General features: G+C 34.2%; 49 protein-coding genes and 3 pseudogenes (2 of these 52 cut by a window edge). 7 read left to right on the top strand and 45 right to left on the bottom strand.

Going from position 1 to position 57,671, the window contains the following annotated elements; all coding sequences use genetic code 11:
• On the top strand, positions 1-875 hold the 3' portion of the coding sequence (gene galU, locus A3I1_RS0105105) for a UTP--glucose-1-phosphate uridylyltransferase GalU (RefSeq protein WP_026216773.1). It extends 25 nt beyond the left edge of the window; the window shows 875 of its 900 coding nt (coding positions 26-900); its start codon lies beyond the left edge, outside the window; the stop codon is at positions 873-875.
• A 52-nt stretch (positions 876-927) separates the two neighbouring features.
• Here galU and A3I1_RS0105100 read toward each other — a convergent pair whose 3' ends face one another.
• The 15 genes and pseudogenes from A3I1_RS0105100 to A3I1_RS0105030 form a co-directional block, all read right to left on the bottom strand.
• Positions 928-1,617 (bottom strand): rhomboid family intramembrane serine protease, encoded by a 690-nt coding sequence (locus A3I1_RS0105100; RefSeq protein ID WP_018370207.1) that lies wholly within the window; start codon positions 1,615-1,617, stop codon positions 928-930.
• Positions 1,601-2,140, bottom strand: a complete 540-nt coding sequence (locus tag A3I1_RS0105095; protein WP_018370206.1) for a 5-formyltetrahydrofolate cyclo-ligase — start codon at positions 2,138-2,140, stop codon at positions 1,601-1,603. Before A3I1_RS0105095 ends, A3I1_RS0105100 begins: the two co-directional genes overlap by 17 nt.
• 110 nt (positions 2,141-2,250) lie before the next feature.
• The gene (locus A3I1_RS0105090) at positions 2,251-2,673 is read right to left on the bottom strand and encodes an aspartate carbamoyltransferase regulatory subunit (protein ID WP_018370205.1); all 423 of its coding nucleotides are present in this window, start codon (positions 2,671-2,673) and stop codon (positions 2,251-2,253) included.
• Between the two features lie 28 nt (positions 2,674-2,701).
• Complete coding sequence (gene pyrB, locus A3I1_RS0105085; RefSeq protein WP_018370204.1) at positions 2,702-3,631, bottom strand: aspartate carbamoyltransferase; 930 nt, start codon at positions 3,629-3,631, stop codon at positions 2,702-2,704.
• Positions 3,632-3,634: 3 nt separating this feature from the next.
• Entirely contained in the window at positions 3,635-4,285 is a 651-nt protein-coding gene (gene pyrE, locus A3I1_RS0105080) for an orotate phosphoribosyltransferase (RefSeq protein ID WP_018370203.1), read from the bottom strand.
• Positions 4,286-4,299: 14 nt separating this feature from the next.
• Positions 4,300-5,025 carry an orotidine-5'-phosphate decarboxylase gene (pyrF, locus tag A3I1_RS0105075; protein WP_018370202.1) on the bottom strand — a complete coding sequence of 242 codons (726 nt, stop codon included), beginning with the start codon at positions 5,023-5,025 and terminating at the stop codon, positions 4,300-4,302.
• 43 nt (positions 5,026-5,068) lie between these two features.
• Entirely contained in the window at positions 5,069-5,977 is a 909-nt protein-coding gene (locus A3I1_RS0105070; RefSeq protein WP_018370201.1) for a dihydroorotate dehydrogenase, read from the bottom strand.
• Complete coding sequence (locus A3I1_RS0105065; RefSeq protein ID WP_018370200.1) at positions 5,977-6,801, bottom strand: dihydroorotate dehydrogenase electron transfer subunit; 825 nt, start codon at positions 6,799-6,801, stop codon at positions 5,977-5,979. Before A3I1_RS0105065 ends, A3I1_RS0105070 begins: the two co-directional genes overlap by 1 nt.
• 70 nt (positions 6,802-6,871) lie before the next feature.
• Positions 6,872-7,057, bottom strand: coding sequence for a hypothetical protein (locus A3I1_RS0105060; protein ID WP_018370199.1), 186 nt, complete (start codon positions 7,055-7,057; stop codon positions 6,872-6,874).
• Between the two features lie 104 nt (positions 7,058-7,161).
• Entirely contained in the window at positions 7,162-8,373 is a 1,212-nt protein-coding gene (locus tag A3I1_RS0105055; protein WP_018370198.1) for a DUF6287 domain-containing protein, read from the bottom strand.
• A gap of 246 nt (positions 8,374-8,619) precedes the next feature.
• Complete coding sequence (locus A3I1_RS07950) at positions 8,620-14,028, bottom strand: S8 family serine peptidase (RefSeq protein ID WP_018370197.1); 5,409 nt, start codon at positions 14,026-14,028, stop codon at positions 8,620-8,622.
• Positions 14,029-14,259: 231 nt separating this feature from the next.
• Positions 14,260-15,612 carry a glucose-6-phosphate isomerase gene (locus A3I1_RS0105045; RefSeq protein WP_018370196.1) on the bottom strand — a complete coding sequence of 451 codons (1,353 nt, stop codon included), beginning with the start codon at positions 15,610-15,612 and terminating at the stop codon, positions 14,260-14,262.
• Between the two features lie 61 nt (positions 15,613-15,673).
• Positions 15,674-15,949, bottom strand: a pseudogene (locus A3I1_RS0105040) (S41 family peptidase); the annotation flags it as partial.
• On the bottom strand, positions 15,885-16,103 hold the full coding sequence (locus A3I1_RS0105035; RefSeq protein WP_233275097.1) for a DUF2812 domain-containing protein: 219 nt from the start codon (positions 16,101-16,103) through the stop codon (positions 15,885-15,887). The gene A3I1_RS0105035 and the pseudogene A3I1_RS0105040, both read right to left, overlap by 65 nt.
• 22 nt (positions 16,104-16,125) lie before the next feature.
• Positions 16,126-16,455 (bottom strand): PadR family transcriptional regulator, encoded by a 330-nt coding sequence (locus A3I1_RS0105030; RefSeq protein ID WP_018370193.1) that lies wholly within the window; start codon positions 16,453-16,455, stop codon positions 16,126-16,128.
• Between the two features lie 184 nt (positions 16,456-16,639).
• Here A3I1_RS0105030 and A3I1_RS0105025 point away from each other — a divergent pair, with 184 nt between their 5' ends.
• The 3 genes from A3I1_RS0105025 to A3I1_RS0105015 all read left to right on the top strand — a co-directional run bounded on the left by A3I1_RS0105025 (position 16,640) and on the right by A3I1_RS0105015 (position 19,738).
• Positions 16,640-18,076, top strand: a complete 1,437-nt coding sequence (locus tag A3I1_RS0105025) for an amidase (protein ID WP_018370192.1) — start codon at positions 16,640-16,642, stop codon at positions 18,074-18,076.
• Between the two features lie 99 nt (positions 18,077-18,175).
• Positions 18,176-19,039: a transporter substrate-binding domain-containing protein gene (locus A3I1_RS0105020; RefSeq protein ID WP_018370191.1), complete on the top strand. Its 864-nt coding sequence runs from the start codon at positions 18,176-18,178 to the stop codon at positions 19,037-19,039.
• A gap of 42 nt (positions 19,040-19,081) precedes the next feature.
• Positions 19,082-19,738, top strand: a complete 657-nt coding sequence (locus A3I1_RS0105015) for an amino acid ABC transporter permease (protein ID WP_018370190.1) — start codon at positions 19,082-19,084, stop codon at positions 19,736-19,738.
• Positions 19,739-20,051: 313 nt separating this feature from the next.
• Here A3I1_RS0105015 and A3I1_RS08715 read toward each other — a convergent pair.
• The 11 genes and pseudogenes from A3I1_RS08715 to A3I1_RS0104965 form a co-directional block, all read right to left on the bottom strand.
• Positions 20,052-21,299, bottom strand: a pseudogene (locus A3I1_RS08715) (pneumococcal-type histidine triad protein); the annotation flags it as partial.
• Between the two features lie 470 nt (positions 21,300-21,769).
• A pseudogene (locus A3I1_RS08710) lies at positions 21,770-22,907 on the bottom strand (pneumococcal-type histidine triad protein); the annotation flags it as partial.
• A gap of 8 nt (positions 22,908-22,915) precedes the next feature.
• Positions 22,916-23,854, bottom strand: a complete 939-nt coding sequence (locus tag A3I1_RS0105005) for a metal ABC transporter solute-binding protein, Zn/Mn family (RefSeq protein WP_018370188.1) — start codon at positions 23,852-23,854, stop codon at positions 22,916-22,918.
• Between the two features lie 149 nt (positions 23,855-24,003).
• On the bottom strand, positions 24,004-24,801 hold the full coding sequence (locus A3I1_RS0105000; RefSeq protein ID WP_018370187.1) for a sugar-binding protein: 798 nt from the start codon (positions 24,799-24,801) through the stop codon (positions 24,004-24,006).
• A 39-nt stretch (positions 24,802-24,840) separates the two neighbouring features.
• Complete coding sequence (locus A3I1_RS0104995; RefSeq protein WP_018370186.1) at positions 24,841-25,554, bottom strand: transaldolase; 714 nt, start codon at positions 25,552-25,554, stop codon at positions 24,841-24,843.
• Positions 25,555-25,562: 8 nt separating this feature from the next.
• A complete protein-coding gene (locus A3I1_RS0104990) occupies positions 25,563-26,921 on the bottom strand; it encodes a PTS ascorbate transporter subunit IIC (RefSeq protein ID WP_018370185.1) in 1,359 nt (452 codons plus the stop codon).
• 12 nt (positions 26,922-26,933) lie between these two features.
• Entirely contained in the window at positions 26,934-27,215 is a 282-nt protein-coding gene (locus tag A3I1_RS0104985) for a PTS sugar transporter subunit IIB (RefSeq protein WP_018370184.1), read from the bottom strand.
• Entirely contained in the window at positions 27,212-29,278 is a 2,067-nt protein-coding gene (locus A3I1_RS0104980; RefSeq protein ID WP_018370183.1) for a BglG family transcription antiterminator, read from the bottom strand. Before A3I1_RS0104980 ends, A3I1_RS0104985 begins: the two co-directional genes overlap by 4 nt.
• Before the next feature lie 154 nt (positions 29,279-29,432).
• Positions 29,433-29,915, bottom strand: a complete 483-nt coding sequence (locus tag A3I1_RS0104975; protein ID WP_018370182.1) for a cupin domain-containing protein — start codon at positions 29,913-29,915, stop codon at positions 29,433-29,435.
• A 196-nt stretch (positions 29,916-30,111) separates the two neighbouring features.
• Positions 30,112-31,536, bottom strand: a complete 1,425-nt coding sequence (locus A3I1_RS0104970; protein WP_018370181.1) for an NADP-dependent glyceraldehyde-3-phosphate dehydrogenase — start codon at positions 31,534-31,536, stop codon at positions 30,112-30,114.
• 661 nt (positions 31,537-32,197) lie between these two features.
• Positions 32,198-37,666, bottom strand: coding sequence for a ZmpA/ZmpB/ZmpC family metallo-endopeptidase (locus A3I1_RS0104965; protein WP_018370180.1), 5,469 nt, complete (start codon positions 37,664-37,666; stop codon positions 32,198-32,200).
• A 233-nt stretch (positions 37,667-37,899) separates the two neighbouring features.
• Here A3I1_RS0104965 and A3I1_RS0104960 point away from each other — a divergent pair, with 233 nt between their 5' ends.
• A complete protein-coding gene (locus A3I1_RS0104960; RefSeq protein WP_018370179.1) occupies positions 37,900-39,216 on the top strand; it encodes an FAD-containing oxidoreductase in 1,317 nt (438 codons plus the stop codon).
• 166 nt (positions 39,217-39,382) lie between these two features.
• On the opposite strand, the gene A3I1_RS0104955 is transcribed toward A3I1_RS0104960, so the two are convergent.
• From A3I1_RS0104955 to A3I1_RS0104915, 8 genes are all read right to left on the bottom strand, one after another.
• The gene (locus A3I1_RS0104955; RefSeq protein WP_018370178.1) at positions 39,383-39,757 is read right to left on the bottom strand and encodes a hypothetical protein; all 375 of its coding nucleotides are present in this window, start codon (positions 39,755-39,757) and stop codon (positions 39,383-39,385) included.
• Positions 39,758-40,156: 399 nt separating this feature from the next.
• Positions 40,157-41,389 (bottom strand): dicarboxylate/amino acid:cation symporter, encoded by a 1,233-nt coding sequence (locus tag A3I1_RS0104945; RefSeq protein ID WP_018370177.1) that lies wholly within the window; start codon positions 41,387-41,389, stop codon positions 40,157-40,159.
• Positions 41,390-41,594: 205 nt separating this feature from the next.
• Positions 41,595-42,326: a CBS domain-containing protein gene (locus A3I1_RS0104940; protein WP_018370176.1), complete on the bottom strand. Its 732-nt coding sequence runs from the start codon at positions 42,324-42,326 to the stop codon at positions 41,595-41,597.
• A 47-nt stretch (positions 42,327-42,373) separates the two neighbouring features.
• Entirely contained in the window at positions 42,374-43,102 is a 729-nt protein-coding gene (locus A3I1_RS0104935) for an EcsC family protein (protein WP_018370175.1), read from the bottom strand.
• An 84-nt stretch (positions 43,103-43,186) separates the two neighbouring features.
• Positions 43,187-44,374, bottom strand: a complete 1,188-nt coding sequence (trpB, locus tag A3I1_RS0104930; RefSeq protein WP_018370174.1) for a tryptophan synthase subunit beta — start codon at positions 44,372-44,374, stop codon at positions 43,187-43,189.
• Between the two features lie 422 nt (positions 44,375-44,796).
• Entirely contained in the window at positions 44,797-45,366 is a 570-nt protein-coding gene (locus A3I1_RS0104925; protein ID WP_018370173.1) for a hypothetical protein, read from the bottom strand.
• A gap of 132 nt (positions 45,367-45,498) precedes the next feature.
• Positions 45,499-46,536, bottom strand: a complete 1,038-nt coding sequence (locus A3I1_RS0104920; RefSeq protein ID WP_233275096.1) for a restriction endonuclease subunit S — start codon at positions 46,534-46,536, stop codon at positions 45,499-45,501.
• Between the two features lie 89 nt (positions 46,537-46,625).
• The gene (locus A3I1_RS0104915; protein WP_018370171.1) at positions 46,626-48,668 is read right to left on the bottom strand and encodes an N-6 DNA methylase; all 2,043 of its coding nucleotides are present in this window, start codon (positions 48,666-48,668) and stop codon (positions 46,626-46,628) included.
• A gap of 405 nt (positions 48,669-49,073) precedes the next feature.
• Between A3I1_RS0104915 and A3I1_RS0104910 the strand changes: the two genes are divergently transcribed.
• Entirely contained in the window at positions 49,074-50,195 is a 1,122-nt protein-coding gene (locus A3I1_RS0104910; protein WP_026216766.1) for a carbohydrate kinase, read from the top strand.
• Positions 50,185-51,102: a pseudouridine-5'-phosphate glycosidase gene (locus A3I1_RS0104905; protein WP_018370169.1), complete on the top strand. Its 918-nt coding sequence runs from the start codon at positions 50,185-50,187 to the stop codon at positions 51,100-51,102. Before A3I1_RS0104910 ends, A3I1_RS0104905 begins: the two co-directional genes overlap by 11 nt.
• Positions 51,103-51,271: 169 nt before the next feature.
• Here the strand turns inward: A3I1_RS0104905 and A3I1_RS0104900 are convergent, their stop codons facing one another.
• From A3I1_RS0104900 to cysS, 11 genes are all read right to left on the bottom strand, one after another.
• On the bottom strand, positions 51,272-51,709 hold the full coding sequence (locus tag A3I1_RS0104900; RefSeq protein ID WP_018370168.1) for a GNAT family N-acetyltransferase: 438 nt from the start codon (positions 51,707-51,709) through the stop codon (positions 51,272-51,274).
• Positions 51,710-52,060: 351 nt separating this feature from the next.
• Positions 52,061-52,543, bottom strand: coding sequence for a DUF5684 domain-containing protein (locus A3I1_RS0104895; RefSeq protein ID WP_018370167.1), 483 nt, complete (start codon positions 52,541-52,543; stop codon positions 52,061-52,063).
• Between the two features lie 103 nt (positions 52,544-52,646).
• Positions 52,647-53,039, bottom strand: coding sequence for a 30S ribosomal protein S9 (rpsI, locus tag A3I1_RS0104890; RefSeq protein ID WP_018370166.1), 393 nt, complete (start codon positions 53,037-53,039; stop codon positions 52,647-52,649).
• A gap of 19 nt (positions 53,040-53,058) precedes the next feature.
• The gene (gene rplM / locus A3I1_RS0104885; RefSeq protein WP_018370165.1) at positions 53,059-53,505 is read right to left on the bottom strand and encodes a 50S ribosomal protein L13; all 447 of its coding nucleotides are present in this window, start codon (positions 53,503-53,505) and stop codon (positions 53,059-53,061) included.
• Positions 53,506-53,685: 180 nt separating this feature from the next.
• Positions 53,686-53,880, bottom strand: a complete 195-nt coding sequence (locus A3I1_RS0104880; RefSeq protein ID WP_018370164.1) for a helix-turn-helix transcriptional regulator — start codon at positions 53,878-53,880, stop codon at positions 53,686-53,688.
• The gene (locus tag A3I1_RS08230; protein ID WP_149031799.1) at positions 53,877-54,335 is read right to left on the bottom strand and encodes a hypothetical protein; all 459 of its coding nucleotides are present in this window, start codon (positions 54,333-54,335) and stop codon (positions 53,877-53,879) included. Before A3I1_RS08230 ends, A3I1_RS0104880 begins: the two co-directional genes overlap by 4 nt.
• Before the next feature lie 60 nt (positions 54,336-54,395).
• Positions 54,396-54,848 (bottom strand): hypothetical protein, encoded by a 453-nt coding sequence (locus tag A3I1_RS0104870; RefSeq protein ID WP_018370162.1) that lies wholly within the window; start codon positions 54,846-54,848, stop codon positions 54,396-54,398.
• 154 nt (positions 54,849-55,002) lie between these two features.
• Positions 55,003-55,896 carry a DUF7916 family protein gene (locus A3I1_RS0104865; protein ID WP_018370161.1) on the bottom strand — a complete coding sequence of 298 codons (894 nt, stop codon included), beginning with the start codon at positions 55,894-55,896 and terminating at the stop codon, positions 55,003-55,005.
• Positions 55,897-55,963: 67 nt separating this feature from the next.
• Positions 55,964-56,692, bottom strand: coding sequence for a 23S rRNA (guanosine(2251)-2'-O)-methyltransferase RlmB (gene rlmB / locus A3I1_RS0104860; protein ID WP_018370160.1), 729 nt, complete (start codon positions 56,690-56,692; stop codon positions 55,964-55,966).
• Between the two features lie 41 nt (positions 56,693-56,733).
• Positions 56,734-57,123 carry a Mini-ribonuclease 3 gene (locus A3I1_RS0104855; protein WP_018370159.1) on the bottom strand — a complete coding sequence of 130 codons (390 nt, stop codon included), beginning with the start codon at positions 57,121-57,123 and terminating at the stop codon, positions 56,734-56,736.
• Positions 57,116-57,671, bottom strand: the final stretch of a protein-coding gene (cysS, locus tag A3I1_RS0104850; RefSeq protein WP_018370158.1) for a cysteine--tRNA ligase. It continues 794 nt past the right edge of the window; only the last 556 of its 1,350 coding nucleotides appear in the window; its start codon lies beyond the right edge, outside the window; its stop codon occupies positions 57,116-57,118. Before cysS ends, A3I1_RS0104855 begins: the two co-directional genes overlap by 8 nt.

Here is a 57,671-nt window from a genome sequence, read left to right as displayed (position 1 = left end):
TTATTCCAGCTGCGGGTCTAGGTACTCGTTTTTTACCTGCAACCAAAGCTTTAGCAAAAGAAATGCTGCCCATTGTTGATAAACCAACTATTCAATTTATTGTTGAAGAAGCATTAGCTTCGGGAATTGAAGATATTCTAGTTGTAACTGGAAAATCAAAACGCTCAATCGAAGATCACTTTGATTCTAATTTTGAATTAGAATATAACCTTGAAAAAAAGGGTAAGAAAGATCTTTTAAAGCTAGTAGATGAAACAACTGGTATTCGTCTCCATTTTATCCGTCAAAGTCATCCAAAGGGATTAGGTGATGCTGTTCTTCAAGCAAAAGCTTTTGTCGGCAATGAACCCTTTGTTGTCATGCTCGGTGATGATTTGATGGAAGATGATATTCCTCTCACTAAACAACTCATCAATGATTATGACTCTACTCATGCTGCTACACTTGCTGTCATGCAAGTACCACACGAAGACGTCTCAAACTATGGTGTCATTGCTCCTCAAGGAAAGGGAGTTAATGGTTTATATAGTGTTGACACTTTTGTTGAAAAGCCTAAACCAGAAGATGCTCCGAGTGATTTAGCAATTATTGGTCGTTACCTTTTAACACCAGAGATTTTTGATATTCTTGAAACACAAGAACCAGGAGCTGGAAATGAAGTCCAATTGACTGATGCAATTGATAAACTCAACAAAACACAACGTGTCTTTGCTCGTCAATTCACTGGCAAGCGCTATGATGTTGGTGATAAATTTGGTTTCATGAAAACTTCTATTGATTATGCTTTAAGACATCCTCAAGTCAAAGATAATTTAAAACGTTATTTAATCGAACTAGGTAAAAAGTTAGAACAAGACAATCAAACAAAAAAATAAAGTATTATTAGTTAAAAAAAGACAGGTACGTTATTATACCTGTCTTTTCATATTAAAACAAAGAAAAAAAATCACCAAAAGCATAAAATAGTAATAAAGCAATAATAAGAAAGTAGCCAACAAAAGCAAGCACTCTCTGATTTTTAGGAAATAATTCACCTTCAACTCTTGTGGTTAAAAAAATAGCAACAATTGAACCTCCTAGAGCACCTCCTAGGTGCCCTACAATACTGATACCTGGCATAAAAAGATTAAATAACAAGTTGATACCAATTAATAATTTATAATTTTGACCTAGTTGCTTGAGATAAGGATTAAAACCAAAATGACCAACCAAAGCCACAGCTGCAAAAAGTCCAAATAATGACGTTGAGGCTCCCGCAACAATAACATTTGGTGTCAAGACCATAGCCAATACATTTCCCATTATTCCAGAGAAAAGATATAAGATTAAAAATTTAATTGAACCAAACAAAGGTTCTGTTATTCTTCCTAAAAAAAATAAGGTAATGCTATTTAAAGCAAAATGTTCCCACCCAATATGCACAAAGATTGGTGTTATGAGACGCCACAATTGATTTGGAAACATCATAACATAATTGCCATACATGCCCCCAAAACTAAAAATGGCTTGAAAACTCTCAGCTTGCTCTATGTAAAGGAGTTGCATTGTCAAAAAAATAATAATTGTCATTACCAGTAAAAAACTAGTAACAGGATAATTTTTAAACATTTCTTTCATCTAATAATACCTTTCTAACAGCAATATCATGGTTTTCTGGGTTAAATTCTTTCAACTGACACTGATAAATCGTAGAAATAGTTGCTTTCTCATAGTCCTTTAGATAGCGATCATAAAAACCGCCACCATAACCAATACGATAACCTTTATGATTGAAAATCAGACCTGGCACATGAATCAAATCAATCTCATTTTTTAAGACACTCTGATAATTATTTGGCTCTCGTACACCAAAAGATGACAAAGAGAGGTCATCTTCATCGTAAGAGACAAAAACCATTTCTCCTTTTGACACAATTTTAGGAACAAGCACTTTTTTACCATCCTCATGTGCTTGATGGATTAATAAAGATGTGTCGTATTCATAATCAAAAGAGAGATAGGTTGCAATTGTTTTTGCTTCTTTATATTCTTTTAGAGCAATCAATTGCTCTAACAACAATTGATCAGATTGTTGTTTTAGCGATGGTTTTTGTTGTTTTAATAGAGTAATCATCTCTTGTCGCCAGAATTTTTTAGTCATGCTACTATCATATCATGAAATTTTAGTTTTTTCTTCAAAAAAATTGGAGAATTTGACACTCAAAAATCACTAGTTAACACTAGTGATTTTTGAGTTGATTTATTTTTTACTTACACTGTTACTTGCTCTGCATCACAGTAGACACAACGATAAACTTTTTGGTCTTTATTAGCCAACTTAAATTGTTGAACAATTTCTTGTTCAATCGATGTGATACAACGAGGATTTTTACACTTAATAACATCTGTCAGAGATTCTGGTAACGAAAGATGTACTTTTTTTTCTAATTTTCCTTCTTTAATACGATTAACAGTAATATTATTATCAATATAACCTAGAACATCAAAATCTAAAGGAATATCTTCATCAATTTTGATAATATCTTTGCGGCCATATTTAGTACTCATCACACGTTGAATAACAGCAACACCGCAAGATAACTTATCTAATTTTAACAAATCATAAATCTCCATACTTTTTCCAGATTTGATATGATCCAATACAATACCTGTTTTAATTCCATCAATATTCATCATCTCTCTCCTTAATATTTATTATCGCTTATGCCTTTTTTTCGATGCCTAATAAGAATAAAATCAATGCCATTCTAATATGTTTACCACAAAGAGCTTGGAAGAAGTATGCTGCTCTTGGATCTTTATCTACTTCAACGGAAATTTCATTAACTCTTGGTAATGGATGGAGAATTGTTAAATCTTCTTTTGCCACTTTTAATTTTTCTAAATCAAGAATATAGCTATCTTTTAATCTGATATAGTCTGCTTCATTGAAGAAACGTTCTTTTTGTACGCGTGTCATGTAAAGAATATCAAGAGATTCCATAGCATCTTCTAATTTTTCAACTTCAGTCCACTGGGCCCCTGCCTGAGTAATCTTTTCTTTCATGTAATCAGGCACTTGTAGTTCTTGTGGAGAGATAAGAACAAATTTAACATTAGGGTAACGAAGCATAGCTTCTATAAGTGAGTGAACGGTACGACCAAATTTCAAATCACCACAAACACCAACAGTCATATCTGAAAGTCTACCTTTTTTACGTTTGATGGTTAAAAGATCGGTAAGTGTTTGAGTTGGATGGAAATGTCCACCATCACCAGCATTTATAATAGGAACCGTTGTTCTTTGAGAAGCAACAATTGGAGCTCCTTCTTTTGGATGACGCATGGCAATAATTTCTGCATAGCATCCAACTGTTTGAATGGTATCACTCACACTTTCTCCCTTAGCTGCTGAACTTGAATCAGCAGATGAAAAACCAAGAATACTACCACCTAGCTCTAACATAGCAGCCTCAAAACTTAATCTTGTTCTTGTGCTTGGCTCAAAAAAAAGAGTAGCTAATTTTTTGTGTGCACAAATATTTTGATAGTCTTTAGGATTAGCAACGATATCATCAGCAGTGGCAATTAGTTGATCAATTTCTGCTACGGTCAAATCAGTAATATTAATAAGGTTTCTAATATCTGTCATTGTTTAATTGTTTCCTTTCATCCATGATTCATCTGTTGGGTTGTTTCTAAAAGCAATGATTTTCTCTTTTTGTTCTATTGTTATGTCTGCTTGATTAACTGCAACATCCAGTAACACATCAAGATTAGAAAGACTATGATTGATGACTTGATTTTCTTTCAAACGCTCATCAGCTTTTGCCATGCCATAAGTAAAAATACTGGCAATTCCTAAAACATCCGCACCAAATTCTCTTAAAACATTAACGGTATCAATAGCTGATCCGGCTGTTGAAATTAAATCTTCAATGACCACTACTTTTTGTCCTGGCATTAACTTCCCTTCAATTTGGTTAGTTCGACCGTGTCCTTTGGCTGATCCTCTTACATAACCCATAGGTAGATTCATAAGATGACCAACAATAGCAGCATGAGCAATACCAGCTGTACTTGTACCCATTAATATTTCACAGCTAGGAAATTGAGATTTAACAATCTTTACCAATCCTTCTTCAATCATTGTCCTAACTTCTGGTGAGGTTAAAGTTAAGCGATTATCACAATAAATAGGACTTTTAATTCCTGAAGCCCAAGTAAAAGGCTCATCAGGTCTTAGAAAAACAGCATTAATTTCTAAGAGACCTTTAGCAATTGTTGTACTCAAATCTTTTATCATCATCTTCCTCCTTTTTATCCTTTTAAAAATTCTTGCTGACATCTCTCATATGCTAAAACTGGATCTTTTGCCATCGTAATCGGTCTACCTACCACAATAAAATCTGATCCTAATAGTTTTGCTTTTTCTGGAGTGGTAATCCTCACTTGGTCGTCTTTTTCGTTATCTAAAAACCTAATCCCAGGTGTTACTGTTAAAAAGTCTTTACCACAATTCTCGTGAATCATCTGTGCTTCATGGGGTGAGCAAACAACGCCATCAAGTCCAGCTGTTTTGGCGTTTTGAGCATAGATTTTAACAGTCTCTTCAAGCGTTGATGAAATTAAGAGATCTTTTTGCATCCTTACTTCATCTGTTGAGGTCAACTGAGTGACAGCTATAATAATTGGACGCTTTTTTGACTGATTAGCAGCTTGACATGTCAAGCCTTTTAGTGCAGCCACCATCATATCAATGGTGCCTGCAGCATGAACATTAACCATGTCTACTTCTAAATTGGCTAAAACACTCATCGCCTTTTCAACGGTATGTGGGATATCATGTAGTTTTAAATCGAGAAAAATGTGATGGCCACGCGATTTAATTTCTTTGATAATAGCTGGACCTTCACTATAAAACAGCTCCATTCCAACCTTCACAAATAACTTCCCTTCAGGAAATTTATCTAAAAAGGCAAGTGTCTCTTGTTTATTTGAAAAATCAAGAGCAACAATGACAGCCTTAGGTGTTTGTTTTAACATCAATGGTTAACCTCCCTTTAATATTTCAATTAATAACAACATATTATAAAGCAACACCAATAATATCTGATAACTTTGTAATGCCTAGTTCCGCCATCTTTTTTGGTAACTCTTCAATAATTTCTTTACAAATATAAGGATTAATCAAATTCGCCGAACCTATTTGAACTGCACTTGCACCAGCCATCATCATTTCAATAACATCATTGGTTGATGAGACACCTCCAATACCAATAATTGGAAGAGACGTCTCTTGAGCCACCTGATAGACCATCCTAAGTGCGACAGGGAAAACTGCTGGACCTGAAAAACCTCCCATTTTATTGGCAATCACACAAGACCTACTTTTAGTATCTATTCGCATTCCCAGTAAAGTATTAATCAAACTTAATCCATCAGCTCCTGCAGCTTCACAAGCCTTAGCAATTTCTATAATGTCAGTAACATTTGGGCTAAGTTTAATGTAGATGGGTTTTTTGGTAACAGCCTTAACAGCTTGTGTGACATCATAAACACTATCAGGAGAAACACCGTAAGCCATCCCGCCATTATGGACATTAGGACAACTAACATTAATTTCAAGAAGACTGACTTGATCTTGTTTATCAAGCCGCTCAGCGCAATAGGTATATTCTTCAATAGAAAAGCCACTAATATTAGCAATGAGCGGTTTATGGTAATATTTAGCAAGTTCCGGTAATTCTTTATTGATAACAGCCTCAACTCCAGGATTTTGGAGACCGACAGAATTAATCAATCCCATTGGACACTCAGCAATACGTGGTAACGGATTCCCAAAGCGTTCTTCTTTTGTTGTTCCCTTAAAAGAGAAGGCTCCTAAGATATTGATATCATATAAATCAGCAAACTCTTTACCGTAACCAAACGTTCCACTAGCTGGAATAATCGGATTACTTAATGTTATCCCGCTTAAGGTAACTTCTGTATTCATCAAGTCATCTCCCATATCAGTTCAGATTTTTCAAAAACAGGGCCCTCTTTACAAATTCTCTTATAACCTGATTTTGTTTTTTTCGAGCAACCCATACAAGCACCAAAACCACAAGCCATACGAGCTTCCAAACTAAATTGACCATCCAAAGCAGTTTGTGTATGTATCGTCTGACTCTTTATTGAAATGTCTTTACTATTACCTTTGGGATTCTCTAATAACAAGTTATGGATGGCTTTTAGCATTCCTTCAGGACCACAACAACAGATATAATCAAATGTTAATTTTTTTAAAACATCAGTGACAAATCCTTTGTTTCCTTGACTACCATCAACCGTCGTAACAAGTGGTTCAATCCCTATCTCTTGAAAAAGATTTAGACCAAAAATATCTTCCTTACTATTAAAACCTAGAAGCACTTGAGGTGTTTTACCTACTGCAATCATTTGTCTAGCTAGACCAACCAATGGAGGAATCCCAACACCGCCACCACACAAAACTGTTTTAGAAGTTGTTTTACTCACATCAAAACCAACTCCAAGTGGCAAGAGTAACTCTAATTCTTCTCCAATAGCTAACTGGGAGAGCTTATTTGTTCCTTCTCCTACCACCTTATAAATCAGCAATAAGCGACTTTCTTTGGCGTTATTATCAATAGTCCAGTCACAGATGGAAATAGGGCGTCGTAAGTAAAAACCTGGTATCTGAAGGTTAACAAATTGACCGGGAGCATTAATTTGACTAACATCACCTGACAGTTCTAATTGAAAGACATCTTTTGCAATCCTATTATGTTTTATAATAGTAAACCGTTCTCTTAGCATGACAATCCTTTCATTTCAGCATGGGATGATAATCACTTTTTGACCATAAAAAAACCAGTAATGACAATGACTAAAGCGCCAAAGCAAAACTGGTAAAAATAATATTATCAAAAGTGAAAATAGAAAAGCAAAAAGCTTTAAATAACTGGTATTGCATTTGTACCAGTAACACGAATGATTTGAAAATAGAAAAGAGACGACCATGACCAAAAGCTGAACTATCAAAGATAATTGTTTGCTTTAAGTGATTAAACATTCGTCTCTCCTTTTCATTTATTCTATTTTTTATCTTTCCTATCTTAGCATACGAACAATAACTTTGTCAATCAATTTTTAAAAAAATTGAAGAAAAAGTGGAAATTATTGGCGATAATAATAGCTATCTGCAGGGTAATTCCCTCCTTGTTGCGTGATTATCAGGCGAGGACGACTAGTATCACTTTGATCCCCATCAGGGTTTTTAAAACCAATTTTATATAACCCAAGTGCTACACCTGTGAAGTTATCACCTATACCTGCATAAGGTACTAAACTAATTTTATCAGAATTTTGAACAGACTTTATTTGTGCACCGCTATTTGTCGAACCATCCTCGTTTATCACAAGAGTATTGCCTTTACCATTTTTCCAAGTTCCCACTAGAGAAGAGAAATCTCCATTATTAATAGCCTCTATATCTAAATCTTTTTCTTGCGATTGATAGGCTTTCCACCAATCTTTTTCAAGATACTCTAACAAATCAAGACTGCCATCAATACCTTCTATAAAGGCTCGTCTTTCTTGACTGACAATCCCATCTGGCCCTTTTATCTTTGGTGGCACAAGTAACAAGGTCATTTCGGCATTGTTTGCTCCTATATTAGTACCATACAAATAAACAACATAATAACCATCTCTTTTGGTAGGTAAGTTGGAGGGGCTAATAGCAAAATTACCATGAGATAAAATCCCATTCCAATACCCATCCTTTTTAATGGTAGGAAATACTGTGGTTCTGTCACTAAAATAATCCTCAGGAGTATAACCACCATAGGTGAAGCCTGAATCTGCTACAATTCTATTAAATGCATCAGTAGAAAAATGTCCCTCAAATGGTGTTAAATCACCTTGTAAGACAACATCATACTTTTCTAACTCACTAGGTTCTTTTTTTGTGAATGTCATTTGGTGGCTTGGGTTGCCATCGGTCATCGTTATTTTGATATCCGTTTTGCTTTTATATTCCACAATAGTGGTAAAACCCAAATAACCATCCGATTTTGTCATTGGTGTTTCTGACTTACTCATGCCATCTGTTTGTTCCCACTTTGTTTCAAAAGTGGCTGTAACATCACCATCTAATGTGGAATAAGCTATCTCCCACTTATTATCATTTAATGATTTAAGAGTTGCAGTCTCTCCTGAATTACTATAAAAAGTACCAGATAAATCAATAGTTCCTATATTTTCTTCTGATATTATCTTTTTTGTTTTAATATCTTTATCCGTAGTCTCTTTATTTTTATGAGTGTTTGAACAGCCTGATATAATCATTAATATAACAACTAAAAAACTAATAAAACGATAGTTCATTTTCTCCCACCTACTTTTTTAAAATGATTTTCTTCTTTGTTTAATATTTTCATCATGTAACGTTGCTTAAAGATTTGTGATGATATGTTAGATTATACCATATTACTATACATCACGTTGTAGCATAAGAATAGTTGATAACTTTTCATAATAAAAACACTCTGGCAGAAAGACTTAAATCTATCTATCAGAGTGTGTTTTTTTAAGATGTTTAGATATTAGTTAAACACTATCATCTACTCAAACTTATTGTTGTTTTCTTCTACGATAAGTAGTTGCCATTCCCATTCCACCAACTATCAATCCTAAGCCAAGTAGAGCTGATGTGCTATCAGTATCACCTGTTTTTGGTAGGATTTTAACATCATTAGTAGTTGTAGAAGATGATGCTTGAGTTGAAGAAGGTACATCTTTTTTAGTATTTACTGCTAGTGGTGTTACTTGCGTTTTTGTTGTTGAACCAGTGGTTTTCTTATACACCAATCCATAATCACTAAAGTGTTTGGCCACAAAGACTACTGCTTGATGTAACTGATCATTCTCATCTCTAAAACTAGTTGATGTAAATTCTAGTGACTCTTCAGTAGAAGTATTTGGTAGATAAACGACACGTTCAACTTCTTTACCAGCATCAACTGGTAAGACGACAAGCGTATCTTTTGTTGGTTGTACACTATTTCCATCTTTGTCCAATAAAACAATGTCAAATAAATCATAATCTTGCGATGCTAAAACACTTGGTGTCTCTGCGTCAGCGGTTTCCTTATGAGTAATTTTCAAACCAACAATTGATGAGCGTTCGCCTTTTTCAAGAATAATACGAACACCATTAGTTGAATCAATAAGGGTTTTCGAAGAAGTCAATACCTCTGTATCAGTTGATATGTCTTTTGATTTTTTATCTGATTGATCAGGTATTGGAACAGTAGTTGATCCTTTATCAATCATTTCACCCTCAAACATTGGTTTATCATCTGCAATAGGCGCAGCTTCTGGTAGCTTAGTTTCTGGTACAAAGTTTGAAACTGGCAACTCATAGCTTGGTGCTTCTTTTGGTACTTTAGTCTCTGGAACAAAGTCTGAAACTGGCAACTCATAGCTTGGTGCTTCTTTTGGTACTTTAGTCTCTGGAACAAAGTCTGAAACTGGTAGCTCATAGCTTGGTGCTTCCTCTGGTACTTTAGTCTCTGGAACAAAGTCTGAAGCTGGTAGATCATAACTCGGTGCCTCATCTGGCACCTTGATTTCTCTTATCTCTTGACCATCCAAACTATCAATAGATTCTTGAAGTTGATTAAAGAGAGCATCTACCTCTTCTTGACTTGCTTTATCATTTGCTAAGAGAGCTTGAGCTTCTTGCAATATCTGGTCATAGGCTTCTTTTTTATCATCGCTAGCATTTTGATATTTAGCTGATGTTTCTTTAAATTCTGGTGCTTTTGAAACTAAATCATTTAAGATTGACTTGTTTGTCTCTTGTCCAGTTAACTGTTCTCTAGCATTGGCTAGATTTTCTAAAGCGGCATCAATTTCAACTTGAGTAACTCTTGTTTTTTGTAGCACTTGTTTTGCACTTGCCAATTGATTGGTATAGTTTTCTTTTTCTAATGTGCTAGCATTGATGAAACGAATACTTTCTTTAACATCTGCTTCTTTTGCTAATTCTTCTGACAATAAAGTTACAACTGTTTCTTGTCCATTTAATGATTGATGTGCTGTTTGTAATTCTAAAACGGCTTTGTCAATCTCAGATTGAAGTCCCTTATTTTTCAACAAGTTTTGAGCTTTTTCAAGACTTACCAAGTAAGCTCTTCTTAATTCTTCACTGGCATTGTAAAAAGTAGCTTCTAGTGGCACATCTGTTTGATTGTTGATTGTTTCAATTAAAGGATTTTTATTGATAAGAGTCAGTTTTGTAGTATTAACCTCATCTTCAACAACAGAAACTATTAAAGTTTCCAAATCTTCTAAAACTTCATAACCTGTTGGTAAAGTTAGAGCTAAATGATAGTCACCTGTTGGTACATATTTACCATAATCAGTGCGTGAATAAGTTGAGTTTGGTAATATAATTTTGGTTTTTTCACCACTTGTTAGCTGAACTTCAGATCCTTTTGGCAATTCTTTGTCAAAATCAATAAGAAGAGAAGCTTTTGCTAAAACTTTTACTTTAAAGATTGCATCTTTAACACTATCTTCTTCTGAAACGGTTACAGTAACACTTCTATCACTAATTAACTGAGCTCGCTCTTCATCATATAAGAATAAATCAATAGTATAAGTACCAAATGGCAATTTAATTAGATTTAAATCCTCACCATGAAATTGTTTTTTAACTTCTTGACCATTAGCATCTTTAACAGAATAAGTGAAATCCAATGGAACGGTTGTATTTAATTCATCACTAAATGTTTTAACTGAAACTAATCCATTTTGATTTCCAATGCTGATTAAATCAGCTAAAGAAGACATCACACTATTTCCAGCATAGTCTTCAACAACATAATAAGCATGAGAGAAGTCTGTCAAGTCTTCAGGTAGTACAAAACTTCCATCTTCTTGTTTTTCAACAAACACTTTATTATCTAAGATAATAAAACCATCTTCACCCTCTTTTCTATAGCTTTCACTATAATAACCTTCCTCATCAGCAAGCAGATAGAAAAGACGTTCTCTAAAGATACCTGATTCTCCATGTTCTATAGCTGGACGGGCTTTGAAAATTCTATTGTCTTGGTCATAGGTAGCAGTTGTTAAGGTTGGTGCTTGTCTATCCAAGATAATATCAAAAGTCATTTCCTGCTTATCGCTACCAGGAACATCAGAATAATATGTTAAAACATATTGATATTTACCATCATCTAAAGGTAAGCCATCTGTAGTTGTGCCTCCCCATTCTGTTTCAAATAATAAAGTAGAAAGAGGATTCCTAGGATTACCACTATAATAATTCTTTTCACCATTTTGTGCTGAACTTACCCAAAGAGGTGTTGTTTTTTCTTTATCATCAAAATGATAAATTTTAGCTCGTAAATTATTAAAATTACGTAAGAAAACGCCTTTAAAAGCAAATGAATCTTGGTTTTGATCATCATTTGGCGAAACTGCTAAATGAGGCTTACCATTATCATCTAATTCAAGAATATAAGAGCCATCTTCTGATTGATAAGTGCCTAATACTTTTAAATCAATTGGCGTTTTTTCACCTGTTGAAACAAGAGTGTCCGATGTCGTTGTTATTAGTGCCGTGTAATGTTCTGAGCTTGGAACCTCTCTAGACTCATTAGGAATGAAATAAAAACCAGATTCTTCTTTAGCGACAATATCATAAATGGGTTTTTCAATAACTTCAAGATTTTGGAATTCACCTTTAAATCCTACATAAGGAATACTAACAACTTCTCCACCGTCAGTAGGATCAGTAAATCTCACAAATCCCTCTAAGAAGTAACCATTTGGCATGACCGTTCGTAATTGTTCATCAAATGATGAGACATCCATATCAATAGTGATGGTTTTTGTTTGACGAGCTTCAATACGAATTTTCTCACCTTGAACACGTTTCAACTCAAGTGGTTCCAATGTTACCAACCCATTTTCTACCTTATCAGTATTAAGATGAGTGATGTAATTTAATTCTTTAGCCTCATCACCAATATTATGGAGAGTGAGGTTAAATTTTATTTTATCTTGAACATTGCCAAGTGCTATACTACCTTCATTTCCTTTAGAACCTGTTAGATAGAGATTTGCCTGAGTAGCTGCTGCAACATCAATAATCCCTGCACCTTGTTGACGAGGTGAAGTATAGGCTTTTGTATCCTTATTGAAGTGAGCTCTTGCGGTACTCATGAGAAGTAATTTGATATTTTTTGCAATTTCTTCTTTAGACATATCTGGAAAAGCCTTAGACAAATGTTGCTTCATTAATGCAACAGCTCCTGCTACATGAGGAGAAGCCATACTTGTTCCACTAAGCATAGCATATTCATTGTCATTGATAGAAGAATAAATTGATCCTCCAGGTGCTGCTAAATCAGGTTTTAATTCACCATCAGCTGATAGTCCCCAACTTGAAAAGTCAGATAATTTCTCTGCTTTTGGGTTAGTTGCTTTAGTTTTTAGATTATTAAAAAGGATTTTATAATTATTTTTAGCTAGCTCATCACCAAATTCTTTTTGAATAAACACCGAAGGAATCGCATAAGCAGGCTCTTCTAGACTCATAACTAAATTAGCTTCACCTAATCGATTATTAAAAACAATGGCACCAGTAGCACCTTTTAAAGCTGCGGTAGCTACTTTTTCAGTAAAAGTAATTTCGCCACGCTCAATTAAAGCTATTTTCCCGTCAAGATTTTTTCCTTCATAATCTTGTTCTCTACCAATACCTACATACACATAATCATATTCTTTACCCGACTCAAAAGTATCATTACTTAAATTTGGATCTTCATAAATGACAAGTCCGTGATTTAGGGAGCTGTCATTTTCTAGTTCTTTTATTTTAAAAACAGGACTAATAATGGTCGAATTATTGTAGGAAGCAACAGAAATGGCATCTTCTGCTGTTGAAGGGCTAGCAACCAAACCATAGTCAGGATAAAGAGCTGAAGGATTTGAGATTCCATTACCAAATGTTCCATCATTTCCAGCTGCTATCACCACTGTAACACCGGCTTTTCTAGCTTCTTCAATGGCTTTAACAAGTCTATCATCAGAGTTTACTAAAGATCCATTAGCACCACCCAAACTGAGATTGATACTATCAGCTCCTAATTTGACCGAGTCTTCAATGGCTTTAACATATAAAGTTGGACCCGTGCCACCTCTCTCATCAGAAAAGACTCGCATAAACATTACTTGGGCTTCTGGAGCAACTCCTACAATCAATTCACCAGCATTTTCTACACTTGGATTTCCTGTAGCAATCCCTGTTACATGCATACCATGAGAGCTTTTATCTGCTTCTTTTAACTCACTATTATTATCAACATAATTATGTCCAAAGATAACTTTATTATTGTACCATTTCCCATAATTAATACCTGCTTTATTTTTTGCAGCTTCAATCTCTGTTTCAGATTTATATTTTGCTTGTTCTATGTCTGTTATACGTAGAACATCATGTTCGACATCAATTCCTGAATCAATGATTGAAACAACTGTACCTTGCCCTTTGTAGCCGTTATTCCATACTTTAGGTACCGAAATAATGGCATTACTGTCATTGTTTTGAGGTTTTACCTCACTGTTTTGAGCTGCTAGAGTCTTTGAGACATCATTTTTATCGTTAACATCTAGATAACTCATTTCAGTTTTTTCTACCAAATTTTTATCTTGTGAATTTTCTGTTGATAGACTATCAGACATCTCAAGAGTAGCTTCGTTAGATAGTTCATCAATATTAAGTTGACTATCTTCAGAAAATACTGTCTCCAAAGATGATTTTTCATCTGTGTCACTATCAGAAAATGAGGGGGTCTCTTGTTGATGTGCAACCTCTTCCAAAGTAGTTACTTGTTCAAAAGAATTTTTTTCTTGTGAGTCAGCAGAAACTGTCCCTGCTCCACTAACAAAAAATATACTTCCCAATAAAATTGAAACAGCTCCAACCTTGTATTTACGTATCGAAAAACGTTGTTTTAAACTCATAAAACTCTCCTTTAATCTCAAAGTATATATAAAGATATTAAACCATAAATTGTCAGAAATTTCTACAATTTTCAGAATTTTATTTTTATTATTAATGCCTAAATTAATTTTTTATATCTATTTTTAAAATAAAAATATCTTTTTCATGAAACTTATGTTGAATTATTGAGTTTTACTAAATTTAAATAGATAAAAAGCTGTTAGAATTTCTAACAGCTCCTATTTATTACATTACTGTAAACGATTATTTAGTGTTTCACCTAATTCTTCAAAACCTGGTTTTCCTAAAAGAGCAAACATGTTTTTCTTATAGGCTTCTACTCCTGGTTGGTCAAATGGATTGACACCATTCAGATACCCTGATAACCCAATCGCTAACTCAAAGAAGTAAATGAGATATCCAAGGGTAAATTCGTCTTGCTGTGGTAGAGTAATATACATGTTTGGCACACCACCATCTGTATGGGCTAAAAGCACACCATCCGTTGCTTTTTTGTTGACAAAATCAACATCTTTTCCTTGCAAGTAACCCAGACCATCTAAATCTTCTGTTAGCTCAGGAATAGTGATATTGCGACGCGGTTTTTCGACACGAATAACAGTCTCAAATAAGTTGCGATAACCTTCTTGAATATACTGACCAAGTGAGTGAAGATCGGCTGAAAAGTTTGCTGAAGAAGGAAAAATTCCCTTATTATCTTTTCCTTCTGATTCACCAGCTAATTGCTTCCACCACTCTGCAAAATATTGAAGAGATGGCTCATAGTTGGCTAAAATTTCTGTGATATAGCCTTTTCTATATAGAACATTTCTAATAGCAGCATATTGATAGGCTTCATTTTCTTCTAATTTATCCGAAGCATAATCAAGACGAGCTTTTGCAGCACCATCCATCAAAGCTTTAATGTCTGCACCGCTTGCAGCAATTGGTAGTAAACCAACAGGTGTTAAAACTGAAAAACGCCCACCAACATTGTCTGGTACCACAAATGTTTCCCAGTGGTTTGCATCTGCTTCAACCTTGACTGCTCCTTTGACACGATCTGTTGTTGCATAAATACGTTTGTTAGCTTCTTCTTTGCCATATTTTTTAACCAATAATTCTTTAAAGACACGAAAAGCAATGGCAGGTTCTGTGGTTGTTCCTGATTTAGAAATAACATTAACTGAAAAATCTTTATTGGCCACATAATCAACTAAATCTGCTAGATAGTTGGCTGAGATAGAGTTCCCCGCATAAAGGATTTGTGGTGCTTTTCTTTCTTCTTTTGATTGGAGATTGACAAATGAGGAACTGAGAAAATCAATCACAGCACGCGCCCCAAGATATGAACCACCAATACCAATAACAACTAAAACATCACTATCTGATTGAATTTTTTTAGCAGCCTTTTGGATACGATCAAATTCTTCTTTGTCATAATTTTCTGGAAGATCAATCCAACCTAGAAAATCTGAACCTGGTCCTTTTCCTTCTCGTAATAATTGGTCTGCAACAGAGACATAGGGTTGCATCCTGTCTATTTCATGTTGCTCAATAAATTGATCTAATGTTTTTGAATAATCAAATCTTATTTGCTTCATTATCTTTTCTACTCCTTCTTTAAGTATTCCTTAACTATACTACCTTTTTATCCCTATTTTTTCAATTGTTTTGAAAAATTTCTTCAGTGTTCTTTGAAATAAGAGATAAACACTTTTCTAAATCAATATCTTTAAAAAGATGATGAGGCCTAAAGGGAATTAAAATATCTGGTTCAATACCTTTATCTGTCATTCCTTGACCAGAATCGATGGCTACACTTCTTGAGGTAGGAAATACTAGTTGATAGTCGGCTAAAACAACACTACAAACATTAGAGTAATCTAAAATACCCATGGTCGGTCGACCTAAAACAGTGACTTTTGGAAAATTTTTCATCACTATTTTGTTCTAAAATATCTAATTGATAGACATAAATTTCTGGTTTTGTCTCTTCAAACACATAAGTATTAAGCCCCTTAATGTCAACAAAACGCCAACCGTTTTGATGTTGTTGTTCTATAAATCTTTCTTCCTCTAAGAAATCAACCATCGAAAAAAAGCGATACATTTTTTTAATTGTCATAGTCATTCTCTCCTTTAATATTATGATACATTCGTTCAATTCGTTTCATCTCTATCTGCAAAATTTCTAGCCCTAAAGGGGTCATTTGATAGAGTTTTCGCTTGCCTTGGGCTCTTGAAAAAGCGATAAGTCCATCACTCTCCATTTTCGATAAGCTACCATACATGGTGCCTGCACTAATAATCACCTCATCATTAGTCATTTTTCTCACCGTCTGTGTAATATTGTAGCCATGATTTTCTTTTTGTAGACAATAAAGGATATAAAAACCCGTTTCTGTCATTGGTAGATAAATTCGCTTCAGACGTTCATCCATCATCCTACCTCCTTAAAAGTATTTAATATCGTACTTCTATCTATATTGTATAGAGGTGCGATGTATTAGTCGAAAATTTAAGAAAGATAGAAAGGTTAATTAATCTTTTTGCATGTTCCTTAGCTTTCTTTTATAATAAGACTAATATGACTACTCACAAAATTAACTAGAAAGAAGGAAAGTCATGATGGATGCAACACAAATGGCACAAAACGTTCGCTCTAAAAAAATTAGCCCTTTAGAATTAGTGAAAGAAGTGATTCAAAAAACTGAGAGCATTAACCCTAAATTAAATGCCATCACTAGTCAACGCTTTGAAAAAGGCTTACATGAAGCTAAAACACGAGATTTTTCTGGTAAATTATTCGCCGGTGTTCCCATTTTTTTAAAAGATTTAGGACAAGAACAAAAGGGAGAACCATCTACAGCTGGTTCTAAACTGTTCAAAGATTACCGTGCAAAAATTTCTGATTATTATGTGCAAAAACTTGAAGAACTCGGTTTTATTATTCTTGGGCGGACTAGTACGCCTGAATTTGGTTTTAAAAATATCTCAGATAGTGCCCTTCATGGTAATGTTAATTTACCTGATGACCTATCAAGAAATGCTGGTGGCTCTTCTGGTGGAGCAGCAGCTTTAGTGGCTACCGATGTTATTCCACTAGCACCTGCCAGTGATGGCGGTGGTTCTATTAGAATTCCAGCATCTTTTAATGGTCTCATTGGCTTAAAACCCTCAAGAGGCCGTGTTCCTGTAGGTCCTAATTCCTATCGTGGTTGGCAAGGAGCTTCTGTTCAATTTGCACTAACTAAAACTGTTAGAGATACTAGAAACTTGCTACAAGGTTTACAAGTTTACCAGATTGAAAGCCCATTTCCTTTAGCGACTTTATCTAAAGCAGATTTCCAAAAAAAACTCAAAAAGCCTTTGAAAATTGCTGTTCAACTTGAATCTCCTATTGGAGGAATAGTCTCAGAGGATGCTAAACAAGCCGTTAAAAAAGCTGTCTCTTTTCTAGAACAAAAAGGCCACCATATTACGCTTATAGACAAATCTATTATTGATGGTATTGAAGCCATGTGGACTTATTATATAATCACTTCAGTTGAAACAGCTGCCATGTTTGATAAAATAGAACATTTTTTAAAACGTCCTGTGACAATAGATGATATGGAAGTCATGTCTTGGGTTCTCTATCAAATGGGTCAAAATATTCCTGCAAAAAACTATACAAAAGCCATTTCTCAGTGGGATCAATACAGTCAACTTATGGCTAAATTCCACCAAGAGTATGATGTGCTATTATCTCCAACAACAGCTGATGTGGCACCTAAACACGAACAATTATTATTAACAAACCAACAACTCGATTGTCTAAAAAATAGTGAACATTTTTCATTAAAGGAACAAAAAGAACTGGTTTGGGACATGTTTTCAAAAAGTTTAGACCTCACTCCCTTCACTCAACAAGCCAACATGACAGGACAACCTAGTATTAGTCTTCCTATCTATCGTAATCAAGGTGGATTAGCCTTAGGAATTCAATTAACAGTTGCTAAAGGAAGAGAAGATTTATTATTTTCTATTGCAGAAATGTTTGAAAAAAATCAACAATTTTTATAATAAAAAATAGCGGTTTGAATAATTGATTATTATACTTATAAAGTGTAGAATATTTAGTAAATGCATTTATGCATAATAAATTTTTAGAAGGATGGTCAAATGGCTAAAAAAATATATTCACTTCTCGTTGTTCTTGTAGCAGCAATTTTGTTGGTAGCATGTGGTTCTAGTAACACTAAAGATTCTAGCTCCCAAGCAGATGCTAAGTGGGAAAAAATTAAAAAAACTGGTACTTTAAAAGTTGCCACATCAGGAACTCTTTTCCCTCAATCTTATCATAATGATGATAATGAATTGACGGGTTATGATGTTGAAATTATTAGAGAAATTGCTAAACGTTTAGACCTTAAAGTTGATTTTGTCGAAATGAACGTTGATGGTATGCTTGCTGCAATTGACAGTGGCCAAATTGATGTCGCTGGTTATTCCATTGAAAAAGATAGTAAAAATGCAGAGAAATTTCTCTACACAACAACTCACAAATATTCTTTCTCATCAATGGTTGTTCGTCAGTCTGACGATTCAGGAATCAAAACTTTAGAAGATTTAAAAGGTAAAAAAGCTGCTGGTGCCTCTACTACTTCTTATATGAAGGTCGCTAAAAAATTTGGAGCTGAATTGGTTATCTACGATAATGTTACAAATGATGTTTACCTCCAAGATGTTGCCAATGGACGTACAGACGTTATTTTAAATGATTTTTATCTACAAACCATGGCTACAAAAGCATTACCTGATATCCCTGTAAAAGTATTAGAAGGTCTTTACTACAATCCTTCTGAAGCTAACTTTGCTTTAAAATTAGATAATACTACTCTTCAAGCTAAAATGAATGAAGCCTTAGAAGACATGCGTCAAGATGGTACACTGACTAAATTATCTGAGCAATTCTTTGCTGGAGAAGACGTTTCAAAAGAAAAAGATTATGATTTTGAAAAAATTGACGTTTCTGATGTTGAATAATCATAACCATCACATCATTTGAAATACAATAAGGAGAAATAGATGTCTTTTATTAATTTTAAATTGATGATTGATAATTTAGGATTTGTTTTAACAGGGCTCCCTTATACTCTTGGAATTGCTGGGCTAAGTTTTGTCACTGGATTAATTCTAGGACTCTTTTTAGCCTTGATGAGACGTTCTAAATTTAAGATATTACAAGCTTTTGTTCAAGTCTATGTCTCAATAATGCGTGGTGTTCCAATGATAGTAGTTTTATTTATGCTCTATTTTGCTCTACCGTATTTTGGCATCCAGCTACCTGCTCTTCTTTGCGCTTATATAGGCTTTAGCACTGTTAGTTCAGCCTATATCTCAGAAATCTTTCGTTCTTCCATTGCAGCCATTGATTTTGGTCAATGGGAAGCAGCTCGTGCTTTAGGGTTGCCTCAACGAATCATTGTTCAAAAAGTGATCTTACCTCAAGCTATTCGAATTGCTATTCCACCCCTAGGCAATGTTGTGGTAGATATGATTAAAAGTTCCTCACTTGCTGCCATGATTACTGTGCCTGATATTTTTCAAAATGCTAGAATTGTTGGTGGTCGTGAATGGGATTATATGAGCATGTATATTCTAGTTGCTCTCATTTATTGGTCACTTTGTGTATTATTTGAACGTTTCCAAAATTACCTAGAAAAACGTTTAGTTTTAAGATAAAGATAATAAAAATATTAGCTTAAATCACTCTCCTTAAACTAGATGGTAAGGAGAGTTTTTATATGCTATAAAAGAGTATAGATAATGATCAAATCAAAGCGTAACAACTTTAATATAATAAATCTTTTATTTATTGTAGCTAGATAAAAAATTATATTTTTAAAATAATACTGAAATTACCTAAAAATCTTTAATAGTCATCATCTATGACAAAATAAATCCAAAAAAGTGTGCCTTATAAATTTAAGGCACACTTTTTACTTAAAATCACATTTAGAATTTATATAATGATCCTAATGTTCATTCTTAAATATTATAAAGATAATTCTTCGGCTGTAAATAAGTTAACGGTAACGGTTGTTCCATCATCTTTTAATACTGTAACAAAACCTGTTGAATGGAATGATACCTTATCATAAGCGACTTTATATTTAGCAGCAACAACTGATAGTTTATCAAGGTATTCATCCCCTGAAATACCATGACGTTCTCCCTCAGTTCTCATTTGAACATCAAACTCATCTTCCTCTTCAATTTCCTCTTCTTCATCTTCCTCTTCTTCATCATCTGTTCCCCAAATAGGTTCTCTTCCAAAACCATAATTATTATGAGTTGGATCTGTTGACTTCTCTTTTTCCTGAGCGTCTGTTCCCCATCCTTCTTGTACAGGAGCCTCTTCAGGATGTTCCATATAATATTTTACAGTGGCAAATAATTGTGCAAGAGTATAGCCAGTTGGAGGATACCAATTCTTATCATACCAACTTAATGGAACGTTATGATAATGATCTAAGTGTGGAATAATAAGGTAACCATTACTGTAACGAACAGTATGAACCATATTGGCTTTAATATTTTCAACCGGAACAATTTTTTCAGCTTTTACACGTTCAAAAATAGCTTGTGCTTTTAATTTTTCTTCGATCGCTACATTATTTAAATCATCTGCATTTAACAAGACATCTTTTTCTTGAGAAGACTGTGGTTTTTCTTTAGATGCATTTGTTTCATTAGATTCTTGAATTTTGTTGCGATTTTTCCAAAATTCTTCTGCTGATTTTAGTTCTTCTTTTGATAATTCATTTTTAGGAATCCAATGCTCATGCCCCATATGTGGAGTAATATAAGCTTCACCTTCATCTTTTATAATATCTTTAGCATCAAAGATATAACCATCAGAAGTAGCATATTTGCCAGCTTTTTTTGCATCGGCAACTTCTTTAGCAGAATAAACAATTTGTGAATTTGGTTTTCCTTCACGTTCAGAGAGCGGTGTTACTGGATGATTTTCTTCATCATCATGATGATCATGATGATCTGATTTGTCATGGTCATGATCTGTTTTTTTGTCAGTATTCTTTTTATGAATGTCAGCGTCTTCACCCCAACCATCTTTTTTAGGACGTTTATCTGGGTTTTCCATATAGTATTTTGCTGTTGCTAAAAATTGATTTAGATTATATGTTTTATCGCTTGCAATAAAGATTTCAGGGTCCTTATCTAACCACTTTAATTGAATATAATGATAATGATCAGTATGAGGAATAATAAATACACCATCCTTATACTCTGTTGCTAGAGTTAAACCATAAAGCATGTCTTCTGGAGTAATGATAGCTTTACCCTGTATAGCTTCATAAATTTCCTGAGCTGTCCAACCTCTATAATCATAATTTTCATCTAAAACAGCATCTTCTGGTACCAAATGACGACCTACTTCTCTCATAGCTTTGTCATTATGGTCACTATCAACTACTTCATTATCTGTTGTCTTATCATCATTGTTATCAATTGTTTCATCAGATGTATCATCTTCTACAGTATCATCTTCTGTTGAATCTTCTTCTGAAAAAATAGGAAATTTCCCTAAGAGTTTATCAAAAATTTCTTTACTGCTTAGTTCTCCCTTATTGACATCTTTTTCAGAATTATCATGATCAATTTCATCATGTTGGTGATTATCAATCGATTGGTTATCATCTTTTGATTGATTATTATCTTTTGATTGGTTATCATCTCTTAGTTGTTTAGAAATTTTTTCTTCTAAAGTACTCATTTGAGTATAAGGAATATAATGATAATGATCACCATGTGGTACAACAACTCCATTTTCTTGCCATTTATAAATGGTTTTTGGATCAAACACTAAACCATCTGATTCAACATGGCGCTGATTTTTAGGCAAAGCATAAAGTTGCTTAAGAAGATTGTCAATGCTTTCTTCTTGATTTTGTGATTGTTGTGATTGTTGTGATGAGTTTTGTGTTGACTGATGTGGTGTTTGCGAATGATTAGTGTGTTGCTTTGTTTTTTGGTTTCCAGTCCCTTGACTTATTCCTTGATTTGTCTTATGAGAGGATTGTGTTGAAGCTGTTGAATGGCTAGCAGAGTTTTGTTGTGCACTCCCCTTTTGGGTAATTTGCGATACTTTTCCTGTTTTTCTATCCCAATAAGCTTGAGCTTGCGCTAATTCACTAGAAGATAAATCATTCTTTGGAATGTAATGGAAATGATCACCATGAGGAACAATAAAACCATCGCCTGTATCTTCAATCACATCAGTTGGACTAAACACATAACCATCATCAGTTCTGTAGCGTCCATCATTTTTATGAATAGTTTGTGATTGTTTTTTACTTGATTTAGATGATTTATGAGCTTTTTGAGAAGCTTCTAAAGTTCCTTTTTCTTTTTGTTCTTCAATTTGTTCTTTAGTACGTACATTTTTACGCTTACTGCCGTCTTTAATATAAAGGTAGTAATTACCGTTAACCTTAATGATATAGCCATCTGCTACTTCATTAACAACGTCTGCTTGATTAAAAGTATAGTTTGGATCATTCATAATAAGATCCTCACTAATAAGTGAATCAAAAGGTACCTTACCATTGTAGTAATGGTAGTGATCACCATGAGAGGTCACATAACCATCATCAGTGATTTTAACAACGATTTGTTCCGCTGAAATACCCTCTTCTTCATTAATTTGTTCTTGTGTTTTATTTTCTGATTTCATTGACGTTTTAGATTGTTTTTTCCCACCGTCAACGTATGCAACTGTGTTATCATTTTTTGTAGCTTCTTGCATCTGATTAGACTGATAAACACCTACACCTACAGCTAATAAAACAGCTGCTGCTGCTGAACTGATAATATATTTCTTTTTCATTTTGCCTCCTATTTATTTAACTCTTGATAGAGTATCTCTAAATTTTCTTTTATATTTTCTAAATAAGTTTTGTTGTTTTCAGGATCTGCTTCAAGCGGACTGAGAGTTTTTAGTTTTGCTCCTGTTGATTTAGCAACTGTTTTAGCAATTTTTTGAGAAACATTTGCCTCAACAAAAATAGTTTTTACATCATGCTCTTTGATAAAATCCCTAATTTCAACCAATTGGCGTGGTTGTGGCTCTTGATCAGGTGAAATACCTGCTATTCCTAATTGTGTTAATCCAAAGCGTTTAGCAAGATAAGAAAAGGCTGTATGTTGTGTAACAAAGGTTTTATTTTTTACTGATTCAAATTTTTTCTGATATTCCTTTGTTATCTCTTGTGCTTGTTTTTTAAAGGCTTCAGCATTTTTTTCATAAATTTCTTTATTATCTGGATCAGCAGAAATGAGCATTTCTTTAATGTGTTCCACTTCTTCTATAGCTAATTCTGGATCTGTCCAAGTATGAGGATCATATAAGGTTGCTGGATCAATGCCATCACCAGCTTCCATATCTTCAAGACCTTTCACCTTGTCTAGAGACATTTTTTCAGATGCTTCAAGTACTTTTTCAGGAGAATCCTTTAGATTTTCTTTGATATCACCTGCCCAAGCCTCTAGCGTGTGAGAATGAAAAATAAAGATATCAGCATCATATATAGCTGCAACATCATTTGGTGACGGTTCAAAGGAATGAATGCCATTTCCTGATTGAATCATTCTAACATTATTTAAATCACCAGACACTTCTTTTGTCATGGCATAAATAGGATAAAAACTGGTAACAATATTTAACCCATCTTGATTATCAGTAGTTTTTTCTGATTGTTGTTGACAAGCAGTCAAAACAATAGTAGAAACAAAGGTAATAATAATCAGAGAAAAATATGAAAAGATTTTTTTCATTATTTTATCAAACTCCCTCATAATATACTTATCCAGTTAAATAACCGGTTAAGTAATATAATAGCACTATGATTTTTTCCTGTCAACAATTTATTGAAAACTATAAAAAATAATTTAAAAAGCCAACGTCTGATGACGCTGGCCTTCTTTTATTTCAAAAATCTAAATTCTCCAAAAGAAGAATTAACATGAAAATCTGGATTTTGTGTTTTAGGATCTACCCAGGAAATCCATTCCATAATAGGATCATCACCATCATTTTCAGGAGTTGAAAATTCTGCACGATAAACGCCAACTTTCATGACATTATTGTTCAATAAATTTAACTCTTCAAATATCTTGATTGGAACTTTTCCTTCAACACTATAACCATTATCAGTTTTTTTTGCTGCTGTTTCTAATCCTTCCAAATCCCAATCACTGTTAAAATCTCTATAATATTCAATAGAATAATCGTGAACACGACCATCTGCATCGACTTCGATAGCATAATAAAGTGGCATCCCATCTGAAGTTGGTTTATCGATACTACCTCCAGCAAAGAATAATTCAACACGATCCTCATTATCAACTGTACTTTCATCATCTTTCCAATCACTATCAAGTAATACATCTCTATCTAAAACATTAAAATGAAAATAAAAGTCCGTACCGTCACTAAAAGCTTTAAATTCTGTTAGTGGTGCTTCTTTAGGGTCCCATGGAAAATGAAAACCTCCTGATAAGATTGGAACAGTCTTCCAAACATCCTCTGACATCCCATCTAGTTGTGGTTTTTCATTACGCATCACAACATCATAGTGAGGTGTCGTTGCTTCATTATAAGCAATAACACCTTGATTTTTCATCTCATCATTTGCTGGTGTTGTGGTGTTGCAACCAACAAGAACTAATAATAACAATAAATTGAACACTAAATAAAAGCAATGTTGTGATAGTCTCTTCATACTATACCTCCAAACTATTAAACATAATACCTATCTGCTCTACAAAATAGAAAATCCTAGGCTCTTACTATCAGACAAAAACATTTGAACTGTTTCTAACGAGTATTGTTCTAAATTTTTATTCTTCAAACTGAGTTTTTTGATGATACTTGGTGTACAAGTAATAATATCCACTCCTAATTCATCAGCCTGGTAGATATTGAACACTTCTCTGGGGCTTGCCCATAACAATTCAACTAAGGCTTTTTGTTGACAAACTGTTTTTGCACAAGCCATTAATGGTATTGGATCAACACCCGTATCAGCTACTCGTCCAGCAAAAACTGAAATAATGGAAGGAGTCTTATCACTAAGAGCTTCAACAGCTTTTTCAACTTGACTAATAGTGAACACTGCCGTAACATTCACTTTAATCCCTTCAGCTGACAAATCTTTAATAATAGAAATGGTACTTATACCTTTTGAGTTGCTAATTGGAATTTTGACATACACATTATCTCCAAGACTAGATAAAATTCTGGCTTCACGTTTCATTGTGTCTAAATCATCTGAAAAAACCTCAAAAGAAACTGGGTATTTCGTAATAACTTCTAAAACATTTTTAGCAAACGTCAGATAATCTGTGATTCCTGCTTTTTTCATTAAACTGGGATTCGTTGTAAAACCAGAGACCAATCCAGAATTTAAATCAGCAATCATATCTTCTAAAACAGCACCATCTGAATAAATTTTAATGGAAAAATCAGTTTTCATTTTTCACCTCACTCATGATTATTAATTGCTTCTTGAGATTTACTTATTAAAGATGGAATAATTAATATAGCTAGTAAGGCACCTACTATTATATAAACACCAATAGATTGTGCAAATTCCCCCAAGCGACCAAGTAAAATACCAAGAACAGCAAAATCAAAATCACCAAAAGTAGTATTACTAAACCCTAAATTACCTAAAACTGGTAACAACATAGCTGGTAAAAATGCTAAAAAGAGGCCATTGACAAATGAACCTAAAATAGCACCTTTGCGACCTCCAGTAGCATTACCAAAAATACCTGCTGTGGCACCACAAAAGAAATGAGGAACCATCCCTGGAATAATTAAAACACCTCCTATCGCTCCTAAAATGAACATTCCAATTAATCCACCTAAAAAACTAAAAGCAAATCCGATAATAACAGCTGTTGGAGCATATGGGAAAAAGACTGCACAATCAACTGCAGGAACAGCATTTGGAATAAGTTTAGTACTAACACCTTCAAAAGCTGGAATTAAATCAGCTAAAATCATACGAACACCAGCATAAACAATAGCTACACCAACTGCAAACTGTAAACCAGATAAGATGGCAAAAATGAAAGGATTTTTACCCCCTGAAATGCTTGAAACAAATTCACTTCCAGCAGCTATGGCTGAAATAAGATAGAAAACAATCATAATAAGGGCTGTGGAAATTGTTGTATTTCTTAGAAAATTCCATTTTTCAGAAACTTGAATATCCTCTGTGCTTTGACTACCTTTTCCAACAATATCACCTATCCATGCTGCTAAATAATAACCCAAACTGCCAAAGTGACCCATAGCAATTTCATCACCATCTGTTACCTTTAAAGTATAACGCTGACCAATTGCTGGAGAAATAGCTGACCAAGCTCCTAAAATAAATCCACCTATAAGGATTAATAAAATTCCTTCAAAATCCAAAGCACCTAAAACAGCTGATAATAGACAAGCCATGAAAAAGCTATGATGCCCTGTTAGGAAAATGTATTTAAATCGTGTTAAACGAGCAATAATCAGATTAAAGAGTAAGCCTACTACTAAAATAGACATCGTTTCAATACCCAATATTTGTTGGGCAACTGATGTCACAGCTTCATTATTTGGAACAACTCCAGTAATATGAAAACCTTTTTCAATCATTTGTGCTAAAGGATCTAGATTTGCAACAATCACTCCAGCTCCAACAGACAACATGAGATATCCTAAAATTGGGCCAAGTGTCCCGGTCATTACCTTATGAGCTGGAGATTTTAAAGCCAGGAGTCCTGCACAAGCAATCAATCCCATCAAAAAAGCTGGCTCGCTTAAAATATCTTTTAAAAAATCTAGTATTATCATTTCTTATCCTCCCTATTTAGAAAGCATCTCTTCTAGTACAGGCAATAAGTCTTCTTCTATTCTTTTTTTATTGGTGTAACTTCTTACAATACAAACATTGGCATTTTTAGGAAAAATATCCTTAAATTCTTTGACGGTTACAAATAAATCCGCTTCTCTTCCAACAGCTGCATTGGAATCACAAGACTCTGCATCTATGTCATAACCATGTTCTTTAGCAATTGCATCAACTTTCATTTTGAGTAACAAGCTACTACCAATACCATTTCCGCAAACTGTGATTATCTTCATCATTTCACCTCTTCATTTAATGTATGTCTTTTAAGTAACCGATAGACATCTTCTCTTGTTTTTGCCTTTATTAATTTTTGAATCATCTCTTCATCATCTAAAATCATTACTAATTCTTGTAAGGCTTTTAGATGGGAGGAGGAGTCAACAGCGGCTAAAACAAAAATCAATTGCACCTCTCTTTCTATATCATAATCATTTTCATCTAAGTTAAAAGAGACTGGTTTTTGTAATTGTAATAAGCTCATCCCCAATCGTTTAACTCCTTTTTCTGGAGCTGCGTGGGGTACAGCCACATGAGGTGCTAAAACAATATATGCACCTAATTTTTTGACAGAATCTATCATCGCAGTAATATAAGTAGGTTCAATGAAACCTTGTTTTAATAGTAAATCTGCTGCTACAGTGATAGCTTCTTGCCAATCATTAACTTTTTCTTTTGTCTGAATCAAGTCGATTGTCAACAAATCTGTCAATGATGTTCCCTCCCAACTAATTTTGTTTTGATAATCTAGTGATAAAAAATAGGTTGCTAAGTCTTCTCTTAATGCTTTTTCATCTTCAATAAGACAGGATTTTTTGATAATTTTAAGTAAGTTGTCACTTTGAGAATAAAAAGAAGAGTGTAAGGAAAATTCGTTGTAAACTGTTTTTTTCAATATTGTTTTTTCAACAGGATTCATAAAAGGCTGAACAACAAACAGAGGTTTATCTGTTTCAAAGAAAACTGTTGAAAAAATGACATCATATTCTTGTAATTGTAATTCGTTAAGATGAGCTAATTGATGAATATCTTTAAAAACAAATTCTCGAAACATCATCTGTAATTCTGAGCATAAAATCAAAGAAGAACTAATACCATTTGGGCAAATAGCTAAGGCTACAATCCTTGGTTGTTCATTGTTTGATGGTTGAATATTCAAGTAACCACCAAAATGCATGGTGAAATAAGCGACTTCATCATCACTAATCGTTTTTCCCAAAGCTTTACTAAGTGGAAAGAGACTCTTTTTGATTAAATAAAACAAACTCTCATACTCTGATAAAATGTGTTCTTTTAAAGGATTAACAATATGGTTATCAAACAACAATCGATAGTAGGCTGGAGCTAGATGAGAGTATAAATTATTTTTAAATTGCTCATCATTAGTAAATACAATGCCAGTTTTCGCTGACACTATATCAATGATAGCTTCCATAATAGCCAGTATTTCTGGCTGAGGTGATATAGTCAAATCTCCCTGAATACAACCCATGAGACGTGTCGCAATATAATAACAATCCTTTTTTAATTGAGAAAATGTTTCAACAAATTGTTTAGCCAACTCAAAAACAACAGTCTCTTTAATCAATTGTTTTTCTTTTTCAGAATACAGCACTGTCTTTTCTAAACAAGACCATTTAAGAGATAAAATAATATAAGAGGTAACCTCAACACGCTCACTAATAAAAAATAGTTTACTTTTACTACTGTAATTTATGAAAAATTGAGTGATTTGATCAAACTCAAACGGTTTTTGGCAATGATAGAATAAATAACGGATAATCCATTTACCACTATTAAATTGTAGTAGTTTATTGATTGCCCATTCCAAAACTAAGTGCAGTGCTTTAGGTGTTCCTGCTAGGAAATATCCTTTTTTTCGATTATAAGTGATTGTCACTTGTTTTGAAGCAAGCCTATTTTTCAAGTCTTTTAAATCATTTAAAACTGAATTTTTACTAATTCTTAACATTTCTTGAAGATGAAAATTGGAAATATAGTCTTCCTTTAATAATAAATAAAGGACAATCATATAAGGTCTTTCTTCTTGGAAAAGATAATTTTTGAGATGAGGTGATAACTTTACAAATAAATCTGTCACAGATATCTGTGGGCAATTAATGTTATCGTTATCAAATGTGATAACAGGAGTTTCTAATACCTCTAAAATAGTATTGATTTTTGTTATATCAGATAAGATGGTTTTCCTAGAAACACCCAAAATTCCTTCTAAATCTGATAATGGATAACCATGATACTTTGCAAAAAGAGGTAGTTTTTTAACAATTTCGTTAGTTAACATAATGTATCTCCTAACTTAATTATAATATAAAAGCGCTTTCAATATTTAAGAAATTGAGCCCAATTTACTAACTCAAAGAAGAAATCTCATTGTGCTATAGTTTATTATTATATTGATATGATAAAAATGGAAGAGACACCAGTCCCTTCCATTTTTATTCTTTAGTTAATTGTTTAATAATAGCTGCATGTTCTGGGTATTGTAAAATCAGTTCTTTACGACTAAATAATTCAAAATCTTCATATTCAAATCCTGGTGAAACCATGCAAGAAACTAGAGAAAATCCTTCTTCAACTGTTGATCCAAAAATAGTACCCTTAGAAACACGATACTGCAAAATTTGTCCTTTAGCTATGTCATGTCCTAACGTAGCTGTTTTGTAGTCCCCATCTGGCGTAATCATATGAACTGTTAATGGCTGACCATCATGGTAGTACCAGATTTCATCTGCGGTTAAACGATGAAAATGTGACGGATTTTCTTTTTCCAAGAGAAAATAGATGCTTGTAAAAAGAGTGCGTTCCTTCCCATCAATTTGAATCTTATCTTTTGATCTTTCCACTTCACAAAAATAACCACCCTCGGGATGGGCTTCCATATCTAACAGCTTTACCCATTTTTGCGCTGATTTTGTCATAATATTCTCCTACTATTGTCTTTTCTTTATTTTAACATATCAAAAAATTATTGGTCAATCAATAACAAGTAGTTAGTCATTGTCAATTTTATAGTCTTCTATAAAATGAATGGAAGGCATAAATAAACCATCTTTACACCTACTAATAGTAATGACTAAAAAAGAGAGGTCTCCCTCTCTTTTAGATATTAGTATATTATTCGGTGTCAAAAACAACAGATTTCAAACGTGACATCGCTTCAATAGAATAACGGACACCTTGTGTTCCAGAGCCTGAATTTTTCACACCCATAAATGGGAAATTATCTGTACCTCGTTGAGTTTTATTATTGATGTGAACAGTTCCTACTTCTAATTGTTCAGCAATAGCAAAGGCTTTAGGATAGTTCTTAGTGAAGATTGATGCTTGCAAACCATACTCAGAAGCGTTAGATAACTTAATAGCTTCTTCTACAGATTTTACACGGATAAATGGCATTACTGGTCCAAAAGGTTCTTCCCAAGCAAGTCTCATATCAGTTGTGACATTATCAAAAACAATAGGTGAAATAAGGTTGTTTTCACGTTTAATTTCATTAAGTGCTTTAGCACCTTTTTTAGTTGCATCATTGATAAGATCTTCAACAAAGTCTGCAGCTTTAGTGTCAATAAGTGACGTAATGTCAGCATCTTCTTCAGGTTGACCAACTTTCAAAGCATTAACTTTGTCCCGAACGATAGCAGCCAATTTATCAGCAATACTATCCATTACGAAAACACGCTTAACTGCTGTACAACGTTGACCTGAATAACTATAACCACCAGCAACAATTTGTTTGGCAGCAAGTTCTAAATCAGCATCCTCTAAAACGATAGCCGAGTCTTTCCCACCCATTTCTAAAAGAACTGGTCTTAATCCAGCTAATTTAGCAATGTTTTTACCAACTGGTGTTGAGCCTGTAAAGCTAATAAAGTCAACAGCTTCATGTTCAACGATGTAATCACCAATTTCAGAGCCTCGACCTGTTATCGTGTTAAAGACACCAGCAGGTAATCCAGCTTCAACAAAAGCTTTTGCTAAAAGTAAACCAGATATTGAACCTTGTGTTGGTGGTTTAAAGGCAACAACGTTTCCTGAAATCAAAGCAGGAGCAATTTTTGATGCTGCCAGGTTAATTGGATAGTTAAAAGGTGAAATAGCCAAAACCAACCCTTGAGGTTCACGTCTAACGATAGCGATTTTTTTCTTGCTAGCGGCTTCAAAACTACCACCTTCTAAAACTTCACCTGTTAAACGAAGGCCCTCTTCAGCAGCAAAATCAATAATTTCTGCCGTGCGAACAACCTCACTAATAGATGATTTAAGTCCTTTAGCAATTTCTTTTGATAAAACATCACCAATTTCTTCTTTATCTCTCATTAAAATATCAGCTACTTTATGAAGATAAGCAGCACGTTCAACATATGAAAGAGAACGCCATTTTGGAAAAGCTTCTTTTGCAGAAGCCATAACATAGTCAACTTCTTTTTTGGTCATGGCAGGAACAGTACCAAGTTCTTTACCAGTTGCCGGTTCATAAATTTTAATTTCGTTTTCTGATGATTTCCACTCACCATTAACATAGTTTTTATATTGAATCATTTTTTCTCCTATTTTGAGTCATCATTCTTTAAAATGTACTCTATTTTATTTCTTATTTTAACATACCTTCTCAAAAAATAAAAAGGTCACTAAAATTTTCACCTATTATTATTGAGTGAAATTTGTTTTTGGAAATAGATTTAGCACCATGACTAGCCATTGTCATTATAATCAAATAAACAAATTTATATATCTAGATACCAAAAATACCAACCTTTAACACCTTTTAACTTTTATCCAAACCAAGACGATTAAAACATATTCTTTTTTATCTTATCTCTTGTTGCAAATAAAGAAGTTAACCACCTTAGTAGAAGAGTTCTTTCTTCCACGACATACAATATACCAAAAAAGATAGTAATTTGCACAAAATAAAAACTAAATATCTTTTAAAAGAAGTATTGAGTATAACATCTAGAAAAAACACTTGAAAAATTTTTATTTGTGCTTCTATTGTATACTCTTTTTCTAAAAAAAGGGTCAATAATGCTTGAACTTGTCAAAAAGAGGCTAGAACAAATATCACTAGCCTCTTTTAATAAATTTATATGCCCTCATAATAATTGAATCAACGATTAGGCTCTTAAAAATATACTTTCCAAACATCTACATAATTAGTAGGAAAAAGAAGAATAAAATAAACAATTTCTTCATTTTCTTTTTAATCATTAAAAATAGACATTCTGAAATTGTCTGTTGATGCATTGTAAGCTTTCATTATTGCTGCTTTTAATTTTTCTCTAGCAAAACTATGTTGTCCTAATTTTAGTTTAGCCAAATCCTCATCAATTGCTTTTGTCATTAATTCTTCTAATATTTCAAAAGAAGTAATGGTGTAAGACTGATTGTCAACCATGATTGTAATCGGCTTAATATTGTCTTTTTTAGCCATGCGTTTTGCAAACATCTTAATTCTAAAATCTTCATAGTTTTCATATTGACCATTAAAAATTTTCTTAAAGATAAAGCTATCTGACAATGGTTGTTGCTGTACTTGTGCTTCTTGTTTTAATTGATTGCTGACATAAGGAATGAAGCCTTCATCCCAACCAAAAGTTGCCAATAATTCAAAAGCAGTTCTTCTAAACATCAAGCCACCACTAGTTCCAGAATCATTTTCATAAGCTGCATAAATAGGATAGTAAAGTGGTATAAAATAATAGTTATTATGATTATCACGAAGATAATCTTGTTTTAACAAAGTACTACTCTGACTAACAAGTTTTTGACGAATCAAATCAGAAACTGAAGTCAAGGTCATTTGTTCCCATTCTTTTGTAGTAATCTCTCTAATCACATCTTTACCATGAGTGACACCATCATTAGTATTTGGATCTTTTACTAATTCTATCTTATTAAAGAAGAATTTTTGATCGGCCTTATCTTTTTTAAGGATAATATCTGCCTCAGTACCATCTAAAAGATAAGTCACATCAAAAACGCCACTAAGATAGTCTTTAAAATCATTTTTCGTTTGGAACCGAGAAATATGATTATTGTGGGCTCCTTGATTCAAATCATACATGAAGTTAAAACCATAGTAATAACTATTTGAACTGGTTACTGATTCAAATAAGCCAAGAGCATAGGCTTCTGCTTCTTGTCCATCACGATAACCATAACCATTTAACAACCCATCTTCATCATAAGCATGAGTCATCTCATGACTATAAGTTGTTCCACCCTCATGTCCTAGGATATCAACACTATCAAAATAAATACGATTTAAAGATTTATTGGCATAGGCAGAATCCTTGTTAGCTGATTGTGGATAATATCTTCCGATTGGTCCAAAGAAATCATCAATTGACGTATCAATATCACCGTGAGGTTCCGCCCAACGACGTTTTTCATTGAACAGAGGCGCTATTTTCCCATTAACTGAGTCTTTAATATAGTAACCAGCAAATAGTTCTGTCAATTTATCCGCATAAACCCTTTGACTTGATGGCGAAACCATCTTCATAAATAAATCAACAAAATCTTGCCATCTTCTTGCTTGATCACCAATCAACTGATGCACACGTTCTAGTTCTTTTTGATAACGCGTTTTATCAGTTTCTTTAATGTTCATATCAATTTCACGACCATAACCACCCAAAATCAATGAGGACAAAGTAGTCACCGCATAAACATTGTCTTCTTTTAAAGTTAATAGAGGAAGGATATAACTTCTATAAGATTCTTTTGTTTGAAGGCGTTCATAAATAGCCACACTTTTCTCAGGTAAAACACGCGAGGCTTCTTCATGAATATAAGCTTTTGTTGCTGATTTAAACCAATCATTTGCTGACATTTCCGGGGCAAAAATCATTCTATTATGATCTAAAAATGCTAAAAGAGAGGGCTTATCAATTACTTTCATAGTGTTAGCATAAAAAGCTTCATTTTTATATAACAAAAGATTATTGTAGCCTTGTGAACCTATATCGATAAGCCAATCAAGTGTCTCTATAGCTTTCCCATAAAAGGATGGTCTATACATCACTAATTCTTTGATATAATAATCTCCAAATTGAATACCATAAAGACGATTCAAGTAAGATAAGCCTAAAAGTAATTTTTCCTTATTATCTTCAATCTTTCTTAGTAAATATTGCTGAGTAGCGAGGTTATCTGTTTTCATAAGAGAACTTGAAAGAAGATTTTCTACCACTCTTGTTAACTGATTCTTAATTTGTGCAAAAGAATCATCCAAATACAAGGCCCTAATATCTTGTTTTTGTGTTACTTTCAATGCTGTTTTCACAGAAAGATCTGCTAAACTAACAGAAGATAAAGTTGTCATTATCTGATCACGTAGCTGAGACTTTGTTGACATAAAATAATCTGGTGTATAAAGAAGCTTGTTTAATAATCGAAACTCTATCACTTTGGTATCAGAAAATTCACCTAGACCAGTCAAGGAAAGAATTTCCTTGCTATCATCCTCATAAAGCACAAACAACTGATTAATATTTTCTTGCGCCTTAAGATTGGTCACAAATTGACGATTAGCCATCGGTGTCACTGAAACAATCCGTTTATGGTATAAAGCACTAGTAGTTTCTATTAAATTACCATACTTGATAATCGTATGACGATCATATAACGGCAACAATTTTTTCGTATTATAATAAGCAATTTCTCTATCTGATTGATAATGGCTTAACTCACTATCCTTATAATCAGATAATTGTTGTGCTTGTTTTTTCGTTAGGACACCAAGCGCTTTTAGTCTGTCATTAAATTGTTCTTGAGTGATGCTACCATTTTGACCATCACCCACTCGTTTATTATTTAAACCGGTAATGCCACTGCCCAGCATGTCAATAAACATACTACTAATATTATTATCAATTTGAGTTGAACCAAAATTGAAAGCAAGAAGAGCTGCTTTTTTAGACTGATTACCCGTTTTAATCTCACCAGCAACAACGTTATTAGTCAAATGAGAAGTTGCAAAGTATGAATTTGCCCTGGCTACAAGGCCAGCAACATTGTTATTGGCACGGTCTCTTGCTGTAATCGACAAATTAACATAGGAAGAATCGACGGTAGAACCAGCAAGCGTTGCGACTAAGCCACCTATCTGATGGGTGTTAGAGTTGTTTGGGTCATAAGTTAGTTTTCCATCAACAAAAACACGGTTAATACTAGCATTGTTGGCCCATAAAGCTAAACTGGCTGTGTCTGCTTGCGAAGTGATATTAACTTCTTTTAATGAAATATTTTCAACTCTAGCTCCCTCCAAGCGATTAAATAATGGTTTATTCAAATGATAAATCGTGTAATGTTTACCAGCAACACTTGAAAGATTTCCAGAAAAATTGGAAAGGATGTAAGCAGGCCCTTCTGTAGGTGTAGCATAAAGATCACTTCCCAATTTGAAGTGACCAGAAGGGTTTTGTGTCATATCATTTATCAATTGATTAAAGTCCGTGTAGATACCATTTCCTGTAGTAATTTTATCTACCTTAATCCGAAAACCATCTGTCACACTAATATTATCTGAAGCAAACGATACCAAACGAGGATGATCGATTAGTCCTTCTATATATCCATCAACCTCTGTAAATTTAGCAACAGGTAACAAAGCACTGTCATAATCAGTCGTTAATTTCACGAGATAAGAGCTAGCATCTGCTGGTGCCTCTTCTAATCCTGTGACACGTTTTAAGCGGTGATTATCATCTAATTGAAATAACTCTGCCTTTTTGATAGAACGAAATTCTATTTTCTTAGGAATAAATTCAACTTCTTGTTTGGGCTCTAATATTTCTTCAACATCACCTGTGCCAGTATTATAGACAACAGTTGTTTCTATTTGATAAGTCGTATAAGGTTTTAAACCATCTAGTTGAAGTGTTCGATTTTCCAATTGAGACTCGACTTGTTTAATCACCTGACTGCCTTCTTTAACACTTACTTTTAGTTTTTTAAAGCTTGTATCAGGATCTTCTTTGTCATAAGTGATAACAAGCGATTGTTCATCATCATTAGTCACTATTTGACTCACCGTAACCATTGGCTTTTCTTTTTTGAGATTTTCTAATTGTTTTCTTGCAATTTCTTGCCTTTGTGATGTAACCTCTCCTGTTTTTTCATTAACCTGATAAGTGGTTTGATAAGTCACTTGATAACGCACACCATTGTCAGTAATAATCTCTGTTTCTTCAAATGGTTTGGTACCAATTTTGATAAGAGCATTAATAGGTGCTGTTGTTTGACTTTCTTGGCTTAATTCAATACCTCTATTTCCATCTTCTACCAAATAAGTTATAGTCGTTACAATAGAACCTGTAACACCTTGACTTTGAGGTTGAACTTGACCATATTCCAAACTGTCATCAGCTATATAATGTGTCTCAAAAACCAACGTTTCCTGACTAGTCTCAGTTACTGTTCGTGCTTCTTCTAAAACTACTTTTGGAGCATCTGAGGGCACTTCAAAATTGATAGCTGTGTCTTCAACTATTGGAGCTGTTGAAGGGTGGGCCTCTATTATCTGTGCTTCTTCCAAACTGACTGTTGGAACATCTGAAGGCACTTCAAAACTGATAGCTGTGTCTTCAACTATTGGAGCTGTTGAAGGATGTGACTCTATTATCTGTGCTTCTTCCAAACTGACTGTCGGAGCTTCTAAAGGCACTTCAAAACTGATAGCTGTGTCTTCAACAATTGGTGCTGTTGAAGGGTGGGTCTCTATTATCTGTGCTTCTTCCAAACTGACTGTCGGAGCTTCTGAAGGCACCTCAAAATTGATAGCTCTATCTTCAACTATTGGTGCTGTTGAAGGATGGGTCTCTATTATCTGGGAGGCTTCCAAACTGGTTGTTGGAGCATCTGAAGGCACTTCAAAATTGATAGTTCTATCTTCAACTATTGGTGCTGTTGAAGGATGGGTCTCTATTATCTGTGCTTCTTCTAAAACTACTGTTGGAGCATCTGAGGGCACTTCAAAATTGATAGCTCTATCTTCAACTATTGGAGCACTTGATGGATGTGAAATCTCCGCTTTTTTCTCTTCTTTCAAAGAAATGTTGCTTATCTCTTGATTTATCACTGACTTAGAAACATCATTTTTTACTTCAATAAAGCCAATATAATAATGATTGGGAATATTAAGCACAATATCAGCTGTCTCAAAGACTTGGCCAGCTTGTAATTCTTGATGGTAATGACTAAGCGCACCCACTTCTATGGATGATACTGTCATACCAGTAGGTACGAAAAAGACACTTGTAACCATTAGTAAATACGGCAATCTCCCTTTACCTAATTTTTTATTTCTCTTTACTGTTACCCCTACAACCAGTAGCGATAACCCACCCAAAAAACTATAGGTAAACAAAGACTTGTCATTGGTTTTTGGCAGAGTTGTTCTTTTATCAGGTGAATACACCAAGTAAATGGTCGTTTCTTCAGCAATATTATCCCTTGGAGTCCCTTTTTGGATTAAAGAAAGCTCATCTGAGGATAGTTCGGACTCTAAAACATAACCATATGTTACTTTGGCTTGGTGTTGATCTGCCAAAATTGGTGTCGCCCCTAAAAAAGTGGCCCCAATAATCACTGAACCAATACCGACACTTAATTTTCTAATCGCATAATTTAAAACCTTCTGATAAGAGAGATTTGTCGTCATCATTATGAATTTTTCCAATCTAAAGTTCATTATTTTTTCACTTGTAAAATGAAAAGTCAATATTTTTTATTTTACAAAAAAATAGTTTAAAATAAAAGTCAAATAACCTGATAATATTTAACATTTAGATTTAATACTTACAATAATAATCTACTGTTTGTATAACATAGCAGATAGTTGTTATTTCCTTTTGATGGTGATATGATGAAGAAAGCAATAAGAAAGGAATAAAATTAATGAAACATTATAATTTTCTCATTATCGGCTTTGGCCAAGCAGGTAGGCCTTTAGCTAGTCAAATGGTTGAACAAGGTAAAACCGCAGCCATTGTTGAACAAGATTCAATGATGTATGGAGGAAGCTGTATAAATATTGGTTGTGTGCCGACCAAAATCATGATTTCTGATGCACTTCAACATCATAACTTTGAAGATGTTATGGCAAGAAAAAATAAAGTTACCTCTATTTTTCGTGAGGGTAGTGCTAACAATGTACGCAACTCTGGGATGGATTTATATCTTGCTAAAGCAAGATTCATTTCAAATAAAGTGGTCGAACTCACTTCAGAAAATGATACCATTCAAGTCACTGCTGATATCATTATTATCAACACTGGAGCTAAATCGAGAATTTTACCAATAAAAGGGCTTTTAGAGACTAAAAATGTCGTTGACAGCACAGGACTACAAAAACTTAAAGAACAACCTAAGACCTTAGGTATTATCGGTGGTGGAAATATTGGTCTTGAAATGGCTCACCTCTTTAGTCAAATGGGAACAAAAGTATCTATTTTTGAGCATGGTAATCATATTTTAAGTCAAATGGATGAAGAATTTTCAGAATTAGCACAATCATATCTGGAAGAAGATGGCGTAAACTTTCAGTTTAACGCAAGTGTCGAATCTGTCAAAAACCAAGGAGAACAAGTTCTTTTAACCGTAGATGGTAAAGCCCATCTATTTGATGTGGTCATGTATGCCGCTGGACGTGTCCCAAATACGGATGGTCTTGGACTTGAGAATACTGATATTAAACTAACTGAAAGAGGTGGCATTAAAGTTGATGACTATTGTCAAACAACTGTTGAAAATATCTACGCTCTTGGTGATGTTCGTGGCGAAATGCAATTTACCTATATCTCATATGATGATTATCGTATTGTTTATAGTCACTTGATGGGAGATAATCAATTTAGTCTATCTAAACGTCAAAACATACCAACTGCTACTTTTATCAAACCAACCTTAGCTAGCATTGGATTAACTGAAAAAATGGCAAAGAAACAAAAATTGCCTTATAAAACTAATAGTCTAAAAATTAAAAATACGCTAAGAGCATATATTACCAATGACTATAGAGGATTAATGAAAGTGATTGTCAATAAAGAGACAGACGCTATTTTAGGAGCAACTATCTTTAGTGAAGCCGCGCACGAAATCATCAATCTTCTCAAAATGGCAATGGATCACGATATTCCATATACCTATATTAAAAACCAAATCTTTACTCATCCGACGATGTCAGAAAACTTGAATAACGTCTTTAATTTTTAAGAGAAAGAGGCTAGAACTTTTTGTTCTAGCCTCTTTTTTCAATTTTATCAGTACTGACCATCTTAAATGAAAACAAACATCAAATTTAATCTTTTTTAACTCAAATGAATACTAGAGAAACAAGATACCAAAATCATCTGCTTAAATAACAAATGATTAAGCACTTTTATGGGATAAGACCCTCTTTAGTCAAACATCTAGTTAACTGCTTAAAAAAGTGATCTGGTTCTTTGGAAAAAGAAGAGAGCTCTTCATTTGTCATAATGATTTTTTGACAATCACCATCACTATAAACGATACAAGGTGTTTGTTTATCAACAAATTTCTTAAGATCTTGATCTATTTCATTGAGGTGAAATGTTTCTATAGGCAAGGGAAATGTTTCTACTTGATTGAGCCACTCTTTTTTAGCTGTAAATGAAAGGCCATGAGTAATATCACAGAGAGCACAATGCTTTTTATAAAATACTTTTTCAAAAACATATTTAAATTCGCCAACTAAACCTGCATTGGCATCATAAATTCCTATTATTTTTTTCATTTTGTTTACTCCTTTAATGGTAAGGGCTATGATACCGTTTTTTTCTAAGAATTGCTATTTTAAAATCAAAAAGATTAAAATATTATCATTATACTGAAATATTGCCGTATGAAGTGTAACATGATGACTCTATATTAAAAACAATAATTGTTTCTAACGCTCAACATCTCAAGTTTCTGTTGGCAGACCAAGAGACTTTTCTTCAAAAATAACCGCCGATAAAAAGAATTTTTCCCCTGAAACTGTCTTAAAAACTAAAATTTTCTAAAAAGAGCTGCCCATTGTTAGTAAACTAACCAAAACCACCAAAAATCTTAGTAATCATTGATGGAAAAGTAAGATTTGAGTCAAACCAACCACCATTAATAGCACCCCCAAAACAAAGAAGCAATATCAGTTTTAAAGTGTTTTTGTCTGTTCTTTTTTTATCATCCAGTTTTTCCCATCAACAATCCTAGCAATCATCATAGCTAGACCAGTATCTCCAGTCACATTTAAAGCTGTAGCAGGTGCATCAGTAACTGTTCCTAGTAATACCATGATTGGAATAGCTTCGGCCGGAAAACCAAAGGCAGAAATGATGAAAATTTCAGCCACATAACCGCCACCAGGAATACCACCGACAACTATTGATGCCATCACAGAAATTAAGACTGCCATAAAGAGATGTTGTGGCGTAAAAAAGTCAATGTTAAACAGTGATGATAAGACAACAATTTTTACAATCTGAATCAAACATGCGCCATCCTTATGAAGTGTGGCTCCTAAAGGAATCACAAGGTCAGCTATCTCATCAGAAATCCCAATTTTTTTTGCGTGATCTAAGTTTACAGGTATTGATGCTGCAGAAGAACTTGTTCCAAGAGCTGTTAATAAGACTGGAATACAAGTACTCCACCATTTTTTAACACCCCAAAAACCAGCTGATACATAAGCTGCAAAGGTTTGTGAAAAGATAAAATAAATAACAAGAACCACTAAATATAAGCCAACCGCTTTTGAAAGCGAACCAATCACCTCACTACCGTTAGTACCAATCAAGATAGCAAAGTAGGCTCCTAATCCTAACGGCGCTAGCTTCATAATGATGCCAATCACCTTAACAATAACATCAGTCAATGTCTCCATCAAAGCAACAACTGGTTTGCCTTTTTCACCAACTTGGATGAGCCCAATCGCAAAAATAATGGTAAAAACAATGAGTGCCATCAAGTGATTTCTTGAAAAAAGATTAGGAAAATCATTGACCGTAAACATCCCAAGAATATTGAGATTACTATCACTTGTATCAACTGATTCATTTAAGGCAATACTCACCCCCGAAGAAGGATTAACCAAAAAGGTTGATAATAACATAAATAGACTTGAGATAATTCCTGTTGCAAATGTTAACAAGAAAAAGCTCCCCATAATCTTAACCAATTTGGATAAGTTTTGCATCTTTGCAATTGCTGAAGATAGAGAGAAAAAGACTAAAGGCACCACACTACAGTATAGCAGATTTAAAAAAGTATCTGCAATAGGCTGTAGCTTAGAAGCCTCAGGTCCCCAAACAAAACCAAGCAAACCACCTAAAATCATTGATGCCAAAAGAATCAATGATGACCGATATGAATTAACTACTCTTTTCATTTCAACCTCATTTTCTATCATTATCAAAAAATTTCAGTAAAAAATATTACTATTTTTGAAAATGATGTTTTTTGAGTCTCTATCCTACCTTATTCTGAATTATTTGTAAATCATTTGGTCTTGAAATTGATGAAAAATGAATAAAAAGACGATAGAAAACTATCGTCTAAATTTACTTTTTTTGAAAATAACAGAAATTATTATATCACTTTAACTCTTTGTATAATTCTTTTAAGTCAAAAATTGTTATAATTCCAAAAATATCAGTAGTTTTTTTAATATCACAGTTTTTCTTTTCACATATTAAAACAACATCCACTTCTTCTTTTGAAAATATATCTATTAAATTAAAAATATTATCTTCTTTATAAATTTTACAAACATTAGATTGTGTTTCTTCAAATTTAAATATCTCAGATAAAAGTACATCTTCTAAATTTTCTAAAATTGTAGAATCTGCATCTAATGAATTTGCTAACCAATTTGTAATTCCATTATCAGATATCATTCCTAAAAAATTTTCTGAATCAAACAACGGAAATTGAGAATATTTAAATCTATTTACAAATTCTAAAACAGATTTTAAATTATCATTTACTTGAAAACTTTTTACACCATAATTTTTTTGCTCAATCAGAAATTTACGAATTGATTTTGGATTTTTGTAGTAATTAATTATTTTTTTTAAAATTAGAATTAGATGCTCCGAAGGGTGAGCGACTTCCTCGATTTTGATATTTGTTCCATGAATTATAATATTTCTCAAATCTTTAATAATTGATATAGTTTCCCAGTTATTCTTAATTGGATTATTTTTTCTATCCTGTTTTGCACGATTTAAAGCATAGGACATTTGAATAGTTTTATCCAAATCATAATGATTTTTTAATAATTGTTCAAGTTCATTGTATAATCTATTAAATTCACCGGTTTCCATCAAAATACTCCTCTATTCATATATTAATTTGAAAAATCTACAAATACTTATTCAATGCTAGTTAAATCATTTTTATCAATAATTATTCCATCACCAATATCTATTCCAACATTAGTAAACGTTTTTTTAGCAACATTTGCAATGGTTTGTGTTGTTACCATATCAAATGCGCCTCCTATTACCCCACCAACAACTGGAACCATTTTCCCTATGTTGATTACTCCCTTTGTACCAAACTTGGTAAACAACCTAAAACCGATTATTTGGTTGATTTTTGTTAGCATCTTCCCTGGAATTTTTTTGACAAAGCTAGTCAACATCTTATTCCCAATAACTATTCCTGTTTTCTTAGAGAGATCAACAAGTGAGCTTCCAACCAATGTGGTATAAACAATTGTTTGTACTTGGTCACTTTTCAAATTATAGCCTCTTATTTTTGCAATAGCGGCTATCATCCTCAATTGGAAATAAATAACTGTCGTAATGTTAGCAGGTAAAGTAATCGGCATGGTCGGTAGTCCACCAAATCCTGTTACGAAACCTGAAACAGTAGCTTTTTTAACTTGGAAATCAACTAATTTTTTGATGGCAGTTTCCTTATCGTATTTTGATAAATAATCATCAACTAAATCATCAATATTTTTCTGCCCTGGTAAACCATTCAAAGTGGCATCATAAGACCAATTCAAAATTTGCAACATTTTTTCCTGAGTTAATTCATTAACTTGTATATCATTATTAACTGATTTGTTTCTCATACCAGAAGTTTTATTCATAGTAATCTCCATAATAAATATTTTTTATTTATTATATCATGAATATTTTTGAAAAGTTATCATATAATGAAAAATTAACTAAACTCATTTCTTTTCGTCTAAATAATCTGCAATGGCTGCAACGTCTTTGTCGCCTCGTCCGGAAAGAGTGACGATAAGGATTTGGTCTTTGGTCATTTTTGGTGCTCGTTTGATGGCTTCTGCGAGCGCGTGTGAGCTCTCAATCGCAGGGATGATGCCTTCGGTTTTCGACAACAAGAGGAGCGCTTGTACGGCTTCTTCATCGGTGATTGGCACATAATTCACTCGTCCGGAGAAATTAAGGTAAGCATGTTCTGGGCCAACACCTGGGTAGTCTAGTCCCGCAGAAATCGAGTAAACGGGAGCAATCTTGCCATCTTCTTGGAAGAGCACATAAGTCTTCATCCCATCGACAACACCAACGGTTCCCTTAGTCATGGTTGCCGCATGTTTATCTGTCTCAACGCCTTGTCCCGCGGCTTCGACACCAATTAAAGCAACCTCCTCATCAGCGATATACTCCGAGAAAGCACCGATAGCGTTTGAGCCTCCGCCGATACAAGCAATCACCACATCTGGCAAGTGTCCTTCCTTTTCTAATATCTGTTTTCTTGACTCAAGACTGATGATTTTTTGAAATTCATGAACCATGGTTGGATAAGGATGTGGGCCCACAGCAGATCCCAAGACATAAAAGGCTCCCAAGTCTGCCATCCACGCGCCAAAGGCCGCATCAACCGCCTCTTTCAAGGTTTGAGTGCCTTCAGTGACCGCATGCACCGTCGCTCCCATCATCTCCATCCGAAAAACGTTGAGGCGTTGACGCTTGATATCCTCAGCCCCCATATAAACATCGCAAGCCATGCCAAATTTGGCTGCAGCAGCTGCCGTTGCCACGCCATGTTGCCCTGCCCCAGTTTCAGCAATGACACGGGTTTTCCCCATGCGTTTCGCCAAAAGAATCTGCCCCAAGACATTATTTAGCTTATGCGATCCCAAATGATTCAAATCCTCACGTTTGAGGTAAATCTTAGCCCCACCAAGCGCTGTGCTCAATGACTGGGCATAATAAAGCGGCGTCTCCCGCCCTGAATAATCTTTTAAATAGTAGGCTAGTTCCTTTTGAAAATCCTCATCATCCTTGTAGGTTTCAAAAGCAGTTTCCAACTCATCCAGCAATACTTGAATGGGTTCTGGGACAAAACTCCCACCAAACTCACCAAAAAAGCCTTTATTTTGTTTCTTATCCATCTGTCTTCCTCCTAAAATGTTTTAACACAAAAACCCCCGCACAGAAAAAATTCTGTGCGAGGGCGTTAGTTCAAATAGCGCGGTGCCACCTCAGTTAATGATAGCCAAAAAGCCATCATATCTCAATCCTCTCCAACAAGAGGACGCACGATAAGGGGTGCCCACCGAATTGATATGTCTTACAATTCCTTTTACCATCAGTCCAATGTTCACAAACACCAGCTACCCGTTCACAGTCACCACGAGCTCCCTGAAAACTACCATTTGCTACTTTTCTGATTATGACTACTATACAGGAAAATGAGGGAGAAGTCAAATGGGGGGGTATAATATAAAGTTATGCCACTTTTATTTTTACCTTGAATTCTACTACAACTATTTTTATAGTTTCAATTTGTTTAAATCGTTTCTTTAGTATGTATTTAATTTTTTAATAATGCTATTGAGTTTTTCAATTCCAATAATACCTCTTCTTTTTCATTCTCAAAATCAGGTTTATCAAATAAAATAATTCTTTTAGTTAGATAACTTACATAACTCTCTTTAGATTTTAAATAATTCTCATATTTGTTTTTTGAAATCACTCCATCTTTTAATAGTTCAGATATTATTTTTTCATTTTGAAATGGTTGGTTTATTAAATCAAACATAAACTTGTCCTCATTTATCGTTTTATTAAAATCGCATTTCGGTACAATATAGTCTTTGATTATTTCATCAGTATATAATTCTAGGTTTTCAATACACGTTTCATAAATACTCTTGAAAATTATTTTTGATATTTCAACTTTATTTTGTTCTTTTTTAAGTTGTTTACTGTCAATAAAATTGAATGTAATTATATATAAAATAATTATCACTAAGATATTAATTATCTCTAAATTTAAATTTTTTATGTTAATATTTAATCTTGTTAATATATTGAAATAATCCAAAGGTAAGTACGTTATTAAAATCAGTATTAAATATACTAATAGTTTACTATTTTTCATTTTGTCCCCAATTGCTTACAAATTTAATTTTATCTTTTCATAAAACACATAATAGAATTTTCTTATTTTCTAAAGAACACATATTTCTTTTGTTAAATTTTAACATTGACTAAACCAAGATATTTGGTATTCTCATGTTTTAGTTTTTTTATTACTAGATACTACATCTTTTGTTGCTTCAATTCGTTTATCTGCATACTGAACTACATCTTTTATTATTAATTTTGAAATTGCTTTTGTAAATATTTCAAGATATTTTATATCAATCTTTTCATTTTTTATTGGTAAACTAAGTTTTTGATTCTTAATAATTTCTACACTATAACTCGAGTTTCCCCATGAAAATTTTGAAAATGAACGAGCAATGGAAGTGACAAAAAATTGAGCATTTTTTTTATTAAACCCTTTAATTTTTGATTTAAGTATTTTTATTTTATCACCTGTAAAATATGGTTGTTCTTGATAGAAAGCTGTGGCTGTATCTTGACCAAAAGAAATAGTATTTCCATCATTTAAATAAGTAATATCTTCTTTAATAAATCCTCTGATTCCATTATTTGTACTGGTTCTGACGACATAAGGATTGCCTCCATTATCTACCAATTCAACTTTATTTGCATCAAAACGCTTTTTATAAGTACTCACTTCAAATATATCATCCAATGGTATCTCTCTCCACTCCATAGAGTCATAGTCACGAAGAGCTTTTAGCTCTTCATCGGACAATTTATAATTGTCCAATCCGCTTACCTTTAGGTAAGCGGATAGCTCCGCTATCCGCTCTGCCTCCAGCTCCGCTATAAAAGAGTCCATAAAATCAAAATCAATAAATTTTTCTTTTTTAGGTAGTAGAATTTTTAAATCTTTAATTTTTGCCCAAGAACACATATTTTCATAACCAAATAAATGTTTTAAAAAATGTAATGAGCTAACCAAAAAATTCCCTTGTCTGTCAGTAATATCAAATTTTGGAACTAGGTTAAATACTCTAGCATGGGTAACCATTTTATATTTAAATTTTCGATAAAAAACATATCCAAACATATCAACTGTTATAGTGTTTTCACTAAATAATTTAGCGTTTATGTCAGATTTTCCTAAAATTCCATTATTAAAAACACCTGATGTGATTACATAGTCACCTTTGTTATTAATATGTGTTTTTTTAATATCTATATTTCCATTATTACTATCAAATAAATCATTCAGTTTAAACTCGCCCCACTCAACTTCAGCTAATTTTTGAGTGAGTGAGGCATCTATTTTCCCAGGTTATCATCTCCTAAACTACTATTTTTTAATAGGTTAGAAACTTCCCAAGCTAAATAATCACCGATCGTTTTTTTGAAGTCGTCAAGGCTTGGTTTAAGGTCAATCGGTGCACTCTGATTCCAGTCATCTCCTTTGTTAATATTGATATGACCTTCATAATATTCAGATTCAGATAAGTAATATAATTTGCTTTTACCATATTTAACCAAATCAACTACTTCCTGATATTTTTCTTTAGCATAACCAGTGTCCCTTAGATTATTACTTGATTTTTTGCGATTACTTCTAGTATAACCATCGTTAGTAAAATCAATAAATTTTACAATGTAATCATTTTCATGAGCTTCGCCCACTCTAAAAACGTAAATATAAGTTTGAACACTGGACTTACCAATAAATAAGTCTATCGGCATTTTTATACTCGCAAGAAGTCTATTTGATTTTAAAATTTCTTTGTTAATCTCTTTTGCTTTGCCGCTACCCGCTGAACCTTGAATGATGATAGAAGCATAACCTTTATCCATCATAGAAAGTGCTCGCTGAACAAAAATCATCCCATTACCTTCTGCTGAATAGGGTGGATTTAGGACAAATGCTGTAGCTGGGAATTTTTCATCTTTTTTACCGTAACCATATTTTCCGTTAAATTGTGTCAATGAATCTTCATTGATGATATTTGATGACCCATCTCCCATCATAATCATATTTAATACAGCTAACATATAAACTGATGGAAGAATCTCCAACCCTAACAATTGATTGGCTTTTATTTCGGCTTCTTTTTTGTATAGTTCATCAGGTGAAGTAATTTTTTCTTTAGCATCATTAAGCATTTCGTTCATAGCTGAAACCAATAGACCAGCCGAACCAGTCGCAAAGTCCCATACATAGGAGTCTTTATCTACCCGAGCAAGCTTAACTAATAAATTTGCGACATATGATGGTGTTAAAACAACGTCATTTAATTTATCTTGTGTGAAACCTAACCAGGAGTACATTTCATTGAAGAGTTTGCCAGTAAAGTCTGTAGTAAGTCCGATCTTATAATAAATGCCAAGATCATCTACAATTTTACTGAAAACACGTTTAAGCTGACTTTCTCCATTAACTGGTTTATTGATATTTTCAGTAGCTAGTGTATTTTTTAAAGTACGAATAATCAATTCTTTTTTTGCTTTAGGAATTTTCTTCTCTTTCAAAAAAGAATTCACTTTTCGAATAATAATATCACCATCTCGGTTATCTTCTTCTGTAGAAGAAACCAAATCTTCTTTATCCAATGGTTTTACTTTACCAGCTACTCCAAGAGTAGCGATAATAGAAGCAGCTACAAGGTAAACACGGTCATTTTCTCCTAGTCCTTTCTCATTTTGATAAATATCATTATTGAGCTTTGTTAGACTAGCATCAATCTCTTTTTCTCGTTGCTCTTTTAATTTTTCTGCTTCATCAACCGTTAATTCTAAAGCTTTAACCTTCTCAACAAAAACATCAAAATTATTAGATTTCAAAAAAGATAAATCAGTATATTCATCAACTTTTTGACCCATACCAAAGTTATCTTTTGAAACAAAATAGACCCCAATTTGTGTCTTAAGTTCACCAAATTCATCTTTATAACCTGTTACACCAATTGAAATGATATTGGTATAACTAGTATAGTGTAAAAGAGCATTGGCATAATGAACTGCACCATTGACAGCAAAAGAGTTAATATTAGTATAATTGAATTCATTCTTCGCCTTACGGTTATCCACTTGACCATTTTTATCAATTTTTTCTAATTTATCTTTATAACCTTTATATTCAATGAGAATTGGCCAATAATCTGTATGCTTATCCTGAAGCAAGAGCTTTGCATCAGGACGATTACCGCCTTTCCCTCCATTTTTAGAAAAATACTCCGATAATGCCTTATCTATTTCTGAATTCAGAGTTTCCTGCTCTAACTTATAATCTAAGCCATAAGATTTTAACCAACCATTTACTAAATCAGCTACCATAGGTTCAACCGATTGAACTTTAGCCATTTTTACAACTCCTTATTCTATATTAGTACATATCTTGTGATGTTTTTATTATAACATAGAATAATGAATAAAAAATATAATCTTTAAGCTAACAAAAAGTGACTCTCCACATTAAAAAGAATATTTAATTTAACACCTAATTTTAAGTGTTTTTCTTATTTTTCAATTGAGTCTTTCTCACTAGCTTCCAACCAATAGCACCTCTCACTGGCTACCTTGATATGTCAACGCCTCATAACCAATACTCAAGAAGAATAGCGAAACGAGGAAGTTCTTATCTCATTTGTTCAAGGAGTCGTTGTTTGCACTTTTGCATCACTGATTTTTCCTTGCTTTTTCTTTTGAAAAGGGTTACAATAATCTTGTGTATGACAAAAGTCATTTTTAAACATTTGTTTATAGGAGGTGATACTTATTCTTAATGAGAAAGAACAAGCGGTACTAGAGCTCATCCGTCAACATCCTTTTTACGCTCAGCAAGAGATTGCCGAGCAAATAGGATTATCACGGTCAGCTGTTGCCAATATGATTTCGGACTTGATTAGGCGCAATTATCTCTTGGGTAGGGCATACATTATCAATGATGAGGTGCCTGTTGTCTGTATTGGCGGTATGAATGTCGACCGCAAATTTTACGCCAAGCAAAAGTTGATTTTGAAGACGTCAAATCCCGTTAGTAGTTCGGTTTCCATCGGAGGTGTTGGTCGAAATATTGCTGAAAACTTAGGGCGTCTGGGGGAAAATGTCGTCATGCTTTCTAGAGCGGGTGACGATCAAGATTGGGGTTTAATCAAATCTGCTTCAGAGTCCTACATGAATCTACGTCAGGTTGATGTCTGTCCAGAAGAGGCGACAAGCTCCTACACAGCTATCATCGATATCGATGGAGACATGAGTATGGCCTTAGCCAACATGGCTATCTGCGACGGTATGACTGTGTCATGGTTAGAGCAATACGAAAACCTCTTGTCAAGAAGTAAAGCCTTGGTGGTTGATCTCAATCTCCCCAAGGAGAGTCTCGTCTATCTCATCAAATTAGCAAGAAAAAGAAACTTGGCCCTAGCTATCATCCCCGTTTCAGCACCCAAGATGACCAATCTTCCCAAAGATTTAACCGGTGTTGAGTGGTTGATTGTCAATCAAGATGAGAGCGAACTCTTTTTTGATAAGCCCTTAGGATCAAGTGAAGATTTAGAAGACTTGGCAAAGCTTTGGTTACAAACGGGCCTCAAGCAAGTTTTAATCACAAGAGGAGCCAAATCAATGCTCTATGCTAATCAGGATGGGAAGCGACAAGTCATGACCCCTAAAATAGTCCAACAAATGGTAGATGCTACAGGCGCAGGCGACTCCCTATCAGCAGGTATCCTGTTTGGTTGGCTCAATGAGTTTAGTTCTCAAGAAACCCTTGAATTCGGTCTGACCAATGCCTACTACACCATTCAATCACAAGACACGGTTAGAAAAAATTTATCGCGTCAATCATTTTTACAAGAAAGAAAGGAACTTTTTACCCATGAACCTTAATGCCTACTTAGAATTTTCACCAGAGGTTGAAGCAGCAAAAGCAGCTGGAAAACCCATCGTTGCCTTGGAGTCAACTATCATTTCTCACGGTATGCCTTATCCGCAAAACGTAGAAATGGCTAAAACGGTCGAACAAATTATCCGAGATAACGGAGCTGTCCCTGCAACCATCGCCATTATGGATGGTAAATACAAGATTGGTTTGTCAGAAGACGATTTAGAACGATTAGCGACAGAAAAAAATGTCGCCAAGGTTTCACGACGTGACTTAGCTGAAATCATCGCTACCAAACGTATTGGAGCAACGACTGTTGCAACAACAATGATTGGTGCTGCCTTTGCCGGGATTAAATTCTTTGTCACAGGAGGTATTGGTGGCGTGCATCGTGGCTTTGAAGAAACCATGGATGTATCTGCTGACTTGGAAGAATTAGCACAAACGTCAGTGACTGTTATTTGTGCAGGCGCCAAATCCATCCTTGACTTGCCACGAACCTTAGAATATTTAGAAACTAAAGGTGTACCAGTGGTAGGCTATAAGACAGATGTGCTTCCTGCCTTCTTCACAGGAACAAGCCCGTATAAACTCAATACTTCAGCTGACTCGGTGGAGACTATTGCTGCTATGGTTAAAACGAGTGACGACCTCGGTCTTAAAGGAGGCGTTCTAGTCGCCAATCCTATTCCAAAAGAACACGAATTAGACGCTGACTATATCGACAGCATTATTGAGAATGCTGTTGCAGAAGCCGAAGCAAAAGGCATTGTTGGTAAAGATATTACACCATTCTTGTTGAGTAAGATTGTCGAGTTAACAGACGGTAAGAGCCTCAAAGCTAATATTCAATTGGTCTACAATAATGCTAAAGTTGGTGCACAAATAGCAACAAGCTATCATAACTTATAAGAGAACATAAAGCGCATAATAAAAACTACTAGGATCTGGCTCCTAGTAGTTTTTTGATTTTGACAGGAATCAATTATCAATTAGTAAAAATTTTGAAAACAAGTCATCACATTTATTGAAAACGTTTTTTATCCTAAAATATTGCCGAAAAGATATGTAAAGCTATATATTATAATACTCTTTCCATTAATAAATGTGTATTAGTTCTATCATAAACTCTAAATCCATGTCTTTCATATAAATACCTTGCTGGATTTTCTTCATATGTCTTAAGATAGAATCTTTTTCCTATGTTCTTATCTAAAATATTTTTAAGAATATCAGTCCCTATTCCTTTATTTTGATACTCTGGGTTTATTGCAAACATGCCTATACAAATATCGCCACGTTCATCTATATAATTAGTAAATAACCCAATATCAATTCCATTAAGCTGAATAATATCCATATGTTCTAGATTTTCAATCATTTCTCTTTTTGTCCACTCTACTTGTACATCGTCATCCCAACCATATATTTTTTCTATATACCATCTAAAGCAGTTTTCTTTTAACTCTAAAATAAAATTTAAATCATTTTCTTTACATTTCCTAAAAGTAATAGTCATTTTTTTCTCCTATATTAATAATTTTCTTACCTCATTTACTGTTAGTTAATCTTTCACACTCTCTCATTATGGATGGATTACTAAATCAAACACTATGTTCAACTGGCTAGATTTTAGCTTCACCATCTTTTAAAACTCTAACTGTCTACTACATATCTTATGATATTTTTATTATAACATAAGGTAATAGATAAAAATAAAATGCCTTGAACCAAAAAGTGGGTACAGTATTACAAATAGTCACTATTGACATTTAAAAACACCTCTCCTATCTATTTACTAGATAAGAGAAGTGTTTTTCCTTAATTTTCAATACCAACTGAATTTCTATCTTCTTATCAATAACTTCTCTCACCGGGTGCCTTGATATTCCGACGCACCATAACCGATAATCGAGATAAAAAGTGGGGATAACAAGAAGATACCTATGCCAAAGGTTGTACTTTTGCCATAACTTTGTGCCATATCTTGACTAAACCGATAAGCATAGTAAATATTGATAATGGGAATCAGTAGGAGGATAAATTGCCAACCATTCCCATAGATAATCTTACTAAGGATGTAGAGGTTATAAATTGGGATGAGGGCTTTCCAACCTGACTCGTTTGCCTTTTCAAAAGTACGCCAGAGGCCAATAATGGCAAGCACTACTAGAAATAGAGCACTAAGGACGATATAGACAACGATTAACATCAGAGTAAAGATGAGTAGGTTATAAAAGCCTTCAAACTGTTTCAAAAGTTCAGTCACTTGATCAGGAAGTGTTTTCAATTGTTCGAGTAGTATTGGCAATTTTTGTAATAAATCTGGGAGTTGCTCTAATAGTTTTTTCATAGAATCTTTCTATTTGTTTTTTGATATCATGCTAGATCTTTTATTAAAAAACACCCCATGGTATGAACCATGAAGTGTCGTAAATGTTGTAATATCGCTGATATTAACGTTTACTAAATTGTGATGCTTTACGAGCTTTCTTAAGACCTGGTTTCTTACGTTCAACCATACGTGCGTCACGAGTAAGAAGACCTGCGCGTTTCAATGAATCACGGAAATCTGGGTCTACTTGTAACAATGCACGCGCGATACCATGACGGATCGCTCCTGATTGTCCAGCATAACCACCACCAATAACGTTAACGAAAACGTCGTATGAACCAACAGTTGAAGTTACTGTGAATGGTTGGTTGATGATTAAACGAAGGTCAGCATGTGGGATGTATTCTTCAACATCTTTTTTATTAACAGTAATTTTTCCAGTACCTGGAACCAAACGAACGCGTGCAACAGCGTTTTTACGGCGTCCTGTACCTGCATATTGTGCTTGTGCCATTCTTTAATGCTCCTTTCTCTTAGATAAGTCCTGAGATATCAAGTACTTCAGGTTGTTGTGCAGCATGTGTGTGCTCAGCTCCTACAAATACTTTCAATTTCATCCCTTGCGCACGTCCAAGAGTGTTGTGCGGAAGCATACCTTTGACAGATTTCTCAATCAAGCGAACAGCATTTTTAGAACGCAATTCACCTGCAGAGATTTGTTTCAATCCACCTGGATACATTGAGTGAGTGTAGTATATTTTATCAGTTGCTTTTTTACCAGTTAATTTCACTTTTTCAGCGTTGATAACGATAACAAAGTCACCTGTATCAGTATGTGGTGTAAATGTTGGTTTGTTTTTACCGCGAAGCACGCTTGCGACTACTGCAGAAAGACGTCCAAGAGGCACATCAGTTGCGTCAACAACGTACCATTTACGGTCAACTTCACCTGGCTTAGCCATGTATGTTGTTTTGTTCATGATTTCTCCTATACAAATCGTTTATGTTTACAATGTGGATGTTCCGGTCCACGGGTTATTTCAAAAGCTTTCCGGGGCTTACGAAATGGGGTAAACAATACCGCTTATAATCATATCAAAAAAAGAGGGGTAAAGTCAAGTACTTTAGTCCTTCTTTTCCTTTTTATTTTTTAATTTCTCTCATTCTTCCCAAAACAAATCGTCAAGGCTTTTATCAAGCACCTTACAAATCTCAATACAAAGCTTAATCGTGGGATTATAGCCCCCTTTTTCGATAGCAACAATGGTTTGCCTTGACACACCAACCAGATCAGCCAAGGCTTGTTGCGACAAATCTTTAGCAACCCGTGCTGATTTAAGTGTTAAATTCTTCATGCGTTATTCTCTCTATCATTCAAATACAGGCGATACAAAATACTACTTCCTATAACTACTTGTGCAAAACCTAGGATCATTAAAGAAGCATTATTCTCACTCAAAAAGCGTAAGACATTCCCATTTACCTGCACCGACTCCCAAATCGTATAGATAAGAGTCATTATCCCAAAGAACAAGAGTAAACCACCAACAAGATACCCATTTTTACCAAAGCGTTTATCAACAAAAATGGAAGCATCATGTAGTGTCGCATAAACAACCTGAACGGTAATCCCAACTAATAGGGCTAGTAACATCAAATCCTTGGCAGCATGAGCAACTACTGTTAAGCGAATCACCCAAAGTGAAACCATAAGTGTTAAAACCATAGTCCAAAAGCCAAGTTGATAACTTCTCAGCAAGAGTTGTTCTTGTCGTTCATCCATTTTTGTCATATTTTTATCTTTTAACATTTTATTTTCCCTTTTCATCTTCTAATTGATTTCTATTAACTAAAATCTTCCTTCTAGTGCCTAACGATTATTTTTTTCTTTAATAATTTTAATTAAAGTTGTTAGACCAATACTAAAAAATAAGAGAAAGCTTAACAATATCGGAATTTCCCAAGAACTTCTTAAAAAAGAGTAAAGATTTAGAAATGACAGTAGCAAAGAAGAAACAGCAAAAGAAACTTGGTTTTTATCATTGATATAAAAATAAGCATCTTGCCAAATACTGTAATTGGAATAGACAATAACTCCTAGAGAAAATGGCAGATAGAGTAACTCTTCAGAGAATCTCAACTCAGTAAATGTTAAAAGAGTAATGATAGTTAATAAAATGGCCATTACAGTAAAAAAACTCAACTTATAGGCCTTGTATTGTTCAAGAATTTGACGTTCATCATAACGTTTAAAGGCTTTGGTATATCTCAAATAAGCCCAAAAGAAAAATAACAACACAATGATTATTAGCATTCCAGCCATACTTTCAACCTCCTAAACTTACTTTTATTATATGATATAACAGTCATTATGTCAAATATAATATACATTTTATTAATTAAACAAGTTAAAAAGACTAGGTAAAACCTAGCCTCTAACACTGATATCATTAGTTTTTTATTTCAGCAATTTAGCCTTAGCGTCTCACAGACTGTCCCATTCTAAAGTAGGTGTGCCGTCTACCACGTACGGCAATACTCAAAGCAAGGATATTTTCCGGGATTGGCATTCTGCCATAGCCCGCATCACCAATATGGTGAATGTCACTACCCACACGCTTGTTACTAAGAGCAAAGTCACGAATGGTTGCTTCATCAGCACTTTCTTGACTAGTCCCAATGGTACTCATGACAAGGCCACCCATCGCCTTAATACGGTCAACGATTGGCGCCAACTCATACTCTCTCACACCAGGAACAGTGCCAACGCTAGGCACTAAAACACCATCAGCGCCAGCTGTGATAAAGTCAGATAAAATAGCCTCATCTACAACAGCCTCTCCAACACCTGCACCGTGCATTTTACCAGCAAAAATTAAGCCGTTAAAGGACTCTTTAGCTATACTAATCGCTTCTTTAATCGCCTTTAAGGAGACTCCGGTAGAAGGATTGCCCGTTAATAAAAGAAAATCAACACCTAACGCTTGCGCTTTAATAAAGGTCTCTCTAGTGGCTAAACGCCCCTTGGAAAGATTGATTTTTTCATCAACCACAGTCACGCCCTCATCAACAGGCTCAAGATTAATCCCAATAGGACGACCTGTCAAGCGCTTGAGTTCGGCAATGGGATTTGGCGTGTCATAAAAACCATTGATATACTTGGTGAAGACATCAAATTCATTAAGCACGAGCAAATCAGCACCAAAACTCGCCATCATCTCGGCATTAGTCACCCCATCAATTAAGGGAGCAGCGGTCACAATCGTCTCCCCCAAAATGGTACGCCCCTCACTGCTTTTAATGGCAAGCTTAAATTCATCTTTTGTCATCTTTTCAAAATCACTCGCATAACACGAAATTAACCGTTTCATAACATTCCTTTCTCACACTTTCATCTATTCCTTTTTTATTAAATCCTTACCACCAAGCAACGTTTTTTTACAAGCGATGACGGTAAACCTCATACATGAGAATTGCTGCAGCCACACTGGCATTGAGGCTTTGTACGTGCCCACCCATGGGAATGGTTATCATCTCATCCACCTGTTTTTTCAGGTTGGCAGAAATGCCTTTACCTTCATTACCAATAATCAAGGCGATCTTCCCAGAAGTATTCCACTTGGTTGCTGGTGTGCCATCCATATCAGTGCCAAAAATCCAGAAACCAGCTTCTTTTAGTTTATCGACTGTCTGATTAAGATTGGTCACCCGCGCAATCGGCAGATGCTCAATCGCACCTGTAGAAGTTTTCGCAACAACAGGTGTCACACCAACCGCCCGATGTTTAGGGATGATCACACCACTAACTTGAGTCGCATCAGCTGTTCTTAAAATAGAACCAAAGTTATGAGGATCCGTTAAACCATCCAAGATAAGGATAAGTGGATTCTCCTCTTGACTAGCCTTCGCCAAAATAGCCTCTAATTCAGAGTAGGCATAAGCAGAGACTCTCAAAACAAAGCCTTGATGGACTGCTCCTTGCGTCATCTCAGACAAGGCCTTTTTAGAGGTCCAAGAAATAGACACTTTTTTTTCAGTTGCCAGAGCTTTTATCTTATCAACATTTTTGCCACGCAAATCATCCTGCAAATAAAGCTTATTGCCTGTATTTGCCTGTAAACTCTCAATTACGGCATGAACGCCATAAACTATATCATTATTTTCCATACCTTCATTATAACAAAAAAAGACAACTTTCCTTGTCTTTTTTATGATTCTTCGACAACTTTAAAACACCAGGCTATCAATTCTTCCAAGCGCTCGAATTGTTCGGTCATATGAAGATAGCCAATCACAGCTTCAAAGCCAGTTGACATCCGATAGGTAATGACATCTGTATTTTTTGCCTTGGTGTTACTGGTCGCATTACGACCTCGGCGATAGATGTCTTCTTCTTTTTCCGTCAACAACTTTTCTTCAATTAGTTTATTAATTAGCATGGCCTGTGCCTTGGCCGACACGTAGTGTGTCGCCATCCGGTGCAGCTGATTGGGCTTTGTTTGCCCGACCATGATGAGATGTCTACGAACATACATCGAGTAAACCGCATCCCCTTCAAAAGCTAGAGCAATCCCGTTAATCAAGTTAACATCAAGCACGCGTCCACCTCACACCATCTTTGGTATCTAATAATTTAATCCCTTTTTCTGCTAAATCATCTCTAATACGATCAGCTGTAACAAAATCTCGATTCTCTCTAGCTTGTTGACGTTCTCTAATCAACTTTTCAATTGCTTCATCAAGAATTTCTTCTTCATCATCAAAGAAAATACCAAAAACACCTAACAAGTCAGAAAAAACAGTTTTAACAGCTTGGTTGTAGTTGCCTGAATTAATCCATTTAGCCAATTCAAAAATAACGGTAATCCCATTAGCAGCGTTAAAATCATCATCCATAGCTATAGTAAACTGGGTGACAAATTCATTTAAACGATTCTCATCCACAGTTTCTTTAAAGGATTGTGAATAGGCATTTTTAAGGTATTTAAGGTTGACTTCTGCATCGTGAATCGCTTTTTCAGTAAAATTAATTGGTTTACGATAGTGCTGCGTTGCCAAAAAGAAACGAAGCACCTGACCATCAACCGTTTTTAGCATATCATGAACAGTGACAAAATTGCCTAAAGACTTTGACATTTTTTCATTG

It is taken from the genome of Streptococcus marimammalium DSM 18627, from assembly GCF_000380045.1.
In the GTDB taxonomy this organism is placed as follows: domain Bacteria; phylum Bacillota; class Bacilli; order Lactobacillales; family Streptococcaceae; genus Streptococcus; species Streptococcus marimammalium.
This window is presented reverse-complemented; position numbering and strand designations above follow the sequence as displayed.

Coding starts and splice junctions, on each gene's coding strand:
- A3I1_RS0105100 (WP_018370207.1), bottom strand. CDS start 1,617: ATGAAAGAAATGTTTAAAAATTATCCTGTTACTAGTTTTTTACTGGTA.
- A3I1_RS0105095 (WP_018370206.1), bottom strand. CDS start 2,140: ATGACTAAAAAATTCTGGCGACAAGAGATGATTACTCTATTAAAACAA.
- A3I1_RS0105090 (WP_018370205.1), bottom strand. CDS start 2,673: ATGAATATTGATGGAATTAAAACAGGTATTGTATTGGATCATATCAAA.
- pyrB (WP_018370204.1), bottom strand. CDS start 3,631: ATGACAGATATTAGAAACCTTATTAATATTACTGATTTGACCGTAGCA.
- pyrE (WP_018370203.1), bottom strand. CDS start 4,285: ATGATAAAAGATTTGAGTACAACAATTGCTAAAGGTCTCTTAGAAATT.
- pyrF (WP_018370202.1), bottom strand. CDS start 5,025: ATGTTAAAACAAACACCTAAGGCTGTCATTGTTGCTCTTGATTTTTCA.
- A3I1_RS0105070 (WP_018370201.1), bottom strand. CDS start 5,977: ATGAATACAGAAGTTACCTTAAGCGGGATAACATTAAGTAATCCGATT.
- A3I1_RS0105065 (WP_018370200.1), bottom strand. CDS start 6,801: ATGCTAAGAGAACGGTTTACTATTATAAAACATAATAGGATTGCAAAA.
- A3I1_RS0105060 (WP_018370199.1), bottom strand. CDS start 7,057: ATGTTTAATCACTTAAAGCAAACAATTATCTTTGATAGTTCAGCTTTT.
- A3I1_RS0105055 (WP_018370198.1), bottom strand. CDS start 8,373: ATGAACTATCGTTTTATTAGTTTTTTAGTTGTTATATTAATGATTATA.
- A3I1_RS07950 (WP_018370197.1), bottom strand. CDS start 14,028: ATGAGTTTAAAACAACGTTTTTCGATACGTAAATACAAGGTTGGAGCT.
- A3I1_RS0105045 (WP_018370196.1), bottom strand. CDS start 15,612: ATGAAGCAAATAAGATTTGATTATTCAAAAACATTAGATCAATTTATT.
- A3I1_RS0105035 (WP_233275097.1), bottom strand. CDS start 16,103: ATGGTTGATTTCTTAGAGGAAGAAAGATTTATAGAACAACAACATCAA.
- A3I1_RS0105030 (WP_018370193.1), bottom strand. CDS start 16,455: ATGATGGATGAACGTCTGAAGCGAATTTATCTACCAATGACAGAAACG.
- A3I1_RS0105025 (WP_018370192.1), top strand. CDS start 16,640: ATGGATGCAACACAAATGGCACAAAACGTTCGCTCTAAAAAAATTAGC.
- A3I1_RS0105020 (WP_018370191.1), top strand. CDS start 18,176: ATGGCTAAAAAAATATATTCACTTCTCGTTGTTCTTGTAGCAGCAATT.
- A3I1_RS0105015 (WP_018370190.1), top strand. CDS start 19,082: ATGTCTTTTATTAATTTTAAATTGATGATTGATAATTTAGGATTTGTT.
- A3I1_RS0105005 (WP_018370188.1), bottom strand. CDS start 23,854: ATGAAAAAAATCTTTTCATATTTTTCTCTGATTATTATTACCTTTGTT.
- A3I1_RS0105000 (WP_018370187.1), bottom strand. CDS start 24,801: ATGAAGAGACTATCACAACATTGCTTTTATTTAGTGTTCAATTTATTG.
- A3I1_RS0104995 (WP_018370186.1), bottom strand. CDS start 25,554: ATGAAAACTGATTTTTCCATTAAAATTTATTCAGATGGTGCTGTTTTA.
- A3I1_RS0104990 (WP_018370185.1), bottom strand. CDS start 26,921: ATGATAATACTAGATTTTTTAAAAGATATTTTAAGCGAGCCAGCTTTT.
- A3I1_RS0104985 (WP_018370184.1), bottom strand. CDS start 27,215: ATGATGAAGATAATCACAGTTTGCGGAAATGGTATTGGTAGTAGCTTG.
- A3I1_RS0104980 (WP_018370183.1), bottom strand. CDS start 29,278: ATGTTAACTAACGAAATTGTTAAAAAACTACCTCTTTTTGCAAAGTAT.
- A3I1_RS0104975 (WP_018370182.1), bottom strand. CDS start 29,915: ATGACAAAATCAGCGCAAAAATGGGTAAAGCTGTTAGATATGGAAGCC.
- A3I1_RS0104970 (WP_018370181.1), bottom strand. CDS start 31,536: ATGATTCAATATAAAAACTATGTTAATGGTGAGTGGAAATCATCAGAA.
- A3I1_RS0104965 (WP_018370180.1), bottom strand. CDS start 37,666: ATGATGACGACAAATCTCTCTTATCAGAAGGTTTTAAATTATGCGATT.
- A3I1_RS0104960 (WP_018370179.1), top strand. CDS start 37,900: ATGAAACATTATAATTTTCTCATTATCGGCTTTGGCCAAGCAGGTAGG.
- A3I1_RS0104955 (WP_018370178.1), bottom strand. CDS start 39,757: ATGAAAAAAATAATAGGAATTTATGATGCCAATGCAGGTTTAGTTGGC.
- A3I1_RS0104945 (WP_018370177.1), bottom strand. CDS start 41,389: ATGAAAAGAGTAGTTAATTCATATCGGTCATCATTGATTCTTTTGGCA.
- A3I1_RS0104940 (WP_018370176.1), bottom strand. CDS start 42,326: ATGGAAACCGGTGAATTTAATAGATTATACAATGAACTTGAACAATTA.
- A3I1_RS0104935 (WP_018370175.1), bottom strand. CDS start 43,102: ATGAATAAAACTTCTGGTATGAGAAACAAATCAGTTAATAATGATATA.
- trpB (WP_018370174.1), bottom strand. CDS start 44,374: ATGGATAAGAAACAAAATAAAGGCTTTTTTGGTGAGTTTGGTGGGAGT.
- A3I1_RS0104925 (WP_018370173.1), bottom strand. CDS start 45,366: ATGAAAAATAGTAAACTATTAGTATATTTAATACTGATTTTAATAACG.
- A3I1_RS0104915 (WP_018370171.1), bottom strand. CDS start 48,668: ATGGCTAAAGTTCAATCGGTTGAACCTATGGTAGCTGATTTAGTAAAT.
- A3I1_RS0104905 (WP_018370169.1), top strand. CDS start 50,185: ATGAACCTTAATGCCTACTTAGAATTTTCACCAGAGGTTGAAGCAGCA.
- A3I1_RS0104900 (WP_018370168.1), bottom strand. CDS start 51,709: ATGACTATTACTTTTAGGAAATGTAAAGAAAATGATTTAAATTTTATT.
- A3I1_RS0104895 (WP_018370167.1), bottom strand. CDS start 52,543: ATGAAAAAACTATTAGAGCAACTCCCAGATTTATTACAAAAATTGCCA.
- rpsI (WP_018370166.1), bottom strand. CDS start 53,039: ATGGCACAAGCACAATATGCAGGTACAGGACGCCGTAAAAACGCTGTT.
- rplM (WP_018370165.1), bottom strand. CDS start 53,505: ATGAACAAAACAACATACATGGCTAAGCCAGGTGAAGTTGACCGTAAA.
- A3I1_RS0104880 (WP_018370164.1), bottom strand. CDS start 53,880: ATGAAGAATTTAACACTTAAATCAGCACGGGTTGCTAAAGATTTGTCG.
- A3I1_RS08230 (WP_149031799.1), bottom strand. CDS start 54,335: ATGTTAAAAGATAAAAATATGACAAAAATGGATGAACGACAAGAACAA.
- A3I1_RS0104870 (WP_018370162.1), bottom strand. CDS start 54,848: ATGGCTGGAATGCTAATAATCATTGTGTTGTTATTTTTCTTTTGGGCT.
- A3I1_RS0104865 (WP_018370161.1), bottom strand. CDS start 55,896: ATGAAACGGTTAATTTCGTGTTATGCGAGTGATTTTGAAAAGATGACA.
- rlmB (WP_018370160.1), bottom strand. CDS start 56,692: ATGGAAAATAATGATATAGTTTATGGCGTTCATGCCGTAATTGAGAGT.